Origin of the sequence: Shewanella sp. ALD9, assembly GCF_002836315.1 — a bacterium.
In the GTDB taxonomy this organism is placed as follows: Bacteria; Pseudomonadota; Gammaproteobacteria; order Enterobacterales; family Shewanellaceae; genus Shewanella.
Genome location: NZ_PJCD01000002.1, coordinates 115,343 through 173,013, shown reverse-complemented (window position 1 = coordinate 173,013; position 57,671 = coordinate 115,343). Strand labels below are relative to the sequence as shown.

Annotated in this window: 47 protein-coding genes, 6 tRNA genes, 1 other RNA gene and 1 pseudogene (1 of these 55 cut by a window edge); 42 read left to right on the top strand and 13 right to left on the bottom strand. The window is 41.3% G+C overall.

Annotated elements, in window-relative coordinates; genetic code table 11:
• Positions 1–627: 627 nt before the first annotated feature.
• The 15 genes from CXF88_RS04285 to sugE all read left to right on the top strand — a co-directional run bounded on the left by CXF88_RS04285 (position 628) and on the right by sugE (position 11,371).
• Positions 628–719, top strand: a tRNA-Ser gene (locus CXF88_RS04285).
• A 22-nt stretch (positions 720–741) separates the two neighbouring features.
• Positions 742–818 (top strand) — tRNA-Arg (locus CXF88_RS04280).
• 27 nt (positions 819–845) lie between these two features.
• Positions 846–922 (top strand) — tRNA-Arg (locus CXF88_RS04275).
• Positions 923–951: 29 nt separating this feature from the next.
• Positions 952–1,028: transfer RNA gene (locus CXF88_RS04270), tRNA-Arg, on the top strand.
• Positions 1,029–1,036: 8 nt separating this feature from the next.
• Positions 1,037–1,128, top strand: a tRNA-Ser gene (locus tag CXF88_RS04265).
• A gap of 73 nt (positions 1,129–1,201) precedes the next feature.
• Positions 1,202–1,278 (top strand) — tRNA-Arg (locus CXF88_RS04260).
• A gap of 601 nt (positions 1,279–1,879) precedes the next feature.
• Complete coding sequence (locus CXF88_RS04255; protein WP_101085616.1) at positions 1,880–2,122, top strand: OadG family transporter subunit; 243 nt, start codon at positions 1,880–1,882, stop codon at positions 2,120–2,122.
• 13 nt (positions 2,123–2,135) lie between these two features.
• Positions 2,136–3,914, top strand: a complete 1,779-nt coding sequence (oadA, locus tag CXF88_RS04250) for a sodium-extruding oxaloacetate decarboxylase subunit alpha (RefSeq protein ID WP_101085614.1) — start codon at positions 2,136–2,138, stop codon at positions 3,912–3,914.
• A 9-nt stretch (positions 3,915–3,923) separates the two neighbouring features.
• Complete coding sequence (locus CXF88_RS04245) at positions 3,924–5,054, top strand: sodium ion-translocating decarboxylase subunit beta (RefSeq protein ID WP_101085612.1); 1,131 nt, start codon at positions 3,924–3,926, stop codon at positions 5,052–5,054.
• 393 nt (positions 5,055–5,447) lie between these two features.
• Positions 5,448–6,833, top strand: a complete 1,386-nt coding sequence (locus tag CXF88_RS04240; RefSeq protein WP_101085610.1) for a CmpA/NrtA family ABC transporter substrate-binding protein — start codon at positions 5,448–5,450, stop codon at positions 6,831–6,833.
• Between the two features lie 72 nt (positions 6,834–6,905).
• Positions 6,906–7,838, top strand: coding sequence for an ABC transporter permease (locus CXF88_RS04235; RefSeq protein ID WP_197708419.1), 933 nt, complete (start codon positions 6,906–6,908; stop codon positions 7,836–7,838).
• A 10-nt stretch (positions 7,839–7,848) separates the two neighbouring features.
• Positions 7,849–8,721 (top strand): ABC transporter ATP-binding protein, encoded by an 873-nt coding sequence (locus CXF88_RS04230; protein WP_101085606.1) that lies wholly within the window; start codon positions 7,849–7,851, stop codon positions 8,719–8,721.
• A gap of 71 nt (positions 8,722–8,792) precedes the next feature.
• Complete coding sequence (locus tag CXF88_RS04225; protein ID WP_242445094.1) at positions 8,793–10,064, top strand: alginate export family protein; 1,272 nt, start codon at positions 8,793–8,795, stop codon at positions 10,062–10,064.
• A 358-nt stretch (positions 10,065–10,422) separates the two neighbouring features.
• Positions 10,423–10,905, top strand: a complete 483-nt coding sequence (locus CXF88_RS04220; RefSeq protein ID WP_101085604.1) for a DUF3465 domain-containing protein — start codon at positions 10,423–10,425, stop codon at positions 10,903–10,905.
• A 145-nt stretch (positions 10,906–11,050) separates the two neighbouring features.
• Positions 11,051–11,371: a quaternary ammonium compound efflux SMR transporter SugE gene (gene sugE, locus CXF88_RS04215; RefSeq protein ID WP_101085602.1), complete on the top strand. Its 321-nt coding sequence runs from the start codon at positions 11,051–11,053 to the stop codon at positions 11,369–11,371.
• A gap of 213 nt (positions 11,372–11,584) precedes the next feature.
• On the opposite strand, the gene CXF88_RS04210 is transcribed toward sugE, so the two are convergent.
• On the bottom strand, positions 11,585–12,832 hold the full coding sequence (locus tag CXF88_RS04210; RefSeq protein WP_101085600.1) for a dicarboxylate/amino acid:cation symporter: 1,248 nt from the start codon (positions 12,830–12,832) through the stop codon (positions 11,585–11,587).
• Positions 12,833–13,409: 577 nt separating this feature from the next.
• On the opposite strand from CXF88_RS04210, the gene CXF88_RS04205 reads away from it, so the two are divergent.
• The 5 genes from CXF88_RS04205 (at position 13,410) to CXF88_RS04185 (ending at position 19,953) form a co-directional block, all read left to right on the top strand.
• Complete coding sequence (locus tag CXF88_RS04205; protein WP_101085598.1) at positions 13,410–13,838, top strand: YqaA family protein; 429 nt, start codon at positions 13,410–13,412, stop codon at positions 13,836–13,838.
• A 65-nt stretch (positions 13,839–13,903) separates the two neighbouring features.
• On the top strand, positions 13,904–16,747 hold the full coding sequence (locus CXF88_RS04200; protein ID WP_101086295.1) for a pitrilysin family protein: 2,844 nt from the start codon (positions 13,904–13,906) through the stop codon (positions 16,745–16,747).
• Positions 16,748–17,092: 345 nt separating this feature from the next.
• Positions 17,093–18,712 (top strand): glutamate--cysteine ligase, encoded by a 1,620-nt coding sequence (gshA, locus tag CXF88_RS04195; protein WP_101085596.1) that lies wholly within the window; start codon positions 17,093–17,095, stop codon positions 18,710–18,712.
• 2 nt (positions 18,713–18,714) lie between these two features.
• The gene (locus tag CXF88_RS04190; protein WP_101085594.1) at positions 18,715–19,149 is read left to right on the top strand and encodes a hypothetical protein; all 435 of its coding nucleotides are present in this window, start codon (positions 18,715–18,717) and stop codon (positions 19,147–19,149) included.
• A gap of 186 nt (positions 19,150–19,335) precedes the next feature.
• Entirely contained in the window at positions 19,336–19,953 is a 618-nt protein-coding gene (locus CXF88_RS04185; RefSeq protein ID WP_101085592.1) for a hypothetical protein, read from the top strand.
• A gap of 264 nt (positions 19,954–20,217) precedes the next feature.
• Here the strand turns inward: CXF88_RS04185 and purK are convergent, their stop codons facing one another.
• A complete protein-coding gene (gene purK, locus CXF88_RS04180) occupies positions 20,218–21,303 on the bottom strand; it encodes a 5-(carboxyamino)imidazole ribonucleotide synthase (protein WP_101085590.1) in 1,086 nt (361 codons plus the stop codon).
• Positions 21,303–21,794 (bottom strand): 5-(carboxyamino)imidazole ribonucleotide mutase, encoded by a 492-nt coding sequence (purE, locus tag CXF88_RS04175; RefSeq protein WP_101085588.1) that lies wholly within the window; start codon positions 21,792–21,794, stop codon positions 21,303–21,305. The genes purK and purE overlap by 1 nt, the downstream gene beginning before the upstream one ends.
• Positions 21,795–22,098: 304 nt before the next feature.
• On the opposite strand from purE, the gene CXF88_RS04170 reads away from it, so the two are divergent.
• From CXF88_RS04170 to CXF88_RS04155, 4 genes are all read left to right on the top strand, one after another.
• Complete coding sequence (locus CXF88_RS04170) at positions 22,099–23,931, top strand: VWA domain-containing protein (protein ID WP_101085586.1); 1,833 nt, start codon at positions 22,099–22,101, stop codon at positions 23,929–23,931.
• Positions 23,932–23,952: 21 nt separating this feature from the next.
• Complete coding sequence (locus tag CXF88_RS04165; RefSeq protein WP_197708418.1) at positions 23,953–24,570, top strand: sigma-70 family RNA polymerase sigma factor; 618 nt, start codon at positions 23,953–23,955, stop codon at positions 24,568–24,570.
• Positions 24,567–25,415, top strand: coding sequence for a hypothetical protein (locus tag CXF88_RS04160; protein ID WP_101085582.1), 849 nt, complete (start codon positions 24,567–24,569; stop codon positions 25,413–25,415). Before CXF88_RS04165 ends, CXF88_RS04160 begins: the two co-directional genes overlap by 4 nt.
• Before the next feature lie 203 nt (positions 25,416–25,618).
• Positions 25,619–28,915: a S41 family peptidase gene (locus CXF88_RS04155; RefSeq protein WP_101085580.1), complete on the top strand. Its 3,297-nt coding sequence runs from the start codon at positions 25,619–25,621 to the stop codon at positions 28,913–28,915.
• Between the two features lie 115 nt (positions 28,916–29,030).
• Here CXF88_RS04155 and CXF88_RS04150 read toward each other — a convergent pair whose 3' ends face one another.
• Positions 29,031–29,468 carry an OsmC family protein gene (locus tag CXF88_RS04150; RefSeq protein ID WP_101085578.1) on the bottom strand — a complete coding sequence of 146 codons (438 nt, stop codon included), beginning with the start codon at positions 29,466–29,468 and terminating at the stop codon, positions 29,031–29,033.
• 331 nt (positions 29,469–29,799) lie between these two features.
• On the opposite strand from CXF88_RS04150, the gene CXF88_RS04145 reads away from it, so the two are divergent.
• Positions 29,800–30,078, top strand: coding sequence for a hypothetical protein (locus CXF88_RS04145; protein ID WP_101085576.1), 279 nt, complete (start codon positions 29,800–29,802; stop codon positions 30,076–30,078).
• A gap of 70 nt (positions 30,079–30,148) precedes the next feature.
• Here CXF88_RS04145 and CXF88_RS04140 read toward each other — a convergent pair whose 3' ends face one another.
• Complete coding sequence (locus CXF88_RS04140; protein WP_101085574.1) at positions 30,149–30,799, bottom strand: DsbA family oxidoreductase; 651 nt, start codon at positions 30,797–30,799, stop codon at positions 30,149–30,151.
• A 425-nt stretch (positions 30,800–31,224) separates the two neighbouring features.
• On the opposite strand from CXF88_RS04140, the gene raiA reads away from it, so the two are divergent.
• The gene (gene raiA, locus CXF88_RS04135; protein ID WP_011636558.1) at positions 31,225–31,581 is read left to right on the top strand and encodes a ribosome-associated translation inhibitor RaiA; all 357 of its coding nucleotides are present in this window, start codon (positions 31,225–31,227) and stop codon (positions 31,579–31,581) included.
• A 318-nt stretch (positions 31,582–31,899) separates the two neighbouring features.
• Here raiA and CXF88_RS04130 read toward each other — a convergent pair whose 3' ends face one another.
• Together CXF88_RS04130 and CXF88_RS04125 are read right to left on the bottom strand one after the other, a co-directional pair.
• Positions 31,900–32,973, bottom strand: a complete 1,074-nt coding sequence (locus CXF88_RS04130) for a GGDEF domain-containing protein (RefSeq protein WP_101085573.1) — start codon at positions 32,971–32,973, stop codon at positions 31,900–31,902.
• A gap of 587 nt (positions 32,974–33,560) precedes the next feature.
• Positions 33,561–34,286, bottom strand: a complete 726-nt coding sequence (locus CXF88_RS04125; RefSeq protein WP_059746407.1) for a YebC/PmpR family DNA-binding transcriptional regulator — start codon at positions 34,284–34,286, stop codon at positions 33,561–33,563.
• Between the two features lie 607 nt (positions 34,287–34,893).
• Between CXF88_RS04125 and CXF88_RS04120 the strand changes: the two genes are divergently transcribed.
• Complete coding sequence (locus tag CXF88_RS04120; RefSeq protein WP_101085570.1) at positions 34,894–35,151, top strand: TIGR02922 family protein; 258 nt, start codon at positions 34,894–34,896, stop codon at positions 35,149–35,151.
• A gap of 99 nt (positions 35,152–35,250) precedes the next feature.
• Here CXF88_RS04120 and CXF88_RS04115 read toward each other — a convergent pair whose 3' ends face one another.
• Positions 35,251–35,847 carry a TetR/AcrR family transcriptional regulator gene (locus CXF88_RS04115; protein ID WP_101085568.1) on the bottom strand — a complete coding sequence of 199 codons (597 nt, stop codon included), beginning with the start codon at positions 35,845–35,847 and terminating at the stop codon, positions 35,251–35,253.
• Positions 35,848–35,992: 145 nt separating this feature from the next.
• Between CXF88_RS04115 and CXF88_RS04110 the strand changes: the two genes are divergently transcribed.
• The 5 genes from CXF88_RS04110 (at position 35,993) to prpD (ending at position 41,543) form a co-directional block, all read left to right on the top strand.
• The gene (locus CXF88_RS04110; RefSeq protein WP_101085566.1) at positions 35,993–37,036 is read left to right on the top strand and encodes an alkene reductase; all 1,044 of its coding nucleotides are present in this window, start codon (positions 35,993–35,995) and stop codon (positions 37,034–37,036) included.
• Between the two features lie 240 nt (positions 37,037–37,276).
• Positions 37,277–38,599, top strand: coding sequence for a leucine-rich repeat-containing protein kinase family protein (locus tag CXF88_RS04105; protein ID WP_242445115.1), 1,323 nt, complete (start codon positions 37,277–37,279; stop codon positions 38,597–38,599).
• 209 nt (positions 38,600–38,808) lie between these two features.
• A complete protein-coding gene (locus tag CXF88_RS04100; RefSeq protein ID WP_101085561.1) occupies positions 38,809–39,000 on the top strand; it encodes a CopG family transcriptional regulator in 192 nt (63 codons plus the stop codon).
• 274 nt (positions 39,001–39,274) lie between these two features.
• The gene (locus tag CXF88_RS04095) at positions 39,275–39,619 is read left to right on the top strand and encodes a zinc ribbon domain-containing protein YjdM (protein ID WP_011636566.1); all 345 of its coding nucleotides are present in this window, start codon (positions 39,275–39,277) and stop codon (positions 39,617–39,619) included.
• A gap of 433 nt (positions 39,620–40,052) precedes the next feature.
• On the top strand, positions 40,053–41,543 hold the full coding sequence (gene prpD, locus CXF88_RS04090; RefSeq protein WP_101085559.1) for a 2-methylcitrate dehydratase: 1,491 nt from the start codon (positions 40,053–40,055) through the stop codon (positions 41,541–41,543).
• A 451-nt stretch (positions 41,544–41,994) separates the two neighbouring features.
• Here the strand turns inward: prpD and CXF88_RS04085 are convergent.
• Both CXF88_RS04085 and CXF88_RS04080 read right to left on the bottom strand, forming a co-directional pair.
• Positions 41,995–43,085 (bottom strand): annotated as a pseudogene (locus CXF88_RS04085) (transposase).
• Positions 43,086–43,372: 287 nt separating this feature from the next.
• Complete coding sequence (locus CXF88_RS04080) at positions 43,373–44,257, bottom strand: LysR family transcriptional regulator (protein WP_101085557.1); 885 nt, start codon at positions 44,255–44,257, stop codon at positions 43,373–43,375.
• 174 nt (positions 44,258–44,431) lie between these two features.
• Between CXF88_RS04080 and CXF88_RS04075 the strand changes: the two genes are divergently transcribed.
• Positions 44,432–45,109 (top strand): pirin family protein, encoded by a 678-nt coding sequence (locus CXF88_RS04075; protein ID WP_101085555.1) that lies wholly within the window; start codon positions 44,432–44,434, stop codon positions 45,107–45,109.
• Positions 45,110–45,264: 155 nt separating this feature from the next.
• On the top strand, positions 45,265–45,804 hold the full coding sequence (locus CXF88_RS04070; protein ID WP_101085553.1) for an NAD(P)H-dependent oxidoreductase: 540 nt from the start codon (positions 45,265–45,267) through the stop codon (positions 45,802–45,804).
• Positions 45,805–46,575: 771 nt separating this feature from the next.
• Here the strand turns inward: CXF88_RS04070 and ssrA are convergent.
• Together ssrA and smpB are read right to left on the bottom strand one after the other, a co-directional pair.
• Positions 46,576–46,931: a transfer-messenger RNA gene (gene ssrA / locus CXF88_RS04065) on the bottom strand.
• A 145-nt stretch (positions 46,932–47,076) separates the two neighbouring features.
• A complete protein-coding gene (gene smpB / locus CXF88_RS04060) occupies positions 47,077–47,565 on the bottom strand; it encodes an SsrA-binding protein SmpB (RefSeq protein ID WP_011636568.1) in 489 nt (162 codons plus the stop codon).
• A gap of 252 nt (positions 47,566–47,817) precedes the next feature.
• Between smpB and CXF88_RS04055 the strand changes: the two genes are divergently transcribed.
• Both CXF88_RS04055 and CXF88_RS04050 read left to right on the top strand, forming a co-directional pair.
• Entirely contained in the window at positions 47,818–48,252 is a 435-nt protein-coding gene (locus CXF88_RS04055) for an SRPBCC family protein (protein ID WP_101085551.1), read from the top strand.
• On the top strand, positions 48,245–48,580 hold the full coding sequence (locus CXF88_RS04050; protein WP_101085549.1) for an RnfH family protein: 336 nt from the start codon (positions 48,245–48,247) through the stop codon (positions 48,578–48,580). The genes CXF88_RS04055 and CXF88_RS04050 overlap by 8 nt, the downstream gene beginning before the upstream one ends.
• A 115-nt stretch (positions 48,581–48,695) precedes the next feature.
• Here CXF88_RS04050 and bamE read toward each other — a convergent pair whose 3' ends face one another.
• Positions 48,696–49,205, bottom strand: a complete 510-nt coding sequence (gene bamE, locus CXF88_RS04045) for an outer membrane protein assembly factor BamE (RefSeq protein WP_101085547.1) — start codon at positions 49,203–49,205, stop codon at positions 48,696–48,698.
• Positions 49,206–49,523: 318 nt separating this feature from the next.
• Between bamE and CXF88_RS04040 the strand changes: the two genes are divergently transcribed.
• From CXF88_RS04040 to CXF88_RS04015, 6 genes are all read left to right on the top strand, one after another.
• Entirely contained in the window at positions 49,524–50,360 is an 837-nt protein-coding gene (locus CXF88_RS04040; protein WP_101085545.1) for an SAM-dependent methyltransferase, read from the top strand.
• Between the two features lie 314 nt (positions 50,361–50,674).
• Complete coding sequence (locus CXF88_RS04035) at positions 50,675–50,887, top strand: hypothetical protein (protein WP_101085543.1); 213 nt, start codon at positions 50,675–50,677, stop codon at positions 50,885–50,887.
• 7 nt (positions 50,888–50,894) lie between these two features.
• A complete protein-coding gene (locus tag CXF88_RS04030) occupies positions 50,895–52,640 on the top strand; it encodes a GGDEF domain-containing protein (protein WP_157822770.1) in 1,746 nt (581 codons plus the stop codon).
• A 1,335-nt stretch (positions 52,641–53,975) separates the two neighbouring features.
• Complete coding sequence (gene aceB / locus CXF88_RS04025; RefSeq protein WP_101085539.1) at positions 53,976–55,628, top strand: malate synthase A; 1,653 nt, start codon at positions 53,976–53,978, stop codon at positions 55,626–55,628.
• Between the two features lie 91 nt (positions 55,629–55,719).
• Positions 55,720–57,036: an isocitrate lyase gene (gene aceA, locus CXF88_RS04020; protein WP_101085537.1), complete on the top strand. Its 1,317-nt coding sequence runs from the start codon at positions 55,720–55,722 to the stop codon at positions 57,034–57,036.
• Between the two features lie 373 nt (positions 57,037–57,409).
• On the top strand, positions 57,410–57,671 hold the 5' end (the start) of the coding sequence (locus CXF88_RS04015; protein ID WP_197708408.1) for an HDOD domain-containing protein. Its footprint extends 1,247 nt past the window's final position; 262 of the gene's 1,509 nt are visible here — the first part of the coding sequence; the start codon lies at positions 57,410–57,412; its stop codon lies beyond the right edge, outside the window.

Sequence of the window (57,671 nt, the reverse complement as noted above, 5' to 3'; positions counted from 1 at the left end):
GTGGAATGAATGAGGCTCTCACAAAGCACTTTTTAACACACTGATTCAGTTTGTTAAACGCATCTATAAATGAGTCGTCATTTATTTACCATCCGACTAACGTATTTATTTTACTCGTGTTGAATTATCACTGGATGCTATTTGTAGCTAACAATTGGTATCAAACCATTTTTTTTAACGAGTCATTATTTAAATGTGCTTAATTCATCTTGATTATAGCGTTGTAATGGGAATCGTTGATCAATACAAATCCCATCGTAATCTCGTGCAAGCTATAGCAAATTAACCTTCCTAAATGGCATTATGCGGCTATTGTCGATATTGGTTAATATGATGTTGAATTGTAATAGTGAGTATAAATCACCCAATGACTAGGCTAGGTTGTTTAAATCAACGATGTGTTTAATTATATCTTTGGTTAAAAACCTTAAAACGCTTGTCGGACGAACAGAGGTTTAATGAGATTATGTCTGTAAATTAAAAAGAATATTCATCAAAAAACGACTGTTTTCATCAAGATTTGAGTCTATTATCTCCAATGTGCTTAAAAACACTCCAAATGAAGTTAGGTTTCCTAAAAAGGGTTTGACTTATTTTCATCAAACAGTAATATGTGCGCCAAGAAACGGAGAGGTGGCCGAGTGGCCGAAGGCGCTCCCCTGCTAAGGGAGTATGGGCTTTAAATCCCATCGAGGGTTCGAATCCCTCCTTCTCCGCCATTTCTTACAATAGATATACGATGCGGATGTAGCTCAGCTGGATAGAGTACCTGGCTACGAACCAGGCGGTCGGAGGTTCGACTCCTCCCATCCGCACCATTATCTATTAAAGTGTTAAACATGAATGCGCGTGTAGCTCAGCTGGATAGAGTACCTGGCTACGAACCAGGCGGTCGGAGGTTCGACTCCTCCCACGCGCACCATTTCATGTTTCACTAAAAACCCAATTTATGCGCGTGTAGCTCAGCTGGATAGAGTACCTGGCTACGAACCAGGCGGTCGGAGGTTCGACTCCTCCCACGCGCACCATATATTGCGGAGAGGTGGCCGAGTGGCCGAAGGCGCTCCCCTGCTAAGGGAGTATGGGCTTTAAATCCCATCGAGGGTTCGAATCCCTCCTTCTCCGCCATTCATTAAATAACGTCACGCACATGAAGTGCAGACGATAGCATTATTTATGAATGGCTTGTTTTACCGATTTTGCGCGTGTAGCTCAGCTGGATAGAGTACCTGGCTACGAACCAGGCGGTCGGAGGTTCGACTCCTCCCACGCGCACCATAATAAAAAGGCCCTGCATCAATGCAGGGCTTTTTTTTTGCTTACTTTTCATTGTCTTTCTCATCTTACTGCAGCCGCTTTATCTCATAAAATTTGATTTTCACATCTTTATTCACTTATTACTCATGTCATGTTTAATCATCTATTTCATCAATTTGTTAAACCAATAAAGTGTGAGTGATTTTTATCATTGAATTATGAATTTGTTAATTTTAAAGTGAATATAGTGATTTTATTGATGATTCATCAGGTTATTATCATTTTTTTTGTATTTTATTGATTTTGTTTAATTGGTTCTCTCTATTTTGGTAAGACCAATTTACAAAAAGATAGCATTGTTGGTGTAAATTGTTTATATTTTGTGACAGGATTTTAGGTTTACAAACTCAGTTTGCGGTTTTTACCATGAAATACACCTTCATTGAATAAGCGTTGAGTTTGAATATTTATGCTTCTTGAGTAGTCAAGTTATGTCTGTAGTCGTTAAGGATGTTGTTGTCTTGGTGCACGTTTTGTGACATTGCACCGTGATAGCACATTGAGGGACGGTACAGAATAGTCAACGTATTGGTTTGATGTTTAACAGATAAAGTGAGGACACATGACATCGATATCTGAGCAGTTATCCGATGCGCTAGGCATTATGGTAATGGGCATGGGTTTAGTATTTATTTTTTTGAGTATCTTAATCATCGGTATTGGCATTGTTGCCAAGCTTTTTCCGGCCCCAGTAGAGGTTCCTACGCTAGCAACGGTAAGTGCTAATGTGCCTAAACATACCGTCTTAGACCCTAAGCTGGTTGCCGCTATTACCTCTGCGATACATCAATACCGCGCGAAATAAATTTGGAGTCATTATGAGCAAGCCATTAGCATTAACCGATGTCGTCCTGCGTGACGCACATCAATCATTATTGGCAACACGTTTACGTATTGACGATATGTTACCTATAGCACCGTTATTAGATAAAGTAGGCTTCTGGTCACTAGAGTCTTGGGGCGGCGCAACTTTTGATTCATGCATTCGTTATTTAGGCGAAGATCCATGGGATCGTATTCGCGAATTGAAAAAATCCATGCCTAATACCCCGCAACAAATGTTGCTTCGAGGCCAAAATTTATTAGGTTATCGACATTATGCCGACGATGTCGTTACGCGTTTTGTAGAACGAGCTCATACCAATGGCGTTGATGTATTTCGTATCTTCGACGCAATGAATGATGTCCGTAATCTTGAAACCGCGGTTAAAGCGGTTAAAAACGTGGGCGGCCATGCCCAAGGCACCATTTCATTTACCACTAGCCCTGTTCACAACATTGATACTTGGGTTGATATGGCTAAACGCCTAGAAGACATGGGCGCAGATTCTTTATGTATTAAAGATATGGCGGGTTTACTTAAGCCAATGCAAGCTTATGACCTCATTAGCCGCTTAAAATCACAAACGGACTTAATGGTGTCGATGCATTGTCATGCTACAACGGGCCTAAGCAGCGCTACATATCAAAAAGCGATTGAAGCGGGCGTTGATGTGCTTGATACCGCAATATCTTCAATGAGCCAAACCTACGGCCACAGCGCTACCGAAACGTTAGTGGCAATGGTTGAAGATACCGACAGGGCAACCGGTTACGATATGGTGTTGCTAGAAGAGATAGCAGCCTATTTTCGTGAAGTGCGTAAAAAATACGTCCGTTTTGAAGGTGCACTAAAAGGCATTGATTCACGTATTTTACGTGCTCAAGTACCTGGCGGCATGCTAACCAATATGGAAAATCAATTAAAAGAGCAGGGCGCAGCAGACAAAATGGATGCCGTGCTTGAAGAGATCCCGCGGGTACGTGAAGATCTTGGTTTCTTGCCTCTCGTTACCCCAACATCGCAAATTGTTGGCTCACAGTCGGTGATCAATGTGCTGATGGGTGAGCGTTACAAGTCGATGACCAAAGAGACCGAAGGTGTACTAAAAGGCGAATATGGTGCGACACCAGCGCCAGTTAATGCAGAACTACAAGCCAGAGTGCTAAAAGGCGAACAGCCAATTACGTGTCGCCCAGCCGATTTAATTGCACCAGAATTGGATAAGTTACGTGTCGAGCTTGCCGAAGCCGCCAAAGAGCAGGGCTTTAGTTTAGCTGCAGAATCAGATGACGATGTAATGACTTATGCGTTGTTCAATCAAATTGGTCTTAAGTTTCTTAAAAATCGCGGCAATCCGGATGCGTTTGAACCTGTCCCAAGTGCAGATGATTTACAAGTGAAAGCCGATAAAGGCCCACAAACCTATACCGTCGATGTCGATGGTCAACATTTTGTGGTCGAAGTGAGTGAAGGTGGTGAGATTGGTCACATCGCGCCAGCATCAGCTGCACCTATTACGGCAGCGTCTGCAACGGTCGCCTCAGCGCCTACGGGTGAGATTAAGTGCACCATGGCCGCGCCGTTATCGGGAAATATTTTCAAAGTGTTAGTCAGTAATGGTCAAGCGGTTAAAACCGGTGAAGTGATCATTATCCTGGAGGCGATGAAAATGGAAACCGAAATTCGTGCTCAACAAGATGGTGTTGTAACTCAGTTAGCGGTTAAGCAGGGTGACAGTGTAACTGTAGGTTCAACATTGTTGTCATTAGCATAAGAGGTCGAAATGGAAGGATTATTGGCTTTTTGGGCTGAAACGGGTGTCGCTAACTTTACTGGTGGCCAACTGCTAATGATGGCTGTTGGTTGTTTATTGTTATTTCTAGCGATAATTAAAGGATTTGAACCGTTATTGTTATTACCTATCGGATTTGGCGCCATATTAGCCAACATTCCTAATGCAGGTTTTACCGATGAAGGTGGCTTACTGTATTACGCTTACCATGTCGGGATTGAGACTGGGGTATTCCCATTGCTCATCTTCATGGGGGTGGGTGCATTAACTGATTTTGGTGCGCTAATTGCTAACCCTAAAACACTATTGTTAGGGGCAGCGGCGCAATTTGGGATTTTTGCCACTTTACTTGGTGCTATTGCCTTAAATTGGGTGCCTGGGTTTGAGTTTAGTATGCAAGATGCTGCAGCTATTGCCATTATTGGTGGAGCAGATGGTCCAACGGCAATTTTCTTAGCGTCTAAACTAGCGCCTGAATTGTTAGGTGCTATTGCTGTTGCTGCATACTCATACATGGCGTTAGTGCCATTAATTCAGCCGCCGATCATGAAACTGCTAACCACTAAAGCCGAACGTGAAATTAAAATGGAACAATTGCGTGAAGTCAGTAAGAAAGAGAAGATTATCTTTCCACTGATGGTGCTAGGGTTAACCATTTTATTTTTACCTGCAGCAACCCCATTAATTGGCATGTTCTGTTTGGGCAATTTAATGCGCGAATCGGGCGTAGTGGATCGTTTATCGAAAACGGCGCAAAACGAGTTAATCAACATAGTGACTATCTTTTTAGGTCTTGCTGTTGGGTCTAAGCTATCAGCAGATCAATTTCTGCGTATCGAAACGCTAGGTATTTTAATCCTTGGCGCGGTTGCGTTTAGTATTGGTACTGCTTCTGGGGTATTGATGGCTAAATTAATGAGTAAGCTCTCTGGCGGAAAAATTAACCCACTTATCGGTGCAGCAGGCGTTTCTGCTGTGCCAATGGCTGCACGAGTAGTGAATAAGGTAGGTTTAGAGGCTAACAACCAAAACTTCTTACTCATGCATGCTATGGGACCTAACGTAGCAGGTGTGCTAGGCAGTGCTGTTGCTGCAGGTGTTTTGCTGGCAGTACTAGGCTAAAACTTACCAGATGATTCAAAAGCCAATGCCTTTGCGTTGGCTTTTTTGTTTTTATCTACTGGTACAAAATTACTTATACCTCTTTTGATGCATATTGGTGCACTTAAACTGTTTTATTGCACTGTAGTAGCATTACGTTATTTAATTGTTAAAATTAAAGTTATTCAAAATCAACCTGTTAATGTTTTGGCATGAAAAATGGATAGCAAAGGTTGGATATTTGATGAGCCATATCCAGTCTTTTTAGACAGTACAGGTTATCAATTTTACAACTAACTGACTGATAAATAATATTTAATAAATTCAATTTTAGCAAAGGCGCTATCGAGATATTCCTAAATGGATATCCGAAGCGCCTTTTTTTATTGTCAATTTTCATCACGGGGAAATAATATGAACTGGAAAATATCGTTAACTCAGCAGATTAAGTCTTTATTGCTGGGGGTCAGTATTGGGGCAAGTTTGTGTATCAACACTGTAAGTGCCGAAGTGGGCTTTCCTGAAAAAGAAGAGCTCAGGTTTGGTTTTATCAAATTAACTGATATGGCACCTATTGCGGTTGCTTATGAAAAAGGTTATTTCGAAGAAGAAGGTTTATACGTCACGATTGAAGCGCAGGCAAATTGGAAAGTGTTACTCGATGGTGTGATTGATGGTCGATTAGATGGGGCCCACATGTTAGCGGGTCAACCTATTGCTGCAACAATTGGTTACGGTACTAAAGCGCACATTATTACCCCATTTTCGATGGATTTAAATGGTAACGCAATTACGGTATCAAACGACGTTTGGGCCAAAATGAAGCCGCACATTGCTAAACAGGCAGACGGTTTTCCCGTTCATCCCATTAAAGCTGATGCACTAAAGCCCGTAGTTGAAGAATTTAAAGCGGCTGGTAAGCCATTTAATATGGGTATGGTGTTTCCGGTTTCTACACATAACTATGAATTGCGTTACTGGTTAGCCGCTGGTGGGATTCATCCTGGGTTTTACGCACCTCATAAAGGAGATACATCAGGGCAGATTGATGCACAAGCTTTGCTGTCGGTAACTCCGCCCCCACAAATGCCCTCGACACTGGAAGCGGGCACAATTAATGGCTATTGCGTTGGTGAGCCCTGGAATCAGCAAGCTGTGTTTAAAGGCATTGGTGTACCTGTGGTGACCGATTATGAAATTTGGAAAGATAATCCTGAAAAAGTGTTTGGTATTACAGCCGAGTTTGCCGAAAAATATCCAAATACCACTATACGCCTTACTCGTGCGTTGATCCGCGCTGCTAAATGGTTAGACGACAATAACAATGCTAACCGCCCAGAAGCGGTAAAAATACTGTCTCAATCTAATTATGTTGGTGCTGACTATGAGGTGATTGCTAATAGTATGACGGGTACGTTCGAATATGAAAAAGGCGATAAGCGCGCGGTTCCAGACTTCAATGTATTTTTTAGGCATCACGCAACTTATCCATATTACTCAGATGCGATTTGGTATTTAACTCAAATGCGCCGTTGGGGCCAAATTGAACAAGATAAATCTGACGATTGGTATAAAGACATCGCCGCAAAAGTCTATCGTCCAGATATTTATGCAAAAGCCGCGCAATCACTCATCGACGATAAGCTCATCCCCGCAGCTGACTTTCCAGATTTCAGTAAAGAAACCGGTTTCAAAGCACCGCAAACTCACTTTATTGATAATTTAGTTTATGACGGCAGCAAGCCTAATGCTTACATTAATTCATTTGTAATTGGATTAAAGCAAGGCGACAAGCTGTAACAAACCGTTAAGGAGTCTTGGATGAACAGTCTTTATTCTATTGCACAAAATCGCTTAATTGAACGAGGCAACATGGCAGTTGTTATGCTGAAAATAGCCGAGTTAAGTAGGGCGATACTATTACCGTTTATCGGCATTGCGATATTTTTAGCTCTGTGGGCGGTGACAGCTAATAGTATTGAAACCTCTCTAGGTAAGTTTCCGGGACCGGTTGCTGTCGTGTCGCAATTTGACAATTTGTATCAGGAGCATATAACTGAGCGCGAAAAGGCCGAGGCTTTTTATCAACGTCAAGAAACACGAAATGAGGCGCGTGTTGCTAACGATCCAAGTTATGTCGCCAAAGTACGTGCTTACACAGGTAAAGAAACTTTTTGGGATCAAATTGTCACTAGTCTAATTACCGTCATGAGTGGTTTTATTTTAGCGGCCATTATTGCTATTCCATTGGGGATTTGGATGGGGTTAAGCCGCAGTTTGCAGGCAGCAATTAACCCCATTATTCAAATTTTTAAACCCGTATCTCCACTCGCTTGGTTGCCTTTAGTTACCATGGTGGTCAGTGCGCTGTATGTCTCGCCGGATCCGCTAGTGTCTAAATCATTTATTAACTCCATGCTCACGGTCACCTTGTGCAGTGTTTGGCCAATGATTATCAACACTACAATCGGCGTGACGAGTATCGACAGCGACCTCATCAATGTCAGCAAAGTATTGCGGTTATCGGCAATAACCCATGTGCAAAAAATCGTCTTACCAGCATCTATCCCAATGATTTTTACCGGTATGCGCTTATCCCTAGGGGTCGCGTGGATGGTATTGATTGCCGCGGAAATGCTGGCGCAAAATCCGGGACTTGGAAAATTTGTTTGGGATGAATTTCAAAATGGTAGTTCTGATTCATTAGCGCGAATTATGGCCGCGGTGGTTGTGATTGGCTTTATTGGCTTTTTATTAGACCGAGGCATTCTGGCCTTACAGCATTGGGTATCTTGGGATCAATGAGGGTAACAACATGAGCACATTTTTAGAGATTAGCGGCGTTGATATGGTTTTTCCCACGCCTAAAGGATCTTTTACAGCGCTTAAAGACGTGAATTTGAAGATAAATAAAGGCGAGTTTATCTCTTTGATTGGTCACTCTGGTTGTGGCAAATCGACCGTACTGAATATTGTTGCAGGTTTATACCAAGCCAGCTCTGGTGGGGTCATTTTAAAAAGTACTGAAGTTAAAGCGCCAGGACCTGAACGGGCGGTGGTATTTCAAAATCATTCGTTACTCCCTTGGTTAAGTGCCTATCAAAACGTTGAGCTTGCTGTAAAACAAGTGTTTGCTGGCAAGATGAGCAAAACAGAAATGAAACAGTGGATTGAACATAACCTGCAATTAGTGCAGATGGATCATGCTATGCATAAACGTCCAGGAGAGATTTCTGGTGGAATGAAACAACGAGTCGGTATTGCAAGGGCGCTTGCTATGCAACCGGAAGTGTTGCTGATGGATGAGCCATTTGGAGCATTAGATGCGTTAACACGAGCACACATGCAGGACTCGTTAATGGAGATCCAAAGTCAGTTAAATAATACCGTGATTATGATTACCCACGATGTAGACGAAGCGGTGTTGTTGTCTGACAAAATTGTCATGATGACCAATGGTCCAGAAGCCACAGTGGGTGAAATTTTAACAGTCGACCTTCAAAGGCCAAGAAACCGCCTAGCGTTAGCTCAAGATACTGAGTACAACCGACTGCGTTCTGAGGTACTTAAATTCCTATATGAAAAACAACGCAAGATAGAATCACTGTCAGCAATAAAACAAGTATTTAAAATGCAAGATAAATCACAGACACCAATTAATGAAGCCGTTAAAGTAAGCAACAGTTAGTTTGCTAGTCGCACTGTTACGCTTTACAGCGTGTTGATAACTTAACTTAAAATAACTATTTGGGATGTAAGATGAATAAAAAACTGCTTGCGAGTCAAGTTGCGGATAAGGCTTGCCTAAATTCTGCCTTTACAAAAAAATGTGCCTTATCGGTACTTAGTTGTTCACTATTACTGGCTATGGGAAATGCTTCTGCAGCGGATGTTAAAGTCACATCAATCGCTGATGCAGTGACTCAGGGAACAGCAAATGTAGATTTGAATTTGCGTTATGAATCTGTCGATCAAGACAATGCGTTAAAAGATGCTGATGCATTGACACTTCGGACTCGTTTAACCTTTGCTACCGCTGAATATTACGGCTTAACAGCTTTAGTTGAGTTTGAGGATTCACGCAGCTTAGCAGGGGTTAATGATTATAATGACGCGATTGGCAACAATGCTGATTACTCTGTGATTGCAGACCCTGAAACAACTGAATTAGACCAGGCTTTCTTACAATACAAGCGTAATGGTTTTACTGCTAAAGCTGGGCGTCAAGTTATTGCTATCGATAACCAACGTTTTATCGGCCATGTTGGCTGGCGTCAAGATCGCCAAACATTCGATGCCGTTACTATGCAATATGCAATGAATGACTTTAGCGTTGACTATGGCTATATCTACAAGCGCAACCGTATTTTTGCAGAAATAAAAGACATAGATTCAAAAGATCACATCATCAATGCATCATATAATTTAGGCTTGGGTAAGCTAAGTGCTTACGGCTATCTGCTTGAGGAAGATACCAACCTTGATAACGGCGTTGACACTTATGGCGTGCGCTTTGCTGGTGCTAAAGATATCGACAAAATCAAACTACTTTATACGGTAGAATACGCCACACAAGATGCCGATACCGCAACCACATCTTATTCTGCTGATTATTTATTGGGCGAAGTTGGCGTAGGTTTTAGCGGGCTGACCGTCAAGTTAGGATACGAGCTGCTTGGGTCTGATAATGGTGAATATGGTTTTGCAACACCGCTTGCCACTTTACACGCATTTAATGGTTGGTCTGATCAATTTTTAGGGACGCCAGCCCAAGGGCTAGCCGATACCTATGTGTCTATTGGTGGTAGTATTGTTGGTGGTAATTGGGCGTTGGTTTACCATGATTTTGAAGCTGACGAATCTAGCGCTACGGTAAACGATTTAGGCGACGAAATTGACGCCGTATTCAGTTTACCAATTGATAAAAATTATACCGTAGGTGTTAAATACGCAGCTTATTCAGCAAGCGATGCTGGAGCCGGTAAAGTTGATACTGATAAAGTGTGGCTTTGGGCAAACGCTAAGTTCTAATTTGGCAAGCTAGTGAAAAAAGCGAGTATCAATTGATACTCGCTTTAATCTTCTTTTACATTGCGTTTTTGTGTCCAGTTTTGAAATCTATTTACCCCCCTAAGCTCAACCAAGTCAGTTAACTATTCCTGCTACTATCTTATGTAGATCCTAAAATTGCTGCTAATCCGTGGTCTCTAACGGTGCTAAATTAGACTGGCTTAGATAAAGTTCACTGCTTGCATAATCAATTTGTAATCTAAAGATTTGTAGTCATCCTGTATACTCGTCATCATCATTATCTTGTGTTCCTTTTGGGTTGTTATCGTATAATATCTGTTTAACTATCTTGTTAATTAGGCTAAGGAAAGCACAACACATGAAAAAATGGCTCGCGTTACTCGTTATAATTTTTTCGTCATATCAATGGTTCGTTTTACCGCAATATAGTGTGGCTGAATCATTCACCGATACATCAACCACCGCACTCAAATCTAACTCCACAGTGCAATATTCTGTAGCCCAAAATAACAATGCACTCATCCAGCAAGCATTTGAGCATCAGCAGGAAAATGTTCAGGTACAAGGTCTGGGAACCGTGGTTAAACTGCTACCAGATGACAATAAAGGCGCTAGACATCAAAGATTAATTGTTAAGATATCTTCTTCGATCACCGTATTAATTGCACATAATATTGATTTGGCGCCACGGATTGATGCGATATCGGTCGGTGATGAGATACAATTTTACGGTGTGTATGAATGGAATAACAAAGGCGGCGTAGTGCATTGGACTCATGACGATCCTAATGGCCACCACCTTAATGGTTGGTTGATGCATCAGGGTAAAACGTACCAATAGTAGATCGCAACCTACTCAGTGAATGCCCTAATCACAAGATAATGGCTTAGGTTGTTTTTGTGATACTGATATCTGTTTATGTGACGTGAGGACGACCTTACCTCTCTATTTCATCCGGGGACGGCCCCGTAACACAGAGGTGTGTATGTCTTGGTTTATTTTGGTGGTAGCGGGATTATTTGAAATTGTATGGGCGATAGGACTTAAATATAGCGAAGGTTTTACTCGTTTATGGCCAAGCGTCGGTACTATTGTCGCCATGTTGATTAGTGTTGGGCTACTGGGCATTGCGATGAAATCGTTGCCCGTTGGAACGGCTTATGCTATTTGGGTTGGAGTGGGAATGGTAGGGACTGCAATACTAGGAATGGTATTGTTTAATGAGTCAGTCACATTGATTCGATTAGTGAGTCTACTGTTAATTGTTATTGGCATTATCGGATTGAAACTGTCGGGTTCAACGTAGATCGTTTCTGATGTAGACGACTGTTGACCTAGATTTTTGGATGTGGAGCACTTTTCCAATTTAAGTCATTCCAGCGTTAGCTCAATAGCCTTCACTCATTTATGGGCGTTTATCTTTTTTGACGATTCACACTAAAAAGCCAGCACTAAAAAGTGCTGGCTTGTTTAAAAATGATCAAGGTATTTTAGGTCAAACCATACAATGAAAATATTGTTAAGCGGCTTGCTCAACCGGTTTTTCATCTGAGTAAAATTGCTCTACGTCCAATTGGCCTTCCGATTTTCCAATCACAACCGCAGTCATCATATCGCCAGTCACGTTAGTTGCCGTGCGGATCATATCAATAATACGGTCAATGGCTGCGATAAAGGCAATACCTTCCAGTGGTAAGCCTATCACGCCCAAAGTCACGGTTAACATCACCATCGCACTACCAGGAACTCCTGCTGTGCCGACAGACGCTACCGTTGCCGTTACCGCAATCAACATGTAGTCCGTCATATCGAGCGGAATACCATAAATTTGCGCAATAAAAATGGCCGCAATAGCAGGATAAATACCACCACAACCGTCCATGTTCATGGTTGCGCCGAGTGGAAGTACAAAAGCACTGTAACGTTTGGACACGCCCATCGCTTCGGTACTGCGTGTGCTGGCAGGTAAAGTACCAAAGCTTGATGCGGTACTAAAGGCCACAATCTGGGCTGGCATGGCTTTACGGAAAAATTGCAGTGGGCTTAAACCCGCAGCAAATTTAACTAAACCACCATACACAAAGATAATATGAATTAACGCGGCAATATAAATCGCAATAATAAACTTACCTAATGGTAATAATGTACTTAAGCCGTACTCGCCCACAACCCAAGCCATTAAACCAAATACACCAATTGGTGTTAATTTTAATACCATACGCGTTAATTGAAACATCACTTCAGCACCGGCTTCAATGACATTTTTTAACGGCGTTGCTTTCTCACCTACAGCATTAATGGCAATGCCAATTAACGCGGCAAAGACAATGATTTGAAGCACATTACCGTCGGCTAGCGAGGCAAATGGATTCACTGGGATCATATTGAGCAAAACTTGAGCAAAGCCTGGGATATCACGTTCGCGGATTTCCGATGTGGCTAAGGCTAGGTTACCGCCCATGTCGATAAGGCTGCCGACAGTTAAACCAATAAATGAAGCAACGGTGCCGGTAAACATAAACATGGCTAAGGTTTTAAAGCTTAAACGCTTTAAATTACCTTGCGAGCCCAGAGAGGTAATGCTCACCACAATGGCACAAAATACCAAAGGAGCAACCAGCATTTTAATGGCACTGATAAACAGATCGCCAAGAGGCTTTAACATCACGGCTGACTCGCCTAATCCGACACCAGTGAGTGTTCCTAAAACAAAACCTGCAATGACTTTCTGCCAAAAAGGGATGCGTTTGAGCGTTTGCAATATCATGAAAGTTCCAAATTATGTCATTGTGACGTCGCTAAATATGATTAGGCAACATCGTTGTACGTGACCCATTAGTTCACTAATGAGTGATTAATTACTAAAAGCTAAACCCTACAATGGCGATCTGACGCTGTATTACTGTCTAGTTTTTTAGGACTATGCGAAGTATTTACGCTAAATAATGTCCTAATAAACCCGTTGAGGTTAATAAACATTAATCGCATTGTATGAAGTGAGCGAATGACAAACAACGTTATTTTATTATAACTTATATGAATAACTAAATTTGTTATTATAACTTTAAGTTTTTTCACTATTCATTAACGTATTCGCGCTGTTGTTGCTCAATTTTTGTATATTGAGTGGGGTAACCTTGCATGTTTACGTCACAATGAACGGTATCGTGATTGTGTATCTGCATAGTGTTTAAAGCACTCTTGAGATACTGGTGAGTTAATTTAAGATTTATCGCGTTCAATATAATCATATTATGCTGTGCAGATATTCATTGTGAAGGTACGATAAAAATAAAATGAATAGTCATTGGAATGAATATGCTAGTGCACAATAAGATTTATCGATGACGAGTTTATGGTTAATGTTCAGCGGCGCCTTTTTCGCTGCAACGCTTTTGCCTGGCGGCTCAGAAGTGTTACTGGTGGCATTACTTAATCAAACGCCATCTTTATGGTTCGAATTATTAATACTGGCCACTATTGGTAATACGCTTGGTGCGATAACCAGTTATGGTCTTGGTCGAGCAGGGCGGTTAGCCAAGAATCCACAAGATATTCAACGTCGTCAATACCGCTATGCACTCGCATGGATAGAAAAATATGGTATGTGGGCCCTATTATTATCTTGGTTACCGATAATCGGTGATTTGCTATGTTTACTGGCTGGATGGTTAAAAATACCTATCTTGCCCGCCTCATTATTTATGTTTATGGGTAAATTATTACGTTATAGCGTCATTGTATTGCTGATGACGTATACGTTTGAGTATTGATACCGCGTTACTTCTGCAACGATGGTTTTTTTGTTTTAAGGAAGGAGTCGATTTTGAAACTAAATTTGAATAAATGGATATTAGCAGCGGCCATCAGTGCAGCGTTAAGTGGCTGCGCATATGATGGGTACCAGTCGTCGAGTTTGCCCCAAGGCGTTACCTTAATTGAAAACGCCACGCCGATAGAAAATCAAGTTAGCATTCCTTATAAAAAATATCAGTTAGCCAACGGTTTAACCGTGATTTTACATCAAGATAAGTCAGATCCATTAGCTCATGTCGATGTGACCTATCATGTCGGTTCAGCCCGTGAATTAGCCGGTCGCAGTGGCTTTGCACATTTATTTGAACACATGATGTTCCAAGGGTCACAACACGTTGGTGATGAACAGCATTTTAAAGTGGTTACTGAAGCGGGCGGAACATTAAACGGCACTACCAATACCGACAGAACCAATTATTTTGAAACTGTGCCAAGTAATCAACTAGAGAAAATGCTCTGGTTAGAGTCTGACCGTATGGGCTTTTTACTGCCCGCCCTCACGAGTGAAAAATTCGAAGTGCAACGTGAAACCGTCAAAAATGAACGTGCACAACGGATTGATAATCGTCCTTATGGCCGTTTAAATGAACGTTTTAACCAAGCATTTTATCCAGCGGGTCATCCATATTCTTGGCCTGTTATTGGTTGGCCAGATGATTTAGATCGCGCCACAGTTGCTGATGTGAAACATTTTTTTCAACGTTGGTATGGGCCTAACAATGCGACCTTAACCATTGGTGGCGACTTTGATGAGATGCAAACGCTGGCTTGGGTAAATAAATACTTTGGTGAAATTCCAGCCGGGCCTACGGTTAAGCCTGAAGCTAAAACCATGGTGACATTGGATAAAACCCGTTATATATCGATGGAAGACAAAGTACATTTGCCATTAATATACATGGGATTCCCCACTGTTTACGCGCAACATAAAGACGAAGCTGCACTCGATTTGCTCGCTAATATTCTCGGTGGCGGTAAAACGTCACTTATCTATAAAAATTTGGTCAAAGATGGTTATGCGGTCCAAGCTGCGGTGAGTCATCCATGCCAAGAGCTTACTTGTCAGTTATCTCTTTACGCTGTCGCGAACCCAAGTAAAGGTGGCAGTCTTGCTGATCTTGAAACTAAAATAAATCAAACTATCAGTGAGTTTGAACAACGTGGCGTAACCGACGATGACTTGCAAAAAGTCAAAGTACAGTTCGAAGCCAACACTATTTTTGGCATGCAAAGTGTCGCCGGAAAAGTCTCTACACTTGCCGCTAATCAAACCTTTTTTGGTAAGCCAGACATGGTGGCAGCTGATTTAGCCCGTTATGCTAATGTCACCAAAGCCGATGTAATGCGGGTATTTAATACCTACATTAAAAATAAGCCAATGGTGGTGATGAGTATTGTGCCAGAAGGACAAACACAATTAATCGCCCACGCGGATAATTTTGAACCGACTACTTTGCCTATCGCGCAAGAAGCGGTAACCGGATTATCTGATATCACTTTCGCTAAATCTTCATTTGATCGCAATAAAATACCGGCATCAGCCGCGGCCCCGATACTGACAGTGCCGCAATTATGGGACAGCAAGCTGGTAAATGGCATTAAAGTGATGGGCACTGAAAGTGACGAAACACCAACGGTTGAATTGCTTATTTATTTGGATGGCGGCCATCGTTTAACTCCCAATAATAAGGCGGGTCTTGCTGAGTTAACCGCATCTATGCTTAATGAGTCGAGTGCGCAACGCAGCAGCGAAGATTTAGCTGGGGCGCTTGATATGCTGGGCTCGTCGATTAGTTTTGGCGCCAGCGATTCACAAAGCTACCTTAAAGTGTCGAGTTTAACGGCAAACCTAGATGCCACGCTTGCCATCGTTAAAGAGCGTTTATTCAGTCCCGGTTTTGTTGCTGCAGACTTTGAACGAGTCAAACAACAGCAGTTGCAAGGTTTGCAACATCAAATGTCCGATGCTAACTATCTAGCCCGTAGTGGTTTTGCTGCCTTGTTATATGGCAACAATAGTCCATTAGGGATCAGCAGTAATGGTACGATTAAATCAATATCGGCATTAACGCTAGATGACGTAAAGCAATTTTACCAACAGCAATACCGTGCAGGTAATGCTCAAATGGTTGTGGTATCAGACTTAAATCAACAACAAATAATGCCTAAGTTGTCGATATTTAATGAATGGCAAGGCGAGGCGACTCAGGTTGCAGCACTGCCAGCATTGCCAACACACCTTAAAAACACTATTTATTTGATTGATAAACCTGGTGCGGCACAGTCGGTGATTAATATCGGCCAAGTGTCGTTACCGTATGATGCAACAGGCGATTACTTTAAAGCTTATTTGATGAACTACCCATTAGGAGATGCGTTTAATAGCCGTATTAATCTTAATCTGCGTGAAGATAAAGGTTACACCTATGGTGCGCGTACTCAGTTTGGTGGCGCAGAAGATACCGGTCAGTTTATGGCGTATGCTAGCGTAAGAAGCGATGTAACAGGGTTAGCATTAGCTGAGTTTGTTAACGAAATTAATGCATACCAAGCGTCGGGTATGACCGACGAAGAAAGTGCCTTTATGCGCAGTTCGATTGCGCAAAGCCAGGCATTAGAATACGAAACCCCGTATCAAAAAGCCGGTTTTCTAAGAATGATCCAACGTTATCAGCTCGATAAAAACTTTACGGCTAAGCAAGACAAAATTGTGAAAAACATTTCGACAGATGAGTTAAACAAACTTGCCAGTAAGTTATTAAATATCAATGATATGGTAATGCTGGTGGTGGGTGATAAAACCACCGTTGTACCTCAATTAAAAGCCCTTGGGTATCAGATTGAAATGATGACACTTGCCGACTAGTTGAACACTTGTTACTACAAGGGTTAACACTAGCCTTGAAATAAGCTAGTGTTAACCTCATATACATGAGATGTATACTTAGCTCAGTCTATTATAAATATAGGTTGAGCTAAATTATGTGCTTTAATCGTAATACCATACGGTGTTGGTTATTTTTGCAAATAAAAGATAATGTTTAAGGCTCTATCAACGGTGACAACTTGTGTTGCCGTTTTTTAATTTAACACCCATAAACACGCTAATTATACTGAGTTACATTTTTTTTCGCGTTTTCAGTAATAATCTCGTTTATTATCAGGTCTAGCTGTTTACTCGCAATGCGAATCCATAAAAGAGAGTAGTAAATTGAAGTCTTTCAATGAAAAAGTCGAACACTTAAGCGACACTCAAGGCCGTGAGGCTTTATTGGGCATGTTACGTGGTATTGAACGTGAAGCATTGCGTATTGATGAAAACGGCCATTTAGCACAAGACGGACACCCAGAAGCGCTCGGTTCTGCTCTGACCCATTCGCGCATTACCACTGATTACAGCGAAGCCTTATTAGAATTTATTACGCCAGTCTGTCACAGTATTGATGATTTGCTCGAGGGGTTAACGCAAACCCACGCTTACAGTGTGCGTAACCTTAACGGCCAAAAATTGTGGCCTGTCAGCATGCCATGTTACGTAGGTGAAGTCAGTGATATTCCTGTCGCACGATATGGCAGCTCCAATAACGGTAAAATGAAAACCTTATATCGTAAAGGGTTAACTCATCGTTATGGTGCATTAATGCAGATCATTTCTGGGGTTCATTTTAACTTTTCGGTGTCGCAAGATTTATGGCAACGTTTGTATGATGACAAGATGACCAACAGTGCCGCTTGTTGCAGTAAAAATATCAGCTTTGAAGACTTTATCTCAGAATCTTATTTTGGACTGATCCGTAACTACCGTCGTTTAGTGTGGGTGTTACCGTATTTATTTGGTTCAACGCCAGCATTATGCAGTTCATTTATAAAAGATCAAGACGTCGATTTCGAATTTAAAAAAACCGGTAAAGGGACCTTATACCTTCCTTATGCAACCTCATTGCGCATGAGTGATCTAGGCTATACCAACAAAGAACAAGACACGCTTAATATTAGCTATAACTCATTGCCTGATTATCTTGAAGGCGTTGGCGCGGCAATTAAAATGCCATCGAAAAAGTTTGAAGAAATTGGTATCAATGTGGACGGTGAATACCGCCAACTCAATAGTAATATTTTGCAAATTGAAAATGAATTTTACGCGCCAATCCGTGCAAAACGTGTCACCCAAAAAGGCGAGAAACCTTCACAAGCTTTAGCACGTGCAGGTGTTGAGTATATTGAAGTACGTGCCTTAGACGTTAATCCATTTAGCCCTGTTGGGATAGATGCAACTCAAGTACGTTTCCTAGACCTATTTTTATTGTACTGCTTATTATCGCCATCTGAAGATACCGATGCCGTCGGCGACGCAGAGATTGCCGCTAACTTGAAAGCCGTAGTATTAGAAGGCCGTAAACCTGGACTTGAATTACAACGTAACGGTAAGACCATTAGCTTAACGCAATGGATGCACGAGTTATTTGGACAATTAAACACAATCGCGAAGCTACTCGACGGTGATGATAGCCATGCTTACCAAACAGCCTTAAGCACTTGGTCTGAAGCTATCGATGATCCAGATAAAACCTTATCAGGGCGAGTGATCAACGAAGTCGTGGTTAAAGGCACCGACCATAGCGTGTGGGTTAAACAACTGGCAAATGATTATCATGAATTTTTAAGCCATTACCCATTAAGTGATGAAGTCGAGCAAAGCTATGAAAACGAGGCTAAAAAATCTTTGCTTGAGCAGCACAGTTTAGAGGCTCAACCACAAGATAATTTTGCGACTTTCCTCGCTCACTATTTTAATGATCTTGTTCCTGCAGGCACTTTCGAGGCGAAGTAATCATGCAAGCTTATTCATCTTGGCGAGCACTGCTTGTAGCGGTAGCGGCATTAGCTTTACATGGCTGTGCTTCATCGCCAGATGAAATGGTAGAGTGCGGTACTGTGTCGAGTTATTTAGCACCTGATAACAGTGCCAACTTATACCGTGTCGTGGTCACTCACTTAGATGGCGTGGCGGTTATTTCAAGACCCAATTACCTATTATCGCCAGGTGAGCATGCATTTACAGTGGCAGAACTGATTAACTCACCAGAATTAAAAGTGTCATTATCGGCCCGTAAAGTGAAAGTATTGACTGTTAATGTTGAACTCGATCAGCGTTATCATATAGCAGCTCAATTCAATACCGATAAAATCTATATTGGTCAAAATCAGGGCTACTGGCAGCCAATTATTTGGCAAACAGAATCTCATCAATGTGAAATGAAACGTTAATACCCACTCCATCAATTATGTGCTCAATCAGGGTCACTCAATCTTTTCAGTTTGAGGCGCATTGTTGAAATAATGGGTGTTCACTTATAAAACAATGCAACAAAAAATGTAACGATAATTGCATTGGTTTTTAATTGATGTAAAACTGAGCCCAGAATCAATATCTTAGGTACTGGTAGAGGTGTTATGAAGTTTTTTTTAGGTGTCGTTAGCGCAATTGTATTACTGTCATTAGCAGGTTGTGCCACCTCGCCTCCGAAAGAGCCTGATAATCTGTGTGCTATTTTTAAAGAACACCGTTCTTGGTATGAAGCCGCAGTAGATACCCGTGAAAAATGGGGCGTTCCAGTACATGTCCCTTTAGCGATGATGTACCAAGAAAGTTCATTCAAACACAATGCCGCACCACCAATGGAATACTTTTTAGGTTTTATCCCCACCGGACGAGCCAGCGATGCCTATGGCTACGCACAAGCTAAAACCATGACGTGGGATGATTACGTTCGCGAAACCGGTAACAATTGGTCTAGCCGCAGTGATTTTGATGATGCGATGGACTTTATGGGCTGGTTTATTTACAAAACCCATAAAATTAATGGTGTGTCTAAGTGGGATGCTAAAAACCAATACTTAAATTATCACGAAGGTTGGGGCGGTTATAAACGTGGCAGCTATAAAGCCAAAAGATGGTTAACGCCTGTAGCCAATAAAGTCGACAAACGTTCAAAACGCTACGCTGCGCAGTATCATCAATGCAAAGAAGATTTAGATTCGTCGTGGTTATGGCGAGTATTCTTTGATTAAGTCAGAGTGACTTTGTGTAGCGGCTTACTGATGACGGTGAACAATGATTAGCGTTTTAAGCGAAATTCCTAGCTATTCAATCACAAGAAAGTATTCAATCATAAAAAATCATTCAATCACAAAAAATCAATAACAAAAAATCAATAACAAAAAAGGAGCCTAGGCTCCTTTTTTCGTGTGTCTTTAGGTAACGTCCTAATAAACAGATTTGATGACTTGTTTAATTGATTTTACAAACTAATTTAACCAGCCTGTTTAACCCAGCTATTGGGCAAACTCTGCCAAAATCCAATCTAATGGTGCTTGATATTGCTGTGGCATCCACGCTTTTAGTTGGCTAATACTGTCATCTAACATCGCTTTATTATGCACTGACAGGTTCAAGTGACCCACTTTGCGACCAACACGAACGTCTTTGTTGTACCAAAACAGTTCAGCATTTGGCAGGCTTAACCAACGGTCGTCTTTATCAACACCAATTAGGTTAACCATCACACATTGAAAGTTCACTTGTGGTTGATGCAAAGGTAAATTGCATAAGGCACGTAAGTGCAATTCAAACTGGTTAATGTGGCAACCTGCTTGAGTCCAATGGCCAGAATTATGCACCCGTGGCGCTAACTCATTTACCATTAAGTGTTCACCAACACGGAAACATTCCATTGCCATCACACCCACGTATTCAAGGTCATGCATGACCTTGCTTAACATGTCTTCAGCTTCTGCTTGCAAAGGTGCTAAGCGGCTTAATGGCGCGATAGAGGCCATTAAAATACCGTCTTGATGTAAGTTAAGTGCTAGTGGGTAAAATAAGCAGCGGCCATCTTGGGTGCGCACGCCGACTAACGACACTTCTTCATCAAAGTTAATCGCTTGTTCTGCAATGGCTTCGTTGCGCCAATCGGCAGGGATGGTTGTTGCTTCAGCCTGTTTAAGCCAGTGTTGACCTTTACCGTCATAACCACCGGTGCGACGTTTTAATAATACCCGTTCACCATAAGCCTTATGTAACGCTTCAGTGCTGGTATTGTCATCAACTAATTGCCATGGTGATGTGGCGACCGCTAATTCATCGAGTAGACTTTTTTGGCTAAAACGATCTGCTAAACGGCCAAACACAGGACCATTAATAAAATGTGGGTGTTGGCTGAGTTGTAAACTTAACTGCGACTCAGGCCATTGTTCACGTTCAGCGGTAATGATGTCGTCAGCTTCTAGCGGTAATTGTGCATCTGATGGCGTCATAATATCGACTGGGCGCACATTAATGCCTAACGGCTGACCAGCATGACTGAGCATGGCACCTAATTGACCGTCACCCAATACCCAAAGATTTTTTGGCAACGTCATTAGTCTTCTCTCGGATCGGGATTATCAAGGATCGAGCGAGTTTGCTCATCACGAAATGCTTCTAAACGCTCAGCTAAAGCTGCATCGCTAATCGCCAAAATTTGGCTGGCTAATAAACCTGCGTTAAACGCGCCGGCAGTACCAATGGCCAAGGTGCCAACGGCAATCCCTTTAGGCATTTGTACAATAGACAATAGACTGTCCATACCAGATAGCGCCTTGCTTTGTACTGGGACACCCAACACTGGCAAACGCGTTTTAGAGGCGATCATGCCTGGTAAATGGGCTGCTCCGCCTGCGCCACCAATAATGACTTTATAGCCTTTATCTGCAGCAGAACTTGCAAATTCCATTAGCTTGTCTGGTGTTCTGTGAGCTGAAACAACTTCAACATGATAAGGCACTTGTAACTTATCCATAATTTCAGCGGCGGCTTCCATTGTAGGCCAATCACTTTTCGAACCCATTACAACAGCAACTAGGGCTTGCATGTTAACTCCTTAACGTACTTATTCTATTAGTATATTTAGTTAATTTGCTCACTAGAGTATAGCGGCGGTTAACGTCAATATTAAGGCGATAAAAAAGGTGCTAGATAATAGCATAAGCCATGCTCTGTTGGCTTCATTTCAGTGTTTCTTGAGGCTAACACTCAGTTTCTAAATACGAAAACTACTTAAACACATTTTATATCAATAACCCTTTTGCTCATCGCGCTCGTTATTAGCTGTATGCAAAGTCACTTTGTTGACGTGACCAAAATGAATAATCAGTCGATAGATGAGGAAAATAACCATGAACAATACCCATAAGCAACTCACTCGCAGTGTATTAGCCATCGTGATTAGTGCGATTATTATCGGTGGTTGTGCGCAAGAATCCAAAGACAGTGCGAAACAAAGTCAGCCCGCTTCTAAAATTCAATCCGAGAGTAAAACGGATTCCTCTGCACAAGCGCGTCCCGAGTTATCTGAGGTAGCAGGTTTAGTGATGGCATCTGAGCCACAGGCTGATGCATACCAAGGATCAAAGGAGGTGCATCGCAGCGCTAAAGTCATGGCATCGTCAATGGCGCAGCGTATTGTGAGTCCTCAGCATGTCAGCGCAAGCGATCGCAGCTTGTTATTAGCCCCTAATGTTAATGACAAATTTGAGTCGCTAGTACAAAACGGCAATATGGTAGCAGGCGAAACGCCGGTATCGACGTTTTCAATCGATGTTGATACTGGCAGTTACAGCACTACGCGCAGATTAATTAGTCAAGGCCAACTGCCGGCAAAGAATAGCGTTAGGGTAGAGGAGTTAGTCAATTACTTCAGCTATGACTACCCAGTACCGACAACCACTGAGCAGCCATTTAGGGTTAATACTGAATTAGCACCATCACCGTATAATGCTGATACTCAGTTATTACGCATTGGTATTAAAGGCTTTGATGTTGCGGCTGATAAGCTTGGTGCGAGTAATTTGGTGTTACTGCTTGATGTGTCAGGCTCTATGTCATCTGCTGATAAATTGCCATTATTGAAACAAGCCATGCTGATGTTGAGTCAGCAATTATCGGCGCAAGATAAAGTATCGATTGTGGTGTACGCCGGTGCCAGCGGTGTAGTGCTTGACGGTGTCGCAGGTAATGACTTTACTGCCATTAAAACAGCCCTAAGTCAGTTAAATGCGCAAGGTGGCACTAACGGCAGCCAAGGTATTGAGTTGGCGTATCAATTAGCGCAAAAGCACTTTATCGAAAACGGAAGTAACCGAGTCATATTAGCTACCGACGGTGACTTTAACTTGGGAATAACAGATCATCAGCAATTGGTCGATTTCGTTGCCAGTCAAAGCAAAAAGGGTATTGGCTTATCAACGCTTGGTTTTGGCCTAGGTTCGGGTACTGCAAGTTACAACGACCATTTGTTGGAGCAATTATCGAATAAAGCTAACGGTCAATATGCCTTTATCGACACCTTAAATGAAGCACGAAAAGTACTAGTTGATCAACTCAGTGCCACACTGTTAACCATTGCTCACGATGTTAAAGTGCAAATTGAATTTAACCCCGCATTGGTCTCAGAATATCGACTGATTGGTTACGAAAATCGGTTGTTAAATCGTAGTGACTTTAATAACGACGCCGTTGATGCAGGGGAGATTGGTGCGGGTCATACCGTTACTGCATTATATGAAATCCGTTATAACGACAGCCATAATCGCCTAGTTGATCCGCTGCGTTATGCCGCCACGGAATCAACGCAAATAGATGATGCTAAAGTTCATCAACACACTGTAAATGAAGTGGCTTATTTAAAGCTGCGTTATAAAGCGATTGGCGAACAAACCAGTCAATTAATCGCCTATCCCATTAGTCGTGAGCAGCAGCTGACTCATTTGCATCAAGCCAGCGATGACTTTAGGTTTGCCGCGGCAGTCGCTGGATTTGGTCAGCTACTCAATCAGAATAATTATGTCCACGATACTGATTATGCTAAGTTAATTACACTTGCTGAGTCTGCAATGGGCCAAGACCGTTTTGGCTATCGCCATGAGTTTGTGCAAATGTTAAAAACTGCAAGTGTACTTGATAAGCAGGTTTTGATGACTGAACCTGATACTCGTTGGGTTAGCCAATAAATGCGTCACAAAAAGGATAAAATGGTGCAAACATCAATACACCCTAAGGATGAGTCGTTAATTCCCCTAGTGGGAAGTGACGAGCAACTGATGCTCGACTACCAAGCCGGTGACGTACGCGCGTTCGAGGCCTTATACCTTAAACACAAAGGCCCTTTGTATCGTTATTTTGTGCGTCAATTACATGACCAGCAGCTCGCCGAAGATTTGTATCAAGACACCTGGGGTAAGGTGATTAATGCTGCGAGGCAATATCAAGTCACCGCCAAATTCACCACTTGGTTATATAAAATTGCCCATAACTTATTGATTGACCATGTGCGAGCCGTTAAGCCTCTCGATAAAGTGACCCCGCTTGGCGAAGATCAAACCATGGACTGCTTACAAGCCGACGATCAAGCTTCGCCCGAGCCGCAAGTTGAGCAGCAGCAACAAGCCGATATGATGAAGGGTTGCATTGCTAAGTTACCGCCAGTGCAAAAAGAAGCTTTTTTGCTCAACATTGAAATGGGCATGACCGCCGCCATGATAAGCGACATTGCTAATGTGACTTTAGAAGCAACTAAAAGTCGTATTCGTTATGCATATCAGAGTATTAAGCAATGTATTGCTACCCAAAGGCAGGAGACAACGTTATGAGTCAGCAACAAGATCATGATGCAGAGTTCACTGCATTACAAACTGAAATCAAAGATGCTTATCATCAACAACCATTAGAGCAACCTTCTGCAAAACTTGATGAAGCCATATTAACCAAGGCGCGTTCGGAGGCTAATGTATCTAAAGCCAGTTCAGCTAAAAAATCAATCTGGCAACGCAATGCATGGGTGTACTCAAGTGCTGCCTCAGTGTTGCTGGTGGCGGGATTATTTATATTAAATCCAAGTTTGCAAAAAAACCTTGGTTCTGACTTGGAGCAAAGCGTACCTGCTCAGCAGCCACCATTTAAGCAGGCCAAATCGACATCGGATGTACCTAAACTAACTGAATCACCAGTTGAAGATGCCGCAGCAGCAGAATCCATTGCAGTGCAGGGATTGTCGATGAAATCGGCACCTGTAAATAATCAGTCAAGAAATCGCGATGCAATCAGTGAAGCATCTGATGACAATCGCTCTGATAGCAATGGATCCATTGAATCTCAAATGGCAGATACATCGTCCGCGGCAATGAGTGCAGCGCCAGCACCTGCCAAAGTAAATACAGAAGCACAAAAGAAAGCATTAGATCTGCAATCACGCAGTAATGCCAAGGAGGTACAGCAAGTGAAACAGTCATTTAATGGTTCGTTAAAAGGGGACATTGAGTTAGATACTGCTGATGTTGCCTTGGCTCGTTTAAAAGTATTAATGGCCGACAATAAACTGATTCAAGCTGAGCGTTATATGATCACCATAGATCAACGCTTTCCTGAGTTATCAGATCCGTCGCATCCACTTTATGAGCAATACCATAAAATTGTACTGCAACTGACTTCGCAGTAAGCAAAATACCAGAATACTAAGACGGTAAAATACCCACGGCTAAGCAATTATTGCTTAGCCGTTTTTTGTTCCCTGTAGAGGTTCGTTACATTTTTGTACTGCAACAATTGGCATAACTCTGATAACGTGAATCAATCAATAAAAATAGCCTACTCGATAACGCGTTATCTCTAATTATCGACTTTATAAGGAAGCTCCTCACCATGAAACTTCGTCGCTCCGTTGCGCATTGTATGTTGGCACTAGGCACTTTAGCGTGTTCATCATTGATATTCGCCAACGCCTCTAATCAAGGCTATTACCGCGCTCCTGCATTACACGATCAAACCTTAGTGTTTACTGCCGAAGGCGATCTTTGGACCACAGAACTCAGTCAAAAAAATAACCAAACTAAAGCCAGCCGCTTAACCAGTTTAGCGGCTGAAGAGTTGGACGCAACCATTTCTAAAGACGGTAAATGGGTGGCATATACTGCCAATTATGAAGGCGCTACCGAAGTGTATGTGATGCCGATTCAAGGCGGCGTAGCTAAACGGGTGAGCTTTGAAAACAGTCGAGTACGTCTGCAAGGTTGGACGGCATCTGGCGAAGTATTGTATTCAACCGACAACGCCTTTGGCCCGGCTAACTTTTGGGTGCTTAAAACCGTTGACCCACAATCCTTAACCATTACCGATTTACCGTTAGCTGACGCAGTCGAAGGCACCATTGATGATAAAGGTGAATATGTTTATTTTACCCAATTTGGTCTGCAAGTTAGCGGCGACAATGTCAAAGTGTATCGCGGCGGCGCTAAAGGTGAAATTTGGCGTTATAAGTTAGGCAGTAAACAAGAAGCACAACAGTTAACCAACGCCCACGAAGGCTCGGTTAAACAGCCAATGCTATGGAACCAACGTGTTTACTTTGTCAGTGATCAATCTGGCAATGACAACATTTGGTCAATGACCCTAGATGGCAAAGACATTAAGCAACACACTCAATATTCCGACTGGCAAGTGCGTGACGCTCAGCTTAATAACGGCCGTATTGTGTTTCAGCAGGGCGCCGACATTAAGTTACTTAATCTAGCCGATCTTGCGGAATCAACAGTAGCCATAGAGCTTACCAGCGACTTTACGCATCGCCGCGAACAGTGGGTTAACGACCCAATGGATTACGCCACCTCGACAGTATTTTCTCATCAAGGCGATAACGTCGTCATAACGGCCCGTAGCCATGTAGCTATTGCCAGTAACGACGGTCGCCGTTTAGTGCAAATAGAGTCACCCGCCGATAGTCGTGTACGTGATGCACTATTAAGTGATGACGGCAAATGGGTTTATGGCATTAGCGATGCGTCTGGCGAACAAGAAATTTGGCAATATCCTGCCGACGGTTCTGCCGGTGCTAAGCAACTTACTAAAGATGGCAGCACCTTACGCACCAGTTTATCGTTATCACCAAATGGCCGTTATTTAGTGCATGACGATTACATGGGTAATGTGTGGTTACTCGATTTAAGTCGCAACAATAACCAAAAAATCATTAAAAATGGCGAAGGTTTAGGCCCTTACCAAGACATAAAATGGTCTGGCGACAGTCAATTTATTGCGCTAACCAAGGCTGAGATTGGCAAACAACGTCCGCAAATTGTGTTGTATTCCATTAACGAGTCAAAATCACAAACCTTGACTACAGACAAATACGAGTCTTTTTCGCCTAGTTTTAGCCACGACGGTAAATGGTTGTATTTCTTGTCTAACCGCGAATTTAAAGCCAATCCTGGCTCGCCTTGGGGCGACCGTAACATGGGGCCGATTTTTGACAAGCGCACTCAAGTGTTTGCCTTAGCGTTAGATGCTAAAGCGTCGTTTCCGTTTGCCAAACCAACCGAGCTTACCGTTAACAAAGACGCTAAAAAAGCTGACAGTAAAGACCAAGACACCCCAGCAAAAGTCAAAGTAGAGTGGGACGGATTAAACCAACGCTTATGGCAAGTGCCAGTTGATGCAGGTAACTACAATAGCTTAACCGCAACCAAAGATAAGCTGTATTTATTAGATGGCAGCCAAGATAAAAGCGAGCTAAAACTGATTAAGTTTGACCCGCTCAATATTAAAGTCGACACCTTTGGTGAAGATGTCGGCCAATATTCGTTATCAAAAGATGGCAGTAAAATCATGCTGCGCAAACAGTCTGATCCTAAAAGCCTTATGATTGTCGATGCCGGTGACAAACTGCCCAGCGATGTATCGCGCGCCAAAGTCAGCACCGACCAATGGCAATTAAGTATTTCTCCGCAGCAAGAATGGCAACAAATTTTTGAAGATGCGTGGTTAATGCATCGCGATTCGTTTTTTGATCCAAAAATGCGCGGCGTAGATTGGCAAGCAGCTAAAGCTAAATATCAACCTTTGGTAGACAGACTGACCGATCGTAATGAGCTGAATGATATTTTCACCCAAATGATGGGTGAACTGAACTCATTACATTCACAAGTACGAGGTGGAGATATTGCCCAAGATGCCGATGCAGCCAAAGCCGCTGCGTTAGGAGCTAGGCTGACACAAACCGATAAAGGCGTGGTCATAAGCCATATTTATCAAACCGACCCTGAGTTGCCGTTATCAGCCTCACCACTGGCCCGTATTGAGGTTGATGCGAAAGAAGGTGATGTGATTGCGAGCATCAATGGTAAGAAAATCACTAACATTGCTGATGTGACTCAACTACTGCGAAACCAAGGCAACAAGCAAGTGTTGCTCGGTTTAGTCCGTGGTAAAACAGCCATCAATACCATAGTAACTCCCCATGATATAGGTACCGATGCCAAGCTGCGTTACCTTGATTGGGTTGAGCATAACGGCGACAAAGTGGCTAAAGCCTCTAAAGGGAATATTGGTTATTTACACTTATATGCCATGGGCAGCGGTGATGTCGAAAGCTTTGCTCGCGAGTTTTATACCAATTACGACAAAGATGGCTTAATCATCGATGTTCGTCGCAATCGTGGTGGCAATATCGACAGTTGGATTATCGAAAAACTGTTACGCCGTGCATGGGCATTTTGGCAGCCAACTCATGGCAGCACCAACGCAAACATGCAGCAAACCTTTAGAGGCCATTTAGTGATATTAGCCGATCAAATGACCTACTCAGATGGTGAGACTTTTTCTGCCGGAATTAGAGCGCTAAACATTGCGCCTATTATCGGTAAGCAAACTGCGGGCGCTGGAGTGTGGTTATCGGGTCGCAATTCGGTGACCGATAAAGGCATGGCACGAGTGGCAGAATACCCACAATATGCCATCGATGGGCGTTGGGTTGTTGAAGGTCACGGGGTTGAGCCAGACATTGAAGTCGATAACTTACCTTATGCCACTTTTAGCGGTAAAGATGCACAACTTGATGCTGCTATCAGTTATTTGAAAGATGAACTAGTACAACAACCTATTGCGCCATTACAAGGCTTGCCAATGCCAAAAATAGGTAAAGCATCTGACATAAAAGCCAAATAACTTTAAATTGGCTTCAGTAAACCAATAAAAAATAACCCTCTCAGCGTCATGTTGAGAGGGTTATCATTAAAACATTAAAACATTAAAACATTAAAACAGCGAAACAGTAAAAAGCTTATTGCTTTATTTCAACTTCGCATGCTAATGAGTTAGCAATAAAGCAATTTGCATGGGCTTTTTCATGTATCTTCGCTAACGTTTCTGCGTCAACTTCAATCCCTTCTGCAAACGTCACTTTAGGCACTAATGTCATTTTAACCACGGCGACTTTACCTGCTTCATTTTTACCTAAATCAGCAGTAGCATTATCAACATAATTGGCAACAGGCAGTCGCTTTAAATGGGCAATCGCTAAAAAGGTCAACATGTGGCAAGAAGACAAAGCAGCCAGTAAGCTTTCTTCTGGATTCACTTTATCGGCATTGCCTTTGTATTCAGGGGCTGATGACGCTTGAATCGTTTGCCCTGTACCAAACTTAACCTCATGGTCGCGATTAAATTCACCTTCCTCACTTGGTGAAGACTGCCAATTTACCGTTAATTTAAAGCCCATTTTGTACTCCCCAAACCACATAAAAGTGGTGTTTATAACAACTTAATTTAGCGTGTATTACCCTGAAAAGCGGTCACTCACCAAACGGTAACACATCTCTATTGATTCAACACTAGGCGTACCTTAATGTCCATTAATTTGAGCTAAATAGTCAAACCGAAACGACCACTACATGTGGCGAAATCGATACAAACAAAATTGATAAAGCCTTTTCCATTAAAGCGATTTAAATACCATTTAAATCAGCTTTTTAGATGGATTTATTACTATTTAACTATCTGTTTTAAAACAACGAAAGACTATCTGTTTTAAAAAAACGGAAGACTATCTATTGGTAATCAATGCATATGTGCTGTGCTATGTCATTTACCACGTCGATATTGCGTTAGCTACCGATGATAATGAATTTAAAATAGCGACAGCAGATTGGTCGACAATTGACTTTAGCGCAATAGCCGGTGATGACGCTGTGACTGAAGGGGTGTTGAAAACCTTAGTGGAAAAAGGCGCCAACATGCACTTTAATGCCACAAGCGTCGGTACCTATTGCTTTACGGTGACAGGTTCAAGCACTGAATCGCCAACCTTATTAGTTACCAAGTTGAACTAGGCTTAAGTGATTGCCTCGTAACAAACAAAACCCAGCTAAAGCTGGGTTTTGTTTGTTTAATGAAAACGGCTTAAGCTTCTTCTGTAGTCAGTTTGGTAATCAACTCAGCAATAGTGTCGGGATCTTGTGCGCCAGAGACTAAATATTGTTGATTAAACACAATGGCAGGTACGGCTTGAATTCCGCGGCTGATCCACAGTTGCTCTTCCTCTTTTACAGCAGCTTCAAAGCGTTTGTCGGTGAGCACAGCACGAGCCTCATCAGCATTTAACCCTACCTTTGCTGCAGCTTCAATGAGTACTTCAATGTCATCGGGGTTTTTCTGCTCAGTAAAATAGCTGCTAAACAGCGCCAATTTCAAGTCAGTTTGCTTACCAGACTCGGCAGCCCAATACAGTAGCTGGTGGGCCAGTAACGTGTTGTAAATACGTGATGAGTCGGAAAAGTTAAACTCAAAGCCTAAATCGGCACCCATTTGGGTTAACCGTTGACGATTTTGAGCACTTTGCTCAGGTGTTGAACCGTATTTTTCAGCAATGTGCTCGCCTAAATGTTGCCCTTCAGGCCCCATTGCTGGATTTAACTCAAACGGATGCCACTGCAATGTAACTTCTAAATCATCAAATTTGCTCAATGCTTGTTCAAGTCGGCGATAACCGACAATGCACCACGGACACATTACGTCGGAAATAATGTCAATTTGGAGCTGATTAGTCGTCATAAATGTTCCTGTTAATGATTAATTCGACTTAATTTAGCTAAGTCTATAAAAATAAAATAAGTATAATTGCTTATAAATTAACTGTTTTTAGCGGTTAATTGATTGGTTTACCATCACTTGTGTAAACAACACAAAAGTTGCAACCTTTGGGACTAAATTGTGTCTATACTTAATCAGTAATCTGATGTTTAATCAATGTAAGGGTTAGGTCAATTAGATATACCCCATGCACGTTTATCAATGTTGTCGCTGTTAAAGTATACAAGTAGATATAAAACACATTATAGGCTTGAGCACTTGTGATACAAAGCACACGTTCCATGTCTAAATATGTCAGCCTGCATTTGTACAACAACACTATTTATGTCAGCATGCAATTGTAATACGCAATACATTTGGCAAGTAAATTCTTTTAAGGATAATCTATGAAAATAAATCTTTCTGGTCACCATGTTGATGTTACTGATACTGTCAAACAACACGTAGATGAAAAATTCGCTAAAATAGCTAGCCATTTCCCGACGCTTATCTCGCTAGATATCATCATAGCTAAAGAGCATGGTGAATATGATGTTGAAATTAGAACTAACTATGAAGGAACTCGCATTGCTGCCAAAGGTACTGACTTAGTCATGTATCCCGCTATCACGAGCGCCGCTAAAAAATTAGATGCGGCACTAAAGCATCGTAAAGGCCAATTAAAAGCAGATTTACATGAAAAACCAGATGTAACTGCACCTGAAATCGCTTACGAAAAAGTTCAAGAAATGGACTTACGTTAACCGTTAACCCTAGTCGTTTATTCAACGATATCCAAAACGCAGCCTAGGCTGCGTTTTTTGTTAAAGCATCATAAAAACTAACCTTGTGCAGTCATAACAACCTAGCAACTCAAGCTAACTTCAACTTGCTAGAACGCTGCATTGTTAAAAAGCTAAGCGCAGTAAAGCATCAATACATTCGTTGCAGCTTGTTAAGTTTGTAAAGCATCTGCGCTATCGCTTTTATAGAATCTAGCCGCGAAGCGTTCTAGCATTTAGCATTTATTGTTGGATATAAAACAGTACAACATTTATGGGATGGAAAACACTCCAATCGGCTCATAGGTCGATAGATGTTGTTTGCTGTGGATATACTTGGTTTCTGCCATTCTTTTTCGCTTGATACAAATATCTGTCGGCATTGTTGATAAGCTCATCAATAGTTTGGTTATCGGTTAACTGTGAAATACCCATACTGATGGTTAGGCTAATCTCTTGCTTATGAAAAAGCACCTTATGATGTTGTACATTAGTACGAATTTTTTCAGCAATGATAAAAGCTTGTTCCGCCGAGGTTTGCGGCAGAATAAACAGAAACTCTTCGCCACCCCAGCGTGCAACGCAATCTTGTTGCCTCACACTTTGTTTAAACACTTGCGCTAGCTCGGTAAGCACGATATCTCCGCAATTATGACCGTATTTGTCATTGACCATTTTAAAATGATCAAGATCGCACAGCAAAACGGATAATGATTCGTTGTTTCTTGATACTCTTGATTTTTCCTGCTGTAAAATAGTTAATGCATTACGTCGGTTAGCCAGTGTCGTTAATGGATCTGATAACGCGAGTTGTTGATATTTTTTACCGAGCTTCAGCGCACTATTGTAGGATAACATTCTTGAATATTCATATAACGCGGAGAGGAAGGTAGTGGTTAAAAATGACAATATTAACCGGACTTTAAACTCAGTTGAGTAAGTTGCATATTGAGGCATCTCTATCGGTGAAAACATAATAATAGCGACAACACTTATGAAAAATAGCAGGTTAACCAGACCATAACTTAATCCCAGTACATAAACGGAAACTGGCGCCACAATAAATATCCACAATGGACCTGTTTGTTCCACCCCGCCAGTAAAGACTAAGTAGAACATCAGTATATATAACGAGTAAATGATAATAAAAGAGCTAAGGTTAAGCTTGTTGTATTTTTTTAGCGCCACGTAAGCCAAACAATAAATAATGCTGGAGACAAATAGAGTGATGGTTAACACATAATTACTGTTAAATAAGCTTATTACTCCCATCACAAAAGTCATCGACATTCCGACCAATGAAAACAGGGATATAACGTGAGTTTGCTGAAGTTCTCCGTTACTTTTACTTTCATTTTTAATGAATGTTAGCAATGGGTCATCCTTTAAATGTTTGGTGCCGATATGACATTTGAATTGATTTTAGCGATGTTAGCTATTCAAAAATAACATGTATAAAGAGTATTATTTAGAGTGACATGAAATGAGCTATTATCCAATGATCTTTTTTGATCATGCTTAAAGTAATCAAAGCGGTAACATCGGTAAGGGTGATAACCCCTAATGCATTGCTAATAAAGTGTTCGGTGGATTATTAGGCAGATAACAACGATGAAAAGCGCATGCTTCACTTACGTCGATCACTAAAAAGTTATAGCAACATAAAGTTATAGCAACATAAAGCTATAGCAACATAAAGCTATAGCAACATAAAGCTATAGCAACATAAAGCTATAGCAAAATAAAGCAGGAAGGGGGATTCGGTTAGACTGTTGAACTTTTAGCGTTTCAGCATTATCGTTTTTATAGAATTTATCAGCGAAGCGTCTTGGCATTTTAACATTGAGGCGTTTAGGTTGTGGATCTTGAGAGTGAAAAAAAGACGTGACGGCTTTAATAGAAACAAGCTGAAAAGTGTTCTAGTACGTAGGCTTAGAACACTTTAACAGCCTAAGTTTGAGTTATTCGTCGTCGTTAATATCTGCGTTGTGGTAAACGTTCTGAACGTCATCACAATCATCAAGAGCGGCTAAGAACTTTTCAAAACTTTCAATATCTTCACCAGTAAGTTCAGTCATGGTTTGTGGCACAAATGCTAAATTCTCTACCTTAAAATCAATCTCTGGAAAGGCTTCAGTTAACACCGTGCGCGCATTGTTAAACTCTGATACGGGTGCAAATACACTGATGATGCCATCTTCTAGCTCTACATCGGCAACGTCGACATCAGCCATCATAAGCAATTCAAGAATAGCTTCATCGTCTTCGCCTTCAAACACAAAAACGGCTTGATGTTCGAACATATGGCCAACAGTACCAGGGCTACCTAACTTGGCATCATTTTTAACAAATGCTTGGCGAACCTGAGTAAAGGTACGGTTACCGTTGTCTGTTAAGCAGTCAACAATCACCATGCAGCCGCCAGGACCAAAACCTTCATAGCGGGCGGTATCATAATCTTCACCACCACCACCACGAGCTTTTTCAATGGCACGTTCAATAACGTGTGCCGGAACTTGATCTTTCTTCGCGCGGGCAATCAAGCTACGTAGTGCTAGGTTGCCGTCTGGGTCGACGCCACCTTTAGCGCAAATATAAATCTCTTTACCGTAACGTGAGTAAATTCGTGTCTTTTGGCCAGCGGTTTTCGCCATGGACTCTTTTTTATTTTGATATGCTCTGCCCATCTTAATCTCGTTTTATTAAATGTTTAAGGCTAAAAATTGTCATCGATTCTAGCAGGAATAAGTTGTGCTGTTTAGGTGCTGGTTCTAAATTTTGCATAAATAATCTTTTAGCAAAATAATAAAAGGTTATCAAACAGTCCTTTGCCCTAGTCACTAGTTGGATTCACTTACCATAGACCTGCCTTTGCCAAGTAAATTTGCACTGTTTGTAAGACAACAAAAACGATGTCGATGATCTACTTGAAATCATCTGACTTTTTGAACGGGCCTATTTATCATCCCGAGATGAGGTTTAGTCGGTTTGTTTACATTGTAAATACGGTAAAATAAAGCGCTAGTGCTTCGCACTTACAGGACATAAGTATTCATATTTACACATCAGATGTGTTAAGTTTATGTATCATGAAGCTTCAATCGATAATACAATTTAGTAGAGTATTAGCGTATAAAGCCTAAATATAAAAATAAGAAAAAGGATTTCTCTATTGGGTTAACTCAATATTGAAAGTCCATAGTTTGATCCATTTTATCCTGAGATGAATTGATGAGTTAGATGATCAATATCATTTCTACACTTAATTAGTATGCTAGAAATGAGAGTCCAAATATGAAATCTGAATCTGCTGAAGGTCAAACGTCAAATGCGACAGTGACTATTTTGTATTACGAAGCCCCAGTCGGTTTAGAAATGCATAATGCTGTGATGACCGATCTGCAAATCAGCCAAACTGGGCGTGTAATGATCCCTGAATCATTTCGTCGAGGTAAATCTATTATTGCGGTATTAGAAGGCGAGTGCAAAATACTTAACTCACTGGGTGAGCGAGTGTATTCGCAACGAGTTATGAGCAAAATAGACAATTAAATGAACCTTAAGTAAAAAAAGACACGTAAAGTGTCTTTTTTTTGTAATTTTTGTATGTGTTGCCTTTCACGCATGAGCTAACGGCAAGAGTTAGGCATGCTAGTTTAGCGACTCGCAGCGTAATAAGTCGGCTAACAGTTTATCTGCTAAAGGCTGTAATACTTGCTCATGAGGCTGGGTGTGAGCTACCGTTCGTAAACCGTAAATTCCCATCACTAAATACTGTGCTAAAAATTGGCTGTCACAGTCTTGAGCTATTAGCTTCTGCGCTTTTGCTGTATCGAACACCATTACTAATGACTGCTGCCATAGCTGCAAAAACTGACAAGTCATTTGTTTAATTTGCTCATCTTGCTCGCCCATCTCACTGAGTGACTTGGTCAGTAAACACGCCTGAGTAGCATCACAACTTAAGCATTCTTGTACAATTAAGGCTAAATAAGCCCCTAAGTTGTCTACTGCTGAACGGTCATTAGCAAACAATTGCTGAAACTGTTCATTGCGATCTTGTTGGTACTGCTCAATAGCCGCAATATACAAGCCTTTTTTATTGTCAAAAGCGCAATAAATTGACCCCGGATGTAGCCCCGTTGCTTTAGTGAGATCTTGCATGCTGGTTTTAGCGTATCCATTCACTAAAAAGGTGCTCATGGCAGCACGTAAAACCGTTTCTCTATTAAATTCAGCGTGTCTCATATCTGGTCACTTCTGGTCAACATCAAAGCGTGATAACTCATAACGCTCGAGTCTAACTAAATTTGATCGATTATTCAAAAAATACTTGAATGTGTATTCAATTAAGATTAATCTTGAATGTATATTCAAGAAAGGAGATCGTCACATGACGGTAAGTTTATTTACACCATACAAACTCAATGACACCCTAACATTATCAAACAAGATTTTAATGGCACCATTAACGCGTTGTATGGCGGATGATGATCTTGTTCCTACTCAAGCTATTGCAGACTATTATGCTCGCCGTGCTGAAGCAGGCTTAATAATCAGTGAAGCGACAATTATCCGTCCAGATGCGCAAGGCTACCCAAATACCCCTGGTTTATTTACTCCAGCTCAAATCGACGGCTGGCGCGTAGTGACCGATGCGGTGCACAAAAATGATGGCAAAATTTTTTCTCAGCTTTGGCACACTGGCCGTGTAGCACACTCACACTTTTTTGATGGTGGCGACGTGTTATCTGCTTCTGCTCAGGCTGTAGAAGGTACTGTGCCTAGAATGCGCGAATTAGTTTACCAAACGCCAAAGGCTGCCACGTTAGATGATATCAAGCAGTTAGTGATTGACTATGCTCAAGCCGCTGCAAATGCGATTGATGCTGGTTTTGATGGCGTCGAAATTCATGCTGCAAATGGTTATTTGATTGACCAATTCTTACATCATGACAGTAACCGTCGTGAAGACGAATACGGCCAAACTCCTGAAAATATGTCACGCTTTGCCTTAGAAGTGGTTGACGCTATTGTGGCTAGAATTGGCGCAGATCGCACCGCTATTCGAGTATCTCCTGGTGCCTATTTTAATATGGCAGCCGATCCTCGCGACCGTGGCGTGTTTGACTATTTATTACCTGAGTTGGCTAAACGCAATTTAGCATTTTTACATGGCGGTATTTTTGACGACTCAATGCAGTTTGATTACTTAGGTGGCAGCATATCGACCTACCTACGCAGTGTTTACACTGGCACGTTAGTGGGTGTAGGTAGCTATACCGCCGAAACGGGCAGTGCAGCCATTAGCGACAATAAGTTTGATTTGTTGGCGATTGGCCGTCCATTTATTGCTAATCCAGATTATGTGGCAAAAGTGCGTGATGGCGGCGAATTAGTGGCATACGCCGACACCATGTTAACGGAATTGATTTAACCTAGTTTGTTGTTTTACGTTACTGATTTCAGCAGAGGTTAGTCAAACGTAGTTTGTAGGAATCCATTTCTAAGCAGTATTTTCTATGCTAGAAATGGCGCTAAAACTATCAACCCCAATTTGTATTTTTTAGCATCCGTCTTGGCCACAGCTTTTGCTGTGGTCTTTTTTTTGGCAGAAATTTGTCTCAGTGAGTGCACTCTATTACTATGTCGACAATTTTCGGCAAAGAGAAACATGATGCAAACACTGCAACAATTAAATGATGGTTTGTTACTGGGTTATCAACGGGTCAGTATCGCAGAACAACTCACGGAATTTCCTGTAAAACTGTTTGAGTTAGCCGATACCCTAGAAGTGCTCGATCTTGGCAATAACCAATTATCGTCATTGCCCGATAACTTTGCTGACTTGCATCAACTTAAAATCTTGTTTGTGTCGAATAACCTATTTGATCATCTGCCAGCCGTATTAGGCCAGTGTCCAAAGCTCGAAATGATAGGTTTTAAAGCTAATCAAATTCGCACCGTACCCGAAGCATCCATTCCAAAGCAAACCCGTTGGTTAATATTAACCGATAACCACATTGAGCAGTTGCCAGACAGTTTAGGCCAATGTCATCGTCTGGAAAAACTCGCGTTAGCGGGTAACCGATTAACCGCACTGCCTAATAGCATGGCTAATTGTCATCAATTGGCTCTTATCCGTTTATCGGCTAACCAGCTTACCGCCTTACCACATTGGTTATTTGAGCTACCTAACTTAGCCTGGTTGGCTTTTGCAGGTAACGCGTTTAGTCATGTTGAACATTGCGATAATACTCGCGTACCTATCGTGACATTAACCCAGTTTACCTTAGGTCAGTTACTCGGGCAGGGTGCATCTGGATTAATTTATCAAGCGACTCACCATACAGAAAACTCAGTTGAGGCAAACTTTAGCAGCGACGCTGATGTCGCAATTAAGTTGTTTAAGGGCATGGTGACCAGTGATGGTTATCCAGCAGATGAGCTTGATTGTTGCTTAACCGCTGGCGAGCACCCTAATCTGATTAATGTGGTGGCACAAATTAATCAACCAGAACAACTGGGTTTAGTGATGCAACTTATTCCACCAAGCTACGGTAATTTAGGTTTACCGCCGTCGTTGCAAACCTGTAGCCGTGACACTTTTGAAGCGCAAACGGTATTTACCTGGGCGCGCATTACTCATATTGCCAGCCAAATGGCTGATATTTTGGCTCATTTACACCAAAATGGTATAAGCCATGGTGATATTTATGCCCACAACATCATGATAAATACCCACGATAACGTGTTGTTTGGTGACTTTGGTGCCGCCTCAAATTTAAAGCAGTTTACCCCACAGCATTTGCAATTAATGCAAGCGATTGAGGTTAGGGCATTTGGTTATTTGGTCGATGACATGCTAAACCTCATCGATAACCCAAACACACCACAAGCGATAATGTTGCGCCAGTTAGTGCAAGATTGCTTGCAGCATAGTTCATCAACAAGACCGAGCTTTAAAGCGCTGTTACCACGTTTAGCGAGCATTGCTTAACAGATAAACACACTCGGGCTAAGGCATCATTAGGTTTAACCAGCCTAGTTGTTTAGCTCGAGTGAATAGCTCTATTTAATGACCTGAGTGAATAGTTCGAGTGAAAGGCTAGCAATAATCGTACGGCGAATAAAAAATCCAGAATATGGTCTTTAGCCACACACTGGATTATAATCAAATTATCATGTCGTAATGAAAGGCTAGCCACTGTGGAAAATAAAACTGCACGTTTTACTGTATTAATGGACCCGCTAAAAAAGCAGGCATTTGAACAACTGTGTGCTGCGCAAGATCTCACCCCATCACAAGTCACCCGTCAGCTTATTCGCGAATACCTCGAAAAGCATGATGTGAGTTTTGCTGACAATCAAAGTCGCCCTAATCCACAGGTAAAAAGCTAAACTTCAATTCACCTATTGTTAGGCTATTGGTGACGCGAGTGGTTATGCAAATTGCTATGCTAGTCGTTACGCTAGCCGTTACATTAGCGGGCAAGTGGATCAGCTGGTTTATCACCCTAGGGTAGTCAATTTGTGATAATGGCATTATAATGTCATTACAATATTCGGCAGGATAGATACTTTTCTATCTCACGCCAATCGATAAAGCCTGTCGAACTGCGTATTAGCGCTATTAACTTATTCGACAACTGCCAAGAACACAGAGAGTAAAGATATGAGTGATGTAATCCCGCCATGCCCAAAATGTGAGTCTCCGTACGCTTATTCAGACGGCACATTGTTAATTTGCCCAGAATGCGCCAATGAATGGAACCCAAATGAAGAAGTGGTTGATCCAGACGCCATCATTTTAAAAGATGCCAACGGCAACTTATTAGCAGAAGGCGACAAAGTCACCTTAATCAAAGATCTTAAAGTAAAAGGTTCATCACTCGTGCTTAAAGTCGGCACTAAAGCAGTGATCAACCACTTTGTCGACGGCGACCACGATATCGATTGTAAAGTCGATGGCAATGGCCAAATGATGCTGAAATCGAAGTTTGTGAAAAAACAAAGCTAATAACGATTAATCTAATTGTTATAAGTGACCATTAATCAGCTTGTGGCTGATTAACAAAAAATCCCCGCAGGCAGCAATGCCAGCAGGGATTTTTTATGGACACTGGTTCAAGTCCCGCCGCCACATCTGACCGGTTATTGTTGTTCCAAAAGTATATTGTTTAGCAATGCCCGATCGCATGCTTACCCAGTTGTCCTCCCCAAGTGCAATCACTTCCGTGACACGCTATAAACCCATCCATGCTATTGATTTTATAGCCTCCAGCCTCAGAGCGTCTTAGCAACGCAGCGCTCTAGGCTCTTAGTTTGTCATCGCTGGTATAGGGGCAGCTTCGCTGCTAAGATTTTATAGCCTCTAGCTGCGAAGCGTCCTAAGCTATTGATTTTATAGTCTCCTAGCAGCAAATAACAAATCAAACGAATAAGGATTCAAAATGAGTAGTAATGTAGATATTAACAATCGTCCCGATTACGACCATGTCATCCAAGATATTGCTGATTATGTATTAACGTTTGAAGTCTGCAGCGAAGAAGCTCTCGACACCGCTCGTAACTGTTTAATGGACACAATAGGTTGTGGGCTGCTCGCGCTGCGCTTTCCTGAGTGCACCAAACACCTCGGACCTATCGTACAAGGCACATTGGTGCCAAATGGCGCCCGAGTGCCAGGAACATCGCTGACTCTCGATCCGGTAAAAGCCGCGTGGGACATTGGTTGTATCATTCGCTGGCTCGATTACAACGACACTTGGTTAGCAGCTGAATGGGGGCATCCATCGGATAATTTAGGCGCCATTCTGGCCGTGGCGGATCATTTATCTCAAGTTAGACTGTCAAATGGCGAGCCGCCTCTCATGATGCGAGAAGTACTTGAAGCGATGGTCATGGCACATGAAATTCAAGGCGTGATTGCGCTAGAAAACTCGTTTAATCGGGTTGGTTTATGCCACGTATTATTAGTACGAGTGGCCTCCACTGCGGTTGTTACTAAAATGATGGGCGGCAACAGAGAGCAAATCATGGCGGCAATATCTCAAGCTTGGGCCGACGGTGGTGCACTGCGCACCTATCGTCACGCACCAAATGCGGGCTCTCGTAAATCTTGGGCTGCGGGCGATGCCACCTCACGAGCTGTTTGTTTGGCCAACATGTCAATGCGCGGTGAAATGGGCATACCAAGCGTGTTAACCGCGCCACAATGGGGTTTTTACGATGTCTCCTTCTCGAAAACCAATAAAGACCAAGCGCTCAAACCCCAGGCTGAACGTCAGTTTTCATTTTCCCAAGACTATGGCTCTTATGTGATGGAAAACATCTTGTTTAAGATTTCCTTTCCTGCCGAGTTTCACGCGCAAACCGCCGCAGAAGCGTCGGTTATACTACATCCTCAGGTAAAATCTCGTTTGGCGGAAATTAACAAGATTGTGATCCGCACCCACGAGTCAGCCATTCGCATTATTTCAAAAACGGGTTCGCTTGCCAACGCTGCGGACCGCGACCATTGCTTGCAATACATGATTGCGGTTCCGTTGGTGTTCGGCAGTTTGACCGCCGACCATTATGAAGACGAATTTCACGGCGCACATCCCATCATCGATGAGCTGCGTGACAAAATGGAGATTGTCGAAGATAAGCGCTTTACGGCAGAGTATTTAGAAGCGGATAAACGCTCTATCGCCAATGCGATTCAGGTTTTCTTTAACGATGGCAGCAGTACAGAAGAAGTGGTTGTAGAATACCCAGTGGGTCATCGCCGCCGTCGTAAGGAAGGAATGCCGCTATTGGAGCTGAAATTCAAAGCGAACTTAGCATCACGTTTCCCAAACCAGCAGTGCCAAACGATCTTCACTGTGTGTAAAGATCAAACCACGCTAGAGGCCACGCCAGTAAACCGCTTTATGGACTTATTTGTTATCGGGTTCTAGGTGCTAGATTCTAGGAACTCGCAGGCTCGCCAGAGGGCGTGACTTCGTCACTGCTAGAGCGGACTTCGTCCTGCTAGGATCGCTGCGCGACTAGGCTGTTGCTATTGATTGTATAGCATCTAGTCGCGTAGCGTCCTAGCTGCGCAGCGTTCTAAGCTCTTAGATTGTCATCGCTTGATATCGCCCGCCACCGCTTGCCATCTAGCCGAAATTAACCATGCCACCCATTTTATGATAATTAACATAACTGCTTTTAGCTTTAGTTGCGATAACCTTCTGGACTATTCAAATGTATAAATTATATGGGAATTATCAATAAACTGAGCGCTAGATGGAGAATGGTGAGCAATGCGGTAGATCCAACACAGCACTAGTGGCTTGATTGATATCAAGCTGGAAATCAGGTTATTGTTTTAGTTTTAGTTTTAGTTTTAGTTTTAGAGATTAAGCCTTAAGCGCACAGCCAGCGCTGGCAGTTTAAAGCGCTTTGCATCGTTTTCGCTCCAGATGCTCACAATCTTCTGTTAAGGCAGGTAACGCCTCGACTGCACCTTTAAATAAGGCACCAAACTCTGTGGTGATTTTTAACCAGTTTTCAGCGGGTATATTCAGTCTATTGAGAATATCTTGGTTACTTTAACTCATTGCCCTCGCTTATCTTGACGAATAATTCGCCCGGTATCTTTAACCAGCACTATGTAGTCTTTTACACTGAACATTAAACCATTAGGCATGTTTACACGCTCATTACCTATAAAAGGCAATAATTCTGCTGGTTGTTCATCTTTTATCGCTGAGTTTATTCGGCGTTGAATGCTGGTGTAATCAGTGGTTTCTGGTGTAGATGCCAGCTTGGCGCGTATAGGCCTTTCTATTAATAAAGAATGGTCGACATAAGCCATACAAGCTAATACTGCAGCGTCATCTAATAAGGCTTGAGATTTGAATCTTCCTTCCCACAAATTCATCGGGAATGGATTTGAACAGCTTTAGCTGGCCCGAAGGGTGAGCGGCATGGATGGCGGTGAATAAAATCTGCCAGTGCACTTATCTTCTTTGTTAGCCATTCTAGCTATCGGCTCACTGAGTGAGCGCATAAACCAACTGATATCGACTAAGCGTTGTCTGTACTTGGCTATACAATCATTCACTGTGTTAGGTTCTAATTCGTTTAGGTCTTCACCTTTAACAAACTTCTGCGTCAGTAATGGCCCTTTAAAGCCTTTGTGCCACTGAACCAACACGTCTTTAACTGACCAATGTTTCACTTTCTCTGCATCGACTTTAACAACGACATGTAAGTGATTGCTCCCTGCTTTTTAACAAGAATGCATAAGCACAAATATCAATGGCAAAAATGGTCGCTAGCTCAAGAATACGTGAATCAACCCACTCTCGGTGATGCTCAAAGTTTTCACCTGTCGAGTTATCAATACCAGAGAAAAGCCTTACGCACCACACGCGAACAACAGTGGCAACTTTCTATAAACAGGGAGTAGGCGTGTCATCTAGGCTAACAATGGTTTGTCTTGGCCTAGCCATCATTCATTACCTGCAAGTAAATATAGATAACTAAAGACTAGAGTGGTGGTTAAATATTCGCCAATAATTTGGAGTGGCCTTGTTATTAAGGTTCAATCTCGCCGTAATAATTCAAAGGTTTACGGCAGGAAATCCGATATTGCAGCCATTAACCTTTTAGATAATTTAAATGAAATAGAATCTTATTCTTAACTAAAAACAGTCTAGTGAAATGCATGATTTATAGGCTACTGACCACTTAATTTAGCCTAAAAAAGTTATGAATTTACTTCTTTAATATGTGCGTGTTATTTATTACACTCACGAAATTTATCGATGAACCATCTTATTGCTCTGCCTTTGTTATTTGTTCTCCAGCCAATGAACAGAGGAGTTAATGGTGCATCTTTAGCGATCTTAAGGGAAACCAGCTCCCCAGTTTCAAGGTGATTAGTAATACGATGCGTTGGTAAAAAACCAACTCCTAGCCCTCTAATTTGAGCTGATATCTTTTGCTCCATCGAGGCAACTCGTAACACTGTTTGCTTCTCAAATATCCTATGAGTCATGGCGGGGGACCTTTTTGAAGAATCTTTAATGATAATTGAATGAAATGGCTTGATATCATCTTCTGATAAAGGGAGATCGTATTCGAGTAAAGGGTGATTTCTCCCTACCACAAATTGCCAATCTGCTACTTTAATTTCTTCAAACTTAATTCCTTGAGTGTTTATTTCTGGGTGGGGTGCACCGATGACTAAGTCAGCTCTATTTTCAATAATTGCATCCCAACTCCCTGCTAATACTTCTTCAGTGATATTAACTTCAACACGGGTTTGAAGTTTATAAAACTCTTCAACGACATTATATAACTCTTCAATATCATAAATAGTATCGAGTGCTATAGTGATATGAGATTCCCAGCCACTGTCTACTTGTTTTGCTGTTTCTACAATACTTTGAGCTGCTTTTAGTAATTCTCGACCTTGATCAAGTAGCACTTTACCCGCAGGCGTTAAGATAGATCTTCGACCTTCTCGTCGATAAATCATAATCCCTAAATCTTCTTCTAATTTCTGTACCGTATAAGTCATTGTGGACGGTACGCGATATAGAGCGGCTGCGGCTGCGGCAAAGCTGCCTTTTCTGTCTATCGCATCCAACACCTCACAAGCTTCTAAAGATAATTTCACTAGCCACCTATTGATACTTTGATACTGATATTAATGTTCAGTCAATTCGAACATATTTGTCAGTATTACTTTGTTTTAATAAAATATTTTATATATATAATAGCTTTACAGTTCGAAAAGACCAAACAGTAAGTTGGTTTTTGTTATCAGCTAGTAATGAAAGAGGAAATTAAAATGCAGTTATTAAGTAAAGATTCATTACACAGAGGTGGATTTGCAGGATTAAAAGAAACCCGTCTTGTTGTTGATAACAAAATTGGCGGACAAAACGATACATGGAATGGACTTGGCAACTTTATATATTTAGCTGATGCGCGTTTTACGCCTAAAGGTCAAACGGGCATGCACCCACATAAAGAATTGGATGTCATTTCGGTTATGCTTGAAGGAAGTATAGAGCACCAAGGCTCTATGGAAAACGGCAAGTCAATGCAAGCCAATCAAGTGCAAGCACAACGTGCTGGTGGTGAAGGTTTTGTACACAATGAAATTAACCCTGATAATGTAGAAAACAGAATGCTGCAATTATGGGTCTTACCTGAAGCGGCCGGTGAGCCTGCAAGTTATAAATTTCATGATCTTAAAAAAGACCAGATGATACGTGTTTATGGTGGCAATAAATCACAAAGTGTCACACTTGATAGCGAAACTGTTATTGAAGTTGGTTTGCTCAGCAAAAATAAGAATGTCACCCAGGAGGGCGAGTTTATTGCTTATGTCACTGGTGGTGAAGGTGTTCTTAATGGTGTTGAAGTAAAAGATGGTGATTTGGTACGTGATGAAAAATTAGATTTTACTGCGCTCAGCGAACAAGTTCATCTAACACTTATTTATTTAAACAAGGTGAATTAAATATGTTATTACTTAAGGTTATCACCGCTGAGAGAACGGCTGGAGATTACGCTTTATTAGTACTAAATTAGCTATAACTAAAAAATTAATTTAAAAACCAAAAGGATTAATTGTTAATTCAACAATCAATCTTTCATAATATAGGAAATTTAATCTTGACAAAAATACTCACCGTATCAGCAAGTAACAGTAAAAACTCTATCAATAGAATGCTATTAGAGTTAGCGTCGAGCAAAATTGAAGGGCATGACGTTGCCATGCTAGATATTCGAGATTATCCAATGCCTTTCTTTAGTTTAGATAGAGAAGAAAGCGAAGGCCATCCTGAAACGGCTAAACAAGTACGTGCGTTATTTGCTGAATATGATGCTTTCATCATTGCTTCTCCAGAGCACAATGGTGGAATACCTGCAGAATTTAAAAATTTAATCGACTGGGTTTCTCGTTTAGGCGATTTACAAAATCCAATGTTTGCAACGAAGAAACCAGTATTGTTACTTAGCACTTCTCCAGGCCCTAATGGTGGTGCTACTAACCTTCAAACATTATCGCAATTAATGCCGTGGTGGGGAGCCGATATTAAAGGTACGTATAGCTTAGGTCGTTTTTATGATTACTTTGTTGATGGTAAATTAAATGCTGGAAAAGATCAGGAACTTACAAACGTTGTAACAGCTTTTGTCAGCGCACTTTAATATCCTTTCAGGTCTAGGCATTATTTTGTGATACTCAATTCATTTTTGTAGTCCAAACGTCAACAATAAGGAGCTCTGGTAAGGCCTGGGAACGCTAGAAACATTTGGATTAGAGTTAAGTAGGGCATTCCATCTTCAACTTCTCGAAATTGGCGAGTCTAAGCAAAATGAAATGGGGAAAAAATGATTTGCATACCTTGCTTGCAATTGGCGTGATTCAACTCTGAACTTGATGACGTTGAAGACTCTTTACAACAGAATGCGTGAGCTGATCCATAGTTTCAGGCTTAATAACAATTGAGGCCGTTGAAGACTCTTTACAACAGAATTCGTGAGTCTGACAGGCCTTTCTCGCACATCTGATCTATATGGATATTGGAAATGTCATTATGATGTCGGGAACATCATTGACCATGTGCTATAAGGCATCCTACCTATTAGATGCCTATCGGAAACGTTAGCATTTTCACTCTTTACTGCAAGATGGGCCGAAGCAAGATTCAAACGAAGTTAAAAGCTGGATCTATCCCCATGACGACCTTTTCGCAGCTGTTGTTTAATCCATTTGGAAAATGTTGTGGGACGGCTTGTAATGGCCAATTCTTGAGCAAAGAGCCAAGAGGGAATAGCAGTTTTTCCCTTCTTGGTCGGGTGTGGGCAAAGCGCCACGACGTTGATGTTAGTTTAAAAATGAAGTTAATGTATAAAGTTGCCATGCAAAAATGGGCAAAGAAAAAGGGCTTAGCATTGCTGCTAAGCCCTTTCGGTAATTGGTGGAGGCGGCGGGACTTGAACCCGCGTCCAGAAAGCCTACATCCTCGGCACTACATGTTTAGTCTCTCTTTTATTTAACCAAGCAGTCTCCGAAAGACAGGATGCTACTTGGTGAGTCCGGTACTGTTTCGCGGTTCACCCCCGGACGGAGTTCCCTCGCTAGCACACTGTAATATGACCATCAGGATCCACTGTCCACGTGCGAAACGTGTGGTTGATGGCTAGCTAGCCTAAGCTGCTAGAGAGTAGTTAGAGTCGTTTGCAACTATAACGGTGCGGCTTTTTACGAGGCCAACCGCCCCTCGACATGCTCCTTGGGTTTCGTGAATCCTGTCGAATCCAGAATCGCCCCCAATTGAGTTAACTATAACGCTTTGTTAGATGAATACCTAGTATCCATTAACAAAATATAATCGTTTGTTCACTATCTGTTCGTTATAGGCCTATGTTCAATAACAACTTATCAATTTTAATCGTTTCAGTGGCCTACTAACGAGATTAAGCGTTTTCTTTGTCTTTTTTCATTACGCGAGCTTTTTCAATTTTCCACTCACGTTCTTTGGTATCTTCACGTTTATCGTGATCTTTTTTACCTTTACCTAAGCCAATTTCGACTTTTACCCAGGCACCTTTGCGCCAGTACATTGATAATGGTACCAGGGTGTAGCCTTGACGCTCAATTAGGCCGGCAAGTTTGTCAATTTCACTGCGCTTTAATAGCAGTTTTTTGGTTCTGATTGGATCGCATATTACATGGGTTGAAGCGGTATTAAGTGGTTGAATAGTACAACCATGCATAAAGGCTTCACCCTCTTTAATATAGACATAACAATCAGATAAATTTACTTTACCCATGCGAATGGACTTAACTTCCCAGCCCATAAGTTGTAATCCCGCTTCGATTTTGTCTTCTATGCGGTATTCAAAGGTCGCGCGTTTATTGCGTGCGATGCTCGCTGAGGCGTTTGCTGATTTCTTTTTTACCATTATTATTACCGTTCTGATTGCCGTTATTGACCTGAAGGATGGTGCTGGACAACCCGCAGTGAGCCCATTTGATAAACTCTATTATGCTAATACTATTAACTAATAGATATGGGGGAGATTTTTGATATTTCAACGATTATACCCAGTTTCTTGGTGATTGTGTTATTTCCAACGTGATTTAACGCTCTCGGAGATGCCTTTTTTATTTAACGTGATAAAATCGCACTATTGTATTAACGATAGTGATGTCAGATGCCCAAGATTTCCAAAAGTATGCTGGTTAGATTTAGTGCCTTACAGATGTATGATTTAGTCAATGATGTTGAATCGTATCATGATTTTCTACCGGGATGTGTCGGTGGTAAGGTGCTTGAGTTTGATGGTCAAACCATGGTGGCGTCGGTTGATGTTAGTAAGGCGGGGATCAGTAAAACATTTACCACCCGCAATCAAGTGATCCAAGCTAAATCGATTTCACTTGAATTGGAAAATGGCCCGTTTAAGTATATGCATGGCTTGTGGAAATTTACTGAGCTTACCGAAGATGCCTGTAAAGTTGAATTTGATTTAGACTTCGAATTTTCAAACATGCTGGTTGATATGGCGTTTGGCAAAGTGTTTAAAGATTTGATGTCGTCAATGGTAATGGCATTTACTGACAGGGCAAAGGTGATTTATCGTGATTAATGAAACAGAAAAGTTCTCGGTAGATGTTATTTATGCATTGCCAAAACAGCAGAAAATTATTTCGGTGATGGTGTCGCCAGGCACTACATTCATTGAAGCCGTTAAGCAAAGTGATATTGTTAAATTTTTTCCGGAGATTAACCTTGAAGAGGTTAAGCTTGGGGTGTTTAGTCGCCAGGCCAAACATGATGAGGTACTCGTTCCTGGGCAACGTGTTGAAATATATCGCCCGTTAATTGCAGATCCTAAAGATGTTCGTCGCAAGCGTGCCGAAAAAGCCAAAGACGAAGGTCGTATTAATAAAATCACCGGTGCTAAAGTCAATTAACTTACCATTAGTAAGGTGATGGATTAAGTTTTTAGGTGGTTATATAATAAAAAAGCAGGACTCTCGTTAGAGATCCTGCTTTTTTATTGGCATAAATCACATGTTATCGTGTGGCTTATGTTGGTGCATTATCATTATCATTTTCGGCCTGGTTTTTTAACGCAGGACGTAGCTCTTCAACTAAAGGTTTCGCATCTGGACGAACTTCTGGTAATAAAGGCTTAAGATCCTGTTCGTTAACTGACGGCAATGAGCTTTCATCAAGTGGAGTATTAAATTCTGCACTTAGGTCATAATCACCAGCAACACTTGAAATCTTGTCGCCATTAAAGTGAATGATCAACTCTTTATGAGTAATGCTAGCATCTCGACCACTTTTAAAATGGTACACATAATACCAAGTGTCATCGGAGAAGCTGTCGCGCAATACTGGACGACCTAAAATATATTCTGCTTGCTCTTTAGTCATGTCGACACGAAGTTTTTCAACTTGCTGTGTTTCCATGTAGTTGCCTTGTGGCACATCTGGCTTGTAAATCAACCAATCAAACACACTGCATCCGCTAAGAGATAATGAAAGCGCTACTGCGCTTACAAGGGTAAGACTTTGTTTTTTGTTTATCATTGTCTGCGCTACTTCCTAAATTCTATCGGTCATCATACCCAAGCAGTCCCTATGCTGACAAGGGTCTATTAGAAGATGTTGTGGTTTTGAGTCAATTTAGCGGTTGAAGTTCCATTTTCTTCGATAAATAAATTTGGAGTAAATTTTCATTTTTATTTAACATTGTACAAAAAATGTTGGTAGGATGTTGCTCAATTTATGATTTAGATGCCCTAGTTAACCTTTAATAATGTCAAGTGCTATTAATGCATAAGTTACTGATAATTTTATTTTATGCTTCTATTTAGCGTTGTAATTATTTCAAAATAAGAAACCACGATGACGAGACAACAAGCACCGATAGCAACATTAACCAGTGCAAAGAAAGGTAACCTTGTTTGTGTTGGCACGGGATTACAGCTTGCAGGGCAAATAGGTGCATTAAGTTTAAGTTATATAGAGCATGCTGATGTGGTCTTTTCGTTAGTGCCCGATGGTTTTTCTGAACGTTGGTTAATGTCGCTTAATTCAGATGTTCGCTCGCTTCAACCTTATTATGCTCAACCCGATGAGGTAAAAAATCGTCGTGATACTTATGCCGAAATGGTTGACGCTATCTTAGACGAAGTTCGCTTAGGCAAGTTAGTTGTATGTGCCTTATATGGCCATCCTGGGGTATTTTCTTGCGTAGCGCATTGGTCGATTAAACAGGCCCGCAGTGAAGGTTTTGACGCTAGCATGTTACCGGGTATTTCAGCTGAAGCTTGTTTGTGGGCTGATTTAGGCATTGACCCAGGCAATAGTGGTCATCAAAGCTTTGAAGCGACTCAGTTCATGCTTTATCACCATGTTCCGGATCCTACAACGCATCTTTTACTTTGGCAGATTGCTCTTGCGGGTGAACATACCTTAACTCAATTTAGTAGCACTAAAGATAAATTACAGATTTTGGTTGAACACTTAAATCAGTGGTATCCGCTGGATCATGAAGTGATTATATATGAAGCAGCAAATTTGCCATTTCAATCACCTGTTATAGAGCGCATGCCGTTATATGTATTGCCAGAGGCTAAACTAACGACGATTAGCACATTGTTAATTCCTCCAGCGCGTCCAATGACGCTTAACCATGAGATGTTAGCCAAATTAGGTATCGCCGAAGCAGATATTGGCTAAGTATTTTTATGGCTGTTCACAAATGAGGTAATAAAGTAATAGTATGCTTTAAACCGCCGTACTTTTTATCGACAAGCTATTAATGGTGATTATTGGATGTAAATGATTCAATCTTAGCGAAATTGATATAGTTTTTATTGATAAAAAGATGTTAATGGGCAATTTTGTGTAGAGATTTGCAATAAAACAATTGGTTACGACGTTTTTTGTCGACGGAACGACCCAGTAAAGTTAAAGTTGTTACAAATGATAATCACATAGATGTAAATTTAAGTCGCTAATTACAAATATAATCTAGAATATAAGGTTACGATATGTCTAACATGAATACATTTTTTACTAAGCTTGGAACGGACGCCGCTTTATTGGAAGCATATAAGCTTGATCCACGTGGTGTAATGAAATCAAATGGATTAACACAAGAAGAGATTGAAGCTGTGATGTCAGGAGATAAAGCACGTGTTAGCCAATTGTCTGGTGATAAAGAAATGGCCATGTATATGATTATAAGTAATCCGACAGAGTAATTATTTTTTGCCTCAAATATTGATGTGTTTTTTTATTATCATCGTGTTGCTTTTTAGCCGCGCGGCGATAGCTGACAACATCGATTATGATAAAGAACTCGACACTATTGAACAATCTTTGAAGACTGATATTGGTTATGCCATTGAAAAGATTGATACCGCGTTATCCTCTGAATCGTTACTCACCTCACCACAGCATAGCCGTCTGTATATGTTGCTAGGTACAAAAGATCTTTATTTAGGTCATTTTGTCGAAGCAGATAAAGCTTTCGATGAAGCACTGACATACGGACCACTTGGTGAAGAACTCACCAATATTTATTTATTGAAAATCACTGCAAATATCGGCTTGAGTAATTATCAAAAAGCTTTTGCTCTTTTAGAGGATAACCTTTCTCGTATCGACAGTTATCAAGATCAAAGTATCAAAATAATGTCCTATATTCGCTTGATGAATGTGTATTTACAGCTTAATGCTTATGAGGAAATGCTACGTATCGCGCAATTAGCACTGAGTTTAAACCAAGGTAAAGACCCAAAAAGTGAATGTTTTTCGATGTTATATCACTCAGTTGCTCATTTAAAGCTAGCCCACTTTGATCAAGCCGAGACGTTCTTTAAAGACACTCAACTTTATTGTAAAAATCATGGTTTTCCATTGATTGAGATTATGTCAATTAAGGGGCAAGGTAATGTTTTGTTTGATAAGGGCTTATATGCTGAAGCAGAACCATTTTATCTAGTGGCTTTAGAGCGCTACCAGAAGTTTAAATTTCAAATTGAGATTAATGAAATACAGTCTTATTTGAGCTCGATATATTTCCATCTGGGTGATTATCAGCAAGCCGATATGTTTGCGCAGTTAGTTAATGCTTTACCCAATAAGCCCAGTAATATGCAGGTAAAAAAACGTGTTAGCGAAATACTGTCTTTAATTGCGGGCAAACGTGGTCAGTTCGATAAAGCATACCAATATCAAGTTGTTGCTTCTGCACTTGGTCAGCAATTACTTGATGAACAGAAAGTAAAAGAAAATGCCTACCAAATGGCCCGCTTTGATAGCGTTGAAAAAAATCGTGAGAATACCAGCTTGATCCAAGACCATGAACTTTTGATGAAACAAAAAGATTTATTCATGAAAGAGAAAAGTTCATCGATTATGTTTTCAACATTATTAGTTGGGCTCTCTGTTGGTTTATTATTGTTATTAATATCTGCTTGGATGCAGCGTAATCAATTTATGAAGCAAGCGCAGCGAGATGGATTAACAGGTATCTTTAATCGCCGTACCGGGCAAGAAATGGCAGAAAATGAATTTATTCAAGCTCAAATGCTTGGCGAGTCATTTTCTGTGCTGTTGATGGATTTAGACTTATTTAAAAATATTAATGATCAATATGGTCATGCTACGGGCGATTGGGTATTAAAAAAGGTCACACATGTGATTGGTGAAATGTTAAAGCCGACCCATATATTTACCCGAATGGGTGGGGAAGAGTTTGCTATTTTTATGCCAAAGCAAACTGAAGATATCGCGGTTGAATTTGCCGAACAGGTTCGCCATGCCGTTGCCAATATTAACACCCGTTTCTCAGGGCACGATTTTACTGTCACAGTGAGTTGTGGTGTGAGTAGCGTCGATAAGGATGACCTAAGCCTCGACCCGTTAATTCGCCGTGCCGATTTAGCACTTTATAAGGCTAAACATAACGGTCGAAATTGCGTCATCTGTTATAACGACGCCATCAAATAACGATAACCCTCTAGCTGACTGTATATCCCTCCCGTGTATTACCTTGAGTAAAGTAAATCAACATATGCTAAACCAGCTTGTGATAGCAGCTAAACGCTGACACTACGGCAGTTGTGAACGTTACAGTGCACTGGATAAGGAAAGTTAATCAAAGCTTTTTTATCAGCGTAATTTGCGCTATTAATTTATCACAGACACGCTATAAGTGCGCCTTGTTAGTCGAGCAACGAGTAAGTTGGATAGTGCAGATTTGAAATAATCTCTTTTTATCGCGCAACCCCATCTTTTATTCTGAGTTAATATTATGCATTTATGGTCTGCACCAAATTGCTTCAAGGTAAAATCCTCCGCTACAAATGCTAACGCTATGTCCGTCTTATTTTGTCACTTACAACATGTGTTAACTCCATACACTCATCACCGTTTGCGTTACCTTGTTGGCCACTCTATTTGAGCTAGAGCTGAATCATTAACTATTTATCAATAAACGACAATTAACATACTGTGAGCGAAGCTTGGTTATTATTGGCATATTCCGCCCAGCGCAGATCACCGTTTGTTACTTGTTGCTGCACCATTTTGGTTCTCTATTGCCCCATTTATGAAGTTTTTTTAAATTATTTTTAAAAAAATTGAATTTTATTTAAAAAAAACCAATCTACTTGAGCTTGTTGATCGGGTGACGTAACTCACATTTTAAGCCGTTGCGGCGGCTTATTTTATTCCGTTTACGTAAACGTAAATTTAAAACAGTTGTTTAAATTTAGTGATTAATTACCTAGTTTTAACTATCTGTTTTTAAAGTTTAAAACCTTGTTACGTGTAGGTAAGCTAGAAACGTTACAAAATTGTTTAATTCAATGGCATAGACTAAAGTTTAGTAAATATAATTTTACATCAAGTAATAATATTACAAGCTATTTTTCCATTATCATTTACCGGTCAATTGGTAAGATGAATTTCAGATGGCCAATTTAAAGTATAAGCTCTATTTTTTTATTGTGTTTAATATCATTTGTTTAAGTGTTTATTTCTCGGTTGGTAAGACCATTTTATGTGATCTGTAATACTGGTTTTTAAGTCGTTTTAGTAAAGTGAAGACTGTTGCAATTACAAACGTTTTTGGTTAGTTTTTAGTACGAAACAGACATTTGAAAGTTTTTGGTAAACAGTCAGCTTCAGTTAAATGTTATTAGAAATGGTTTATTTGAACGCGAATATATACGCCGATGAGTTGGTATAGATAAGCGTGATAAGTAGACAGTAGATAACGTCACTACACAGTGAAGCATGACAACCGATATCAAAACAGACAGCATTTAGGGAGCCATTATCATGACGGCAGAACAATTAGTAGCTCAATACAGTAAGTCCACAGCAAATGCTGATGATTCGATTAAAACCGATCTCACGTTTATTGGTCCCACTGTCAACGGCCAAGAAGACGTTTTTAACTCTGGCGCTGTGGCTTTCCTTGATTCGTTATGTGCAAAATTTGTTGATGAAGTACCTGAGCTATTAGCTAAGCGTAAACAAAAACAAGCTCGTATTGATAATGGTGAGTTGCCTGATTTTTTACCTGAAACTCGTGCAATTCGTGATGGTGATTGGACTATCCGTGGCATGCCTGATGATCTCACTGATAGACGTGTTGAAATTACTGGCCCCGTTGACCGTAAAATGATCATCAATGCTTTAAACGCGAATGTAAAAGTGTTTATGGCCGACTTTGAGGATTCATTAGCACCGAGTTGGCAAAAAATTGTCGAAGGACAAATTAACCTTCGTGATGCCGTTCGTGGCGATATTGAACTAACCGTTCCTGAAACCGGTAAGCATTATTCGTTAAACCCTGATCCTGCAGTGTTAATTGCTCGTGTACGTGGTTTGCATCTTATTGAAAAGCACATTGAATACAAAGGCAAACCTATTCCTGGTGGGTTAGTCGATTTTGCTATGTACTTTTACCATAATTATCGTCAGCTGTTAGCTAAAAAATCTGGACCTTACTTTTATATTCCTAAGTTAGAAAGCCATGTGGAAGCGCGTTGGTGGGCAAAAATGTTCGCCTTTGTAGAAGAGCGTTTTTGCTTACAGCCTGGCACGATTAAATGTACTTGTTTAATTGAAACATTACCTGCGGTATTTGAAATGGAGGAGATTCTTTATGAACTTCGTTCAAACATTGTCGCGCTGAATTGTGGTCGTTGGGATTATATATTCAGCTACATCAAAACCTTAAAGAACTATCCAGACCGTGTACTACCCGACCGTCAAGCGGTAACGATGGATACTAAATTTTTAAGTGCTTATTCACGTCTATTGATAAAAACTTGCCATAAACGTGGCGCATTAGCCATGGGCGGTATGGCAGCATTTATTCCTGCTAAAGATGAAGCGACTAACGAACTGGTACTGCAAAAAGTGCGTGGCGATAAAGAGTTAGAGGCTCGCAATGGCCATGACGGTACTTGGGTCGCACATCCTGGTTTAGCCGACACCGCAATGAAAATTTTCAATGATTACATCGGTGGCGATAGAACCAATCAATTACACATTACTCGTGATGTCGATGCACCAATTTTAGCCAGCGAGTTACTTGAGCCTTGTGAAGGCGAGCGAACTGAAGCAGGCATGCGTTTGAATATTCGTATTGCGTTGCAGTACATCGAAGCGTGGATCCAGGGTAATGGTTGCGTGCCGATTTACGGTTTGATGGAAGATGCTGCCACGGCTGAAATATCGCGCACTTCTATTTGGCAATGGATCCAGCATGGTAAAAGTTTATCCAACGGCAAACTGGTCACTAAAGCATTGTTTAAAGACATGTTGAAAGAAGAAATGGCCAACGTGAAAGAGGAACTTGGTGCAGAGCGCTTTAAAGCAGGTGAGTTCGCCAAAGCGGCAGCATTATTTGAACAAATTACTACCTCTGATGAGCTAGTCGATTTCTTAACATTACCAGGATATGAACTGTTAACGGCGTAATGTCCGGATAACGATATTAATTACAACACTACTGAATTAGGCAAAGTTGAATGATTCACTTTGCCACCCTCATACAGTAAGGAGCGACACTATGACTACACAACTTACTCGTCAGCAACAGGTTGATGTAATTAAGAAAGATTGGGCTGAAAATCCACGTTGGAAATCGGTTAAGCGTCCTTTTACTGCTGAAGAAGTTGTTGCTTTACGTGGCTCTGTTGTACCAGAAAATACCATTGCTAAAATGGGTGCTGCAAAATTGTGGGAACTGGTTAACGGCGGCGCTAAAAAAGGCTACGTAAACTCACTGGGCGCACTTACTGGTGGTCAAGCTGTACAACAAGCAAAAGCGGGAATAGAAGCGATTTACTTATCAGGCTGGCAGGTAGCTGCTGACGCTAACTTAGCGGGCACTATGTATCCAGACCAATCACTTTACCCAGCAAACTCAGTACCTGCTGTTGTGAGCCGTATTAATAACTCATTTCGCCGTGCTGACCAGATTCAATGGGGCAAAGAAGTAAATCCTGGTGATGACAATTACACTGACTATTTCCTACCTATCGTTGCTGATGCAGAAGCCGGTTTTGGTGGTGTATTGAATGCATTTGAACTAATGAAATCAATGATTGATGCTGGTGCTGCAGGTGTTCACTTTGAAGACCAATTAGCGTCTGTTAAAAAGTGTGGCCACATGGGCGGTAAAGTTTTAGTGCCAACCCAAGAAGCGGTGCAAAAGTTAGTTGCTGCACGTTTAGCGGCAGATGTTAGTGGTGTTGATACCTTGGTTATTGCACGTACTGATGCTAATGCTGCTGATTTAATGACTTCTGATTGTGATGAATATGACCGTGAATTTGTTACCGGTGAACGTACTAACGAAGGTTTCTACCGTGTTCGAGCTGGTTTAGACCAAGCAATCTCACGTGGTCTTGCTTATGCACCTTATGCAGACTTGATTTGGTGTGAAACGGCTAAACCTTGTCTTGAAGAAGCGAAGAAATTTGCTGATGCCATTCATGCAAAATACCCAGATCAACTATTAGCTTATAACTGTTCACCTTCGTTTAACTGGAAGAAGAATTTAGATGATGTAACGATTGCTAAATTCCAGCAAGAGCTGTCTAACATGGGTTATAAGTATCAGTTCATCACGTTAGCGGGCATTCATAACATGTGGTACAACATGTTCGATTTAGCCTATGACTATGCACGTGGTGAAGGCATGAAGCATTATGTTGAAAAAGTACAAGAGCTTGAATTTGCTGCTGCTAAGAAAGGTTATACCTTCGTATCGCACCAGCAAGAAGTGGGTACAGGTTACTTTGATCAAGTGACAACGTGTATTCAAGGCGGTAAATCGTCAGTAACAGCGCTAACGGGCTCTACTGAAGAAGAACAGTTTTAATCGTTAGTCCCAACCGTTTTACAAGTTTGGTCACTTTGTGACTGTTGTAACCCCGTGCGGCTCACCTACAGGTCGTACGGGATTTTTATCCTCATATGATGGTTTATAAGCGAATGCTTAGTTGTTAAACCTGATTGTTTGGATACTTCCTACCCGTAAGTTTTTTCCAACCACACTATTGTGATTGCGGCTCTTGTGAGCCGTTTTTTTTATTTGGCCTCAAACTTACACATTAGCCGTACATAGTTTATACACTAAATATAGCAGTCCGTTGATTATTTAGACATGCGTACAATAAAAGGCAATCAAAGGATTACACTTGTTCTAAAATGAGTATACTCATTTTAATATCTATTAAATATGGGTTAATTTTTTGAAAGCTTCAAATCAACAAAAAGGCGCTGATTACTGGACTAAACGAATTAGTGAGCAAGAAATGCCTGCGTTGTGTTCAACGGTTCGTGACTTAGAGAAACTGGCCAAAGATGATGTGTCTTCATTGGCGTTGCTAGGTCGCAGTGTGATGCATGATAATGCGTTAACCTCACGAATTTTACGTGTTGCGAACAGTGCTATTTATAATAAAGGCATTAATCAGGTTTCTACTGTTAGCCGAGCTGCAGTGGTACTCGGGT

Bases quoted from the DNA above. Each gene is read 5' to 3' on its own strand.
- CXF88_RS04095 (WP_011636566.1), top strand. From the start codon at position 39,275: ATGAGTGATGTAATCCCGCCATGCCCAAAATGTGAGTCTCCGTACGCT.
- purE (WP_101085588.1), bottom strand. From the start codon at position 21,794: ATGCAAGCCCTAGTTGCTGTTGTAATGGGTTCGAAAAGTGATTGGCCT.
- CXF88_RS04205 (WP_101085598.1), top strand. From the start codon at position 13,410: ATGACGAGTTTATGGTTAATGTTCAGCGGCGCCTTTTTCGCTGCAACG.
- CXF88_RS04150 (WP_101085578.1), bottom strand. From the start codon at position 29,468: ATGGGCTTTAAATTAACGGTAAATTGGCAGTCTTCACCAAGTGAGGAA.
- CXF88_RS04220 (WP_101085604.1), top strand. From the start codon at position 10,423: ATGAAAAAATGGCTCGCGTTACTCGTTATAATTTTTTCGTCATATCAA.
- purK (WP_101085590.1), bottom strand. From the start codon at position 21,303: ATGACGTTGCCAAAAAATCTTTGGGTATTGGGTGACGGTCAATTAGGT.
- aceB (WP_101085539.1), top strand. From the start codon at position 53,976: ATGACGGCAGAACAATTAGTAGCTCAATACAGTAAGTCCACAGCAAAT.
- CXF88_RS04240 (WP_101085610.1), top strand. From the start codon at position 5,448: ATGAACTGGAAAATATCGTTAACTCAGCAGATTAAGTCTTTATTGCTG.
- CXF88_RS04160 (WP_101085582.1), top strand. From the start codon at position 24,567: ATGAGTCAGCAACAAGATCATGATGCAGAGTTCACTGCATTACAAACT.
- oadA (WP_101085614.1), top strand. From the start codon at position 2,136: ATGAGCAAGCCATTAGCATTAACCGATGTCGTCCTGCGTGACGCACAT.
- CXF88_RS04165 (WP_197708418.1), top strand. From the start codon at position 23,953: ATGGTGCAAACATCAATACACCCTAAGGATGAGTCGTTAATTCCCCTA.
- CXF88_RS04125 (WP_059746407.1), bottom strand. From the start codon at position 34,286: ATGGGCAGAGCATATCAAAATAAAAAAGAGTCCATGGCGAAAACCGCT.
- CXF88_RS04140 (WP_101085574.1), bottom strand. From the start codon at position 30,799: ATGACGACTAATCAGCTCCAAATTGACATTATTTCCGACGTAATGTGT.
- CXF88_RS04225 (WP_242445094.1), top strand. From the start codon at position 8,793: ATGAATAAAAAACTGCTTGCGAGTCAAGTTGCGGATAAGGCTTGCCTA.
- CXF88_RS04115 (WP_101085568.1), bottom strand. From the start codon at position 35,847: ATGAGACACGCTGAATTTAATAGAGAAACGGTTTTACGTGCTGCCATG.
- prpD (WP_101085559.1), top strand. From the start codon at position 40,053: ATGAGTAGTAATGTAGATATTAACAATCGTCCCGATTACGACCATGTC.
- CXF88_RS04170 (WP_101085586.1), top strand. From the start codon at position 22,099: ATGAACAATACCCATAAGCAACTCACTCGCAGTGTATTAGCCATCGTG.
- CXF88_RS04055 (WP_101085551.1), top strand. From the start codon at position 47,818: ATGCCCAAGATTTCCAAAAGTATGCTGGTTAGATTTAGTGCCTTACAG.
- CXF88_RS04035 (WP_101085543.1), top strand. From the start codon at position 50,675: ATGTCTAACATGAATACATTTTTTACTAAGCTTGGAACGGACGCCGCT.
- aceA (WP_101085537.1), top strand. From the start codon at position 55,720: ATGACTACACAACTTACTCGTCAGCAACAGGTTGATGTAATTAAGAAA.
- smpB (WP_011636568.1), bottom strand. From the start codon at position 47,565: ATGGTAAAAAAGAAATCAGCAAACGCCTCAGCGAGCATCGCACGCAAT.
- raiA (WP_011636558.1), top strand. From the start codon at position 31,225: ATGAAAATAAATCTTTCTGGTCACCATGTTGATGTTACTGATACTGTC.
- CXF88_RS04255 (WP_101085616.1), top strand. From the start codon at position 1,880: ATGACATCGATATCTGAGCAGTTATCCGATGCGCTAGGCATTATGGTA.
- CXF88_RS04235 (WP_197708419.1), top strand. From the start codon at position 6,906: ATGGCAGTTGTTATGCTGAAAATAGCCGAGTTAAGTAGGGCGATACTA.
- CXF88_RS04245 (WP_101085612.1), top strand. From the start codon at position 3,924: ATGGAAGGATTATTGGCTTTTTGGGCTGAAACGGGTGTCGCTAACTTT.
- CXF88_RS04185 (WP_101085592.1), top strand. From the start codon at position 19,336: ATGAAGTTTTTTTTAGGTGTCGTTAGCGCAATTGTATTACTGTCATTA.
- CXF88_RS04110 (WP_101085566.1), top strand. From the start codon at position 35,993: ATGACGGTAAGTTTATTTACACCATACAAACTCAATGACACCCTAACA.
- CXF88_RS04155 (WP_101085580.1), top strand. From the start codon at position 25,619: ATGAAACTTCGTCGCTCCGTTGCGCATTGTATGTTGGCACTAGGCACT.
- sugE (WP_101085602.1), top strand. From the start codon at position 11,051: ATGTCTTGGTTTATTTTGGTGGTAGCGGGATTATTTGAAATTGTATGG.
- CXF88_RS04230 (WP_101085606.1), top strand. From the start codon at position 7,849: ATGAGCACATTTTTAGAGATTAGCGGCGTTGATATGGTTTTTCCCACG.
- CXF88_RS04040 (WP_101085545.1), top strand. From the start codon at position 49,524: ATGACGAGACAACAAGCACCGATAGCAACATTAACCAGTGCAAAGAAA.
- CXF88_RS04210 (WP_101085600.1), bottom strand. From the start codon at position 12,832: ATGATATTGCAAACGCTCAAACGCATCCCTTTTTGGCAGAAAGTCATT.
- CXF88_RS04120 (WP_101085570.1), top strand. From the start codon at position 34,894: ATGAAATCTGAATCTGCTGAAGGTCAAACGTCAAATGCGACAGTGACT.
- CXF88_RS04105 (WP_242445115.1), top strand. From the start codon at position 37,277: ATGCAAACACTGCAACAATTAAATGATGGTTTGTTACTGGGTTATCAA.
- CXF88_RS04075 (WP_101085555.1), top strand. From the start codon at position 44,432: ATGCAGTTATTAAGTAAAGATTCATTACACAGAGGTGGATTTGCAGGA.
- bamE (WP_101085547.1), bottom strand. From the start codon at position 49,205: ATGATAAACAAAAAACAAAGTCTTACCCTTGTAAGCGCAGTAGCGCTT.
- CXF88_RS04190 (WP_101085594.1), top strand. From the start codon at position 18,715: ATGCAAGCTTATTCATCTTGGCGAGCACTGCTTGTAGCGGTAGCGGCA.